Consider the following 57,671-nt stretch of genomic DNA (forward strand, 5'->3'; position numbering starts at 1 on the left):
AAGGGCCACGGATGCCACAACCGTGCCTGGGTAAGGCCCTGGGTAAGAAGGTCGTCCTCTCCTCAACGGAACACCTACCAGCGCATACGGTTCTGGTGCTGCAGGGTCCGGCGGTTCCCAATATTATGCCCCCCCCGCAGTGCCTCGTCCTGCCAAGTGCTGCTGACCTACTCAAGGCCTATCGCTTGAGCCGCGTTCCAGTCCACCAACCGATGACGGGAGCACGCCACCTGCAAAGGTCCAAGTGCCCCAGACGTGACGATTGAGCCCCCTAACGCGTCTCGCGCAGGAATGGGGCGCAGCACACAGAAGGGCCGGCAGGAACCCAGCGAGCTCACCTATAGAGCCGTCGCCACTGCCCGGAGGAAGCCTGCTAGAGGATTCACCCGACCGGCAGAATGAAAGCTCCAGAAACGCACCAGGCGTGCTCGAAAGTGCACTCACACACTGGCCCCTCCATCACCGGAGACTCACACAGTGGTCAATCGATCCTGCGATGTTTCACGTGAAACTGTGGCCACCCGAGCACGCCTTGTTTCACGTGAAACGTCGCAGCACTCGTATCCAGCACATGGCGTAGCGCTGTGCCATAGACGGGTGCAGCAAACTGGATTAGACACTGACGGCTACGGACGACTTGGCCACGCTCCTCCATGGATGCTTCGGCGTCCACACTCGTAGCCGGCAGTTCACGACTGGACCAAGTCTGGCCATTCAAAACGCCAACCAAGACCCGGGGGAGGTGAGCAATGACCACCCTGCGGCGGAACTGCGGAGCGCACCGCAGATTGTGCTGGAGGTCGAACGCTGACGTTGCCAGCACTTGCGACCAACTGACCTCCAGGACTCAGCGCTCGACCCTATCCTGATGCTTCAGGATAGGGTACGGGGACGCCGCCACGGGAAACCACCGAGTAGCTGACCGCAGCAGACATCTGCTCTAGACATCGGATGAATGTGCATCCTCGAAGAAGCTGGCTATTCTTACCGATCTGCGAAGTGGCGTTCAGATGGCAACTAGAACCGCTGTTGGTCCGCAAAGAAGTGGCGGCTATTCCAACACGGCAACATGAACGCGAGCAACCCCCTACAATGAACCACTATTCGGGAGGCTGGGTCAGACCGTCGGAGCGAGCTAAATCGCGGACGTGACGACGAATGCACGTGTCAACGCAGACACTTGTCCACTGATGCACCTAACCCGACATTGAAGTTGTGCACACTCTTATCCACAGGCTTATCCACGGCCCATGACATTATTCACAGAGCCCTACGTCGTCCGTGGTGGGTCAATGAAGACCCTACCGAATTCACCGCTTTCAAGCTGCCGCATTGCACGGCTCTGCGAGCTCGTCGGACTCAAGTGAAAGTACGCCAAAATCAAAGGAATATGGCGTTAAACACAGTCAAAAAAGCCCGCCGCGTCAGCCACCCGGGACCGCCGTATACGCAGTGCTCCTAGCGACGGATAGCAACCAGGCGAGAACCCTGGGGCAAACCGCATTGCGCTCCGAAGGTGGGAGTGAAACCGAAACTTGCACACAAAGTTATCCCCAATGTTATCCACAGAGATATCCACTGCGATATGCACAGTCGCGAGGCACCCGTGACAGTGCTTCTGCAGCGTGAGTCGGGTCGTCTGTTTCACGTGAAACATGTAACAACTATGAGGATCAAGAGAGATGACAAGGCGACCCCTAGCAAGGGCAAACCTTCCTTTCTTAGGCGCAGGGAGAGTGTTGCTCTGTCGTGACGGGCGGTCAACAGGTGAGACCCTGTAGCGGCACAAACGACATCAGACCATTCCGAGGCCGTTCCCAAGTGCGCCTGCGCCGAACCCACAGTTGCGCGCGTCTTTGGAAGGTGTTCTTTGAAGGCGCTGCACTGAAACGTTGAGACGGCCCATGCTGCACTGCAGCTGTCACCTCGAGGGGGAGGCCCCGTATGCTCCAGAGTTCCACGTATCAGTTCGGCGTGATGCTTCGGCAGCCCGGATCGACGCCTGCGCCCATAGCCAACTGCAGGGAGACAAGACAGCGGGGATGCCCAAAGCCCCCACGCCTGATGCGTCTCCACGCGTGCACAACTCAAGCCCACCGCAGCCAAGCACACACACCTGTCCACGACGCCAGGAGCACTCGGAAATTCCGGCCACCATAGCTCTCCGGCGAGGAGCGGCCTGCGCCCTCTATCGAATGTTCGGTGGCTGCTCCCCAGGACGGTGAGCGCGGGGGACTTCGGCACGTGGCCCAGTCTCCGAACCGACTACGTTTGCCCTGGTGCCTCTGCCTGCAGACCTCCACGTGCGTGGCTCAGTTCAGCACCGAGGTTAGCCGAAGTTGGACTCTCCACCGCCTAGGCCGGATAGGAACGACACCGTCTCCAACACAACAAGATGCCGGGGGCCTGGCCACGCGTTAGTCAATGATCCAACCTGTCACTTTCCCAGATGCGCATGGGCCATTCTCAGCCCATCCGGCACGCCAACGTCGAAGTACGCAGCCTACGTCTTCCAAGGTCCTCTGCCAGTCGACGGAGAGGCACTGATCGTACTATGTCCATCACATTCCGAATACGGCACGGATCGCAGTGAGTTGCGGAGGGCATTGTCACAGCACAATCCGGAGCGGGCCTGATATGGCAATGGAAATTATGCCTTCCAGCCACTGGGGTCCTGGAGGGCATCCAGCCAGGGGACTGCTCTTCGCGACCCAATCACGACTCAAGTGACCCCGACTGCACTCCTCACAACTGGACCTCATTCCAAACAGACAGGGGAGCGGTCCAGTATGGTCGTGAGGCACAATGCCGCCCACCACAGCCCGCACCCCTACATCACTCAGCTGCCCCCCCCTACATCCCAATGCCCGAGAATCTCGGAACTGCACAATAGGGCCGCTGAGGTTTCATCATTGGATTTGCCGAGACACCTGTTTCACGTGAAACATCCAAGGAGCCGGGGAATTGGTGAATGACATGCAACGAGACTCTAATGCGGAGTTCCAGGTTGGTTCATATCGGCAACCGCGCGTTAGGCGGCTTGGGGACTGAAGCAGGGATCCAAACCCTATTCATCCACTGACTAAGATCGAACCCTAACCAACATGACTCCCATCATCTCTTGAGTGATTCGTAACCCCTTTACCGATATGCGAGTGGCACCGTTTCACGTGAAACGTCGGCACGTGATCATAGAAGGCACACAGGCAGAGAGCTCGTACCAGCCGGCTAGGCAGCCACAGCTCAAGAAAACAACCTACGGAGTCCTTTGCCCGACACCATCATTCAAGTTTTGCCGGTACTACCTGGTGCAATGGGTCAGAAACCGAGTACCTTGACGCCATCCAACCGAGGCATGGAGCCTACTTCATTGTTCACGGCAGGCAGCTATCGAGCCGAACGATTGCGGAAAGCGGGTCTCCCGCCTCTCATAGTTGGGCGGACGGGCTGCCACCCGCCCAACTGTTCGCCCACGGTTCTGAGTCTCAGGCATTCTGCCTAATGGTACGAGAGCCGCGCAGGCCCCAGAACAGACCGCAATCTTAGAGATACTCGCACGCCGGAGACTGTCCACAGCAGTTTCACGTGAAACATCCCAAAGAATGATCCTTCTGCTCGTTCAAGACCAACGAGACCGATCAAGCGATGGAGCTGCCCACCCTCATGAGTCGCTACGGCCACCACCAAATGTGTTCCGCAGCAGCGAATACTCATTCCGGACGCAAAGGAGTGTGCACTCCTTCCAATGCGCCCCCCACCATCCACCTGCCTCACAGTCAGCGTGAAACCGCCACAATCGAGCCTACTCCTCGGCGTATGCGCATTCTTAGCCGCGTAGGCACGAGCCTATCAACCAAGCGACACAGTCGCCTGACCACTCAGGGGTGCAGCATTTCGACGATGGACTCGGCAATAGCCATTCAGCGACCAATTCGAAGCGCAAACTGACCAAATCCATCGGAGACCTGGAGCCGTAATTCCTGCGCTGCAAACCTACTAGGCGCAGTCTCACCACGCGGATTTCCCTCAGAATGGCGGCCTGGCTGCAATCGCCAGTTTCACGTGAAACATTGCGCCGGGACCATCCACTCACAAAACCAATGCACACACTTCCGGCAGGAACAGTCTTGAGCCACGCGGGCAGATTAGCCACCCGCTCTAAATGGGCCATTCCTACTGAGTTATGGCACAAAAATGGGACTCACTCGAAGAGTAAGCCCCATTCAGTTGAATCAATATGAACTAGTCTTCGGCACCAGGTCCAAGTACATCCATGATGCGGTTGAGATCCTCGACGCTGGCGAACTCAATGCTCACGCGTCCTTTACGTGCGCCAAGGGTAATCTTCACGTTAGTATCCAAACGATCCGAAAGGGATGACGCCAAGTAGTCCAAGCGCTCATGGCGCGCGTTGGCCTTTGGGATGCTGCTCTTGGCAGGAGTAGTGGGATCCTGATACAGAGCCACTGCCTCCTCCGTAGCTCTCACAGACATACCCTCAGCCACAATCTTCTGTGCCAAGCGTTCCATCGCAGCTGCATCAGGAAGTGCGAGGAGAGCACGTGCATGGCCGGCAGACAACACACTGGCGGCCACCCGACGCTGCACCAACGGCGGAAGCTTCAGGAGGCGGAGAGTGTTGGACACCTGGGGGCGTGATCGACCGATACGGTCCGCAAGCTGCTCGTGAGTGGTCCCGAAGTCTTCAAGGAGCTGCTGATAGGCCGCGGCCTCTTCCAAAGGGTTCAGCTGGCTGCGGTGCAGGTTCTCCAGCAGAGCGTCGCGCAGCAGGTCGTCGTCGGTGGTGTCGCGGACAATTGCAGGAATGGTTTCCAGTCCCGCGGCCTGTACTGCACGCCAGCGGCGCTCACCCATAACCAATTCATACGGTTCTCCACCCTTTTCGGTTGAAGTACGTACAACAATTGGCTGGAGGACTCCAATTTCCCGGACAGAGTGCACCAGCTCGGCCATGTCGTCTTCATCGAAGACCGAACGGGGCTGTTTGCGGTTCGGGTGAATGTCGCCCACGGGAATCTCGGCAAATCGAGCACCGGGAACCTCCACCAACTCCACGTCCGCAGCAGAGCGAGTGGACGACGTCGTTGCAGCCTCAGCGGATTCCGAGTCATCCACCGTCAGATCAGCGGACGCGGCAGCTCGCTTAGTAGCAGGCTTCGCTGGCGATGACTTCGCGGTGGACTTGACCGGGGCCTTGGCAGCCGCAGTTTTGGTCTTTGGCGCTGCAGCCTTGCCAGCGGCCGGCTTGGACTCCGCCTCAGGCGTTGATTCGTGAATCGGAGCTTCTACGGCCTGCTCTTCTGTCTTCCTTGCTTCCGGAAAGAACAGGTCCACTGGGCGGGATGGTGCGGCGCCGTTTCCCTGGGCCGCGGCCGAGCTAGGAATGAGAGCCCCAAGACCCCTGCCGAGGCCCCTTCGCTTTTCGCTCATTGATTCATCCCTCCGATGAAATAGCCGAGCACGGAACTGCTCAGGCTGTTGCAGTGTTTCAAGAATTCTAGCGTTCAGCGATTTCGGCAGCGGCTTCCATGTAGGACAGCGCGCCGCTCGACGAAGGATCGTAGGTCATGACCGTTTGCTGGTAGCTCGGCGCTTCAGAGATGCGCACGGAGCGCGGAACCACAGCTCCCAAAACTTGCTCGGGGAAGTGCTGACGGACCTCGGACGCCACCTGCGCAGCCAAGTTTGTCCGACCGTCGTACATCGTCAGCAGAATCGTGGAGACCACCAGGTCAGCGTTGAGGTGCTTCTGGATCATCTCGATGTTCTTGAGAAGCTGGCTCAGGCCTTCAAGTGCGTAGTACTCGCACTGAATGGGAATGAGCACTTCACTCGCGGCACAGAACGCATTGACTGTCAGCAGTCCCAGACTCGGTGGGCAGTCAATGAAAATGAAGTCCAGGCGGCCTTCGCCGTTCTTCTCCCGCTCCTTGGCATAAACGTCAATGGCGCGTCGAAGCCTCTGCTCGCGGGCCACCAGGGAAACCAGCTCAATCTCTGCGCCGGCGAGGTGAATAGTCGCGGGTGCACAAATCAGGTTCGGAATGTCTGGGCACGGAGCCACAACGTCCTTCAACGGAAGGTCATTGATCAGGACGTCATAGATGCTGTCGACGTCGGCATGGTGCTCAATGCCCAAAGCCGTCGATGCATTGCCTTGGGGATCGATGTCGATCACCAGCACGTTGAGGCCAGCAGAGGCCAGGGCAGCGGCGATGTTCACCGTAGTAGTCGTCTTACCGACCCCACCCTTCTGATTGGAAACCGTGAAGATGCGGGTCTTGTCCGGCTTGGGCAGTTCCCTGCCAATCAACCGTTCGCGCCGACGGGTCTCGTTGGCCAATTGGCGGGCGATGGGACTCGAATCGTCAATGGAATCCATCACGTTATGCACTCCATCAGATACGGTTTCACGTGAAACAGCAGCATTATCAACCGAATCAGTGCGCACTATCGCCGACTGAAGAGACGCAGAGGGTGTGGCCATGGCCCGCGCGGACCCCAAAGACATAAACGGGGGGATTCGCTGCGTGGAGGTTTCACTACTGCCCACTGGTCACACTCTCACTCTCATTCGGCGCTTGCTGCCGTTCTCTAGCCTAACTGCTCAGCCGCCGACACGCGGGAAACCGAGCGGGTCTCAGACTGTCTTTCCGGGCTTATTGACGATAATCCTCACCACGGTGGTGGGTTCCTCCAAAAGCTCCTGTCCACAAACCACAACGGACGTTTCCACGCCGCCAAGTTTGCGGATGACCTTCTTTGCCTTCTCAATCTCCTCGGCGGCACTGCGACCCTTGATGGCCACCACTTCACCACGGCCGTTCAACAGCGGAATCGTGAGGCCTGCCAGGTTGGACAGAGCAGAAACTGCCCGGGCGGTAACAACATCTGCGTCAACCATTCCGACAGCGAGCTCAGCACGCGTCTTCATGATGGTGACGTTGTCCAGGCCGAGGTCATCAACGACTTCCTGGAGCCAGATGACTCGACGTTCCAGCGGCTCAATCAACGTCAGCTCAAGGTCCGGACGGGCAATCGCCAGGCAGAGACCCGGCAAGCCTGCGCCGGAACCAACGTCGGCCACATGGCTGTCCATGGCAATGGCGGATTCAATGACTGCACAGTTAAGAACGTGCCGGCTCCACAATCGCGGAATCTCGCGAGGGCCAATCAGTCCGCGCTCAGTTCCTGACGTCGCCAGGTGTTCCACATAGCGCTTGGCGAGATCCAAGCGCTCCCCAAAGATCTTCTCTGCCGCTTCCAATTCAGCTGCGGTGATGTCAACCATGAGCTGCTAGTCAGCCGAGACGACGATGTGGCGGCCAGCGCCTTCGCCTTCGGACTCGGAAACAAATCCGAGGTCGGCGACAGCATCGTGCACGATCTTGCGTTCGTAAGCGCTCATCGGCTCAAGGGCGACGGTTCCGCCGTCGGACTTGACCTTGGCAACGGCGTCTTCGGCGATCTGCTGAAGGACGCCGGCGCGCTCCTTGCGGTACCCGTTGATGTCCAGCACCAGGCGCGAACGGTTTTCGGTGGCAGAAAGAACAGACAGGCGGGCCAGCTCCTGCAGTGCTTCCAGGACCTCACCGTCGCGTCCTACGAGGCTGTCCAAGGCTGCGGACTCTTCATCGGCGCCGATGGAGATGTACGTGCGTCCATTGCGAACCTCGATGTCGATGTCGCCATCGATATCGGCAATATCAAGAAGTTCTTCGAGGTAGTCGGCAGCAATGTCGCCTTCCTCTTCCAAACGGCTGGCCGTCTTGGACTGCGTCTCTTCCGTGGAGACTTCCTGGTCTTCAGTCACAGCGGCGATAACTTCTTCAGTGCTCTCGGCAGACATTACTTCTTCTTCCTGTTCTTACGTTGTGGCTGGACGCGCTGGGCACGGATTTCGGCTGCTGCAGCGGCAGCAGCTTCGGCTTCAGCAGCAGCGTCCGCGGTCTTCTTGCCACCCAGCAGCGGCGGCAGGCCCTTCGCAGCGCGTCGCTCCTCCAGTGCCTTGGCGGCAGGTGAGCCCGGGGTGGGCATACGACGGATGACGAAGAACTGCTGGCCCATGGTCCAGAGGTTGGTGGTGGTCCAGTAGATAAGGACACCGATCGGGAAGTTGATGCCGCCGATACCGAACACGAGCGGCAGGATGTAGAGCATCATCTTCTGCTGGCGCATGAACGGGCTGGCCATGGCCTCTTCGGACATGTTCTTGGCCATGATCTGCTTCTGGGTGATGAACTGCGAGGCCGTCATGGCGACGATCATCACGATAGAGAGAACTACCACCGAGACGTTTCCAGCCCCGCCGTGCAACAGCGCAGAAGAAAGTGGTGCGCCGAAGATGCTGGATTCGTCGAACTCAACTACCTGCTGGGCACTCATGGCACCGATGCCATTGCCCGCGTTCTTGGCGTTGGAGATACCCGACAGCACCTGGAACAGCGCGAAGAAGAACGGCATCTGAATCAGCATCGGCAAACAGGCCGAGAACGGGTTGGTGCCGTGCTTCTTGTACAGCGCCATCTGCTCCTGCGCCATGGCCTGGCGGGAGAGCTGATCGGTCTTGCCCTTGTACTTGGTCTGAAGCTTCTTCAGGTCCGGCTGCAGCAGCTGCATGCCGCGCTGCGCTTTGATCTGCTTGACGAAGACTGGAATCAGGGCGGCACGGATCACCAACACGAGGCCGATGATGGACAGAGTCCACGTCCAGCCGTTCGCGGCGGGCAGGCCAATGAAGCTCAGTCCCTCGTGGAAGCCAACCATGATGATTGACACCAGCCACTTGAACGGAAACATGATCGTTTCAAAGAAGTCCATACGATATCCCTATTCGTTAGGCCGCCGAGCGGCCTTCTTCATCAGCCTGAGCAGCCAGGAACTGGTCCGGATTGTTCAGTACAACAATTGTGGGCGTCCGGCCTTCGGGCCAGTGACGGTGACCGGCGGGGACGTGGTCCACTCCACCGGCGTTCCAAGGGTGGCATTTGGCGAGCCTTTTGGCTGCGAGCCAGCTACCCTTTACGGCGCCATGCACCGTTACTGCTTCCAGGGCGTACGCCGAGCAGGAGGGAAAGAAACGGCAAACCTGGCCGTACAGGGGCGAGATGACCTTGCGGTACGTCTTCAGCAAGAGAATGAGAATGTTGCGCGGCAACTCCCAGAGGAAGGTGCCCACCGCAGCGGACAGATTCCTGGAGGGAACCTGTCCGGAGGGCGCGCTTGAAGAAGGAACGACGGCGGTGCTTAGGTCATGCACGCGGTGTCCCTTCCGTTGTGGTGCCGTTGTGTTCAGTCGAAGCGTTGCGTGGAACTGAGCCACCCAATCGCTTCGTCGTCACTGCCAGTGCGGCGTTGTAGTCAGAGAGCAGTTGCTCCCAGCTGGCAGATGCAGCTGCAGGCAATGCCCGGACCACGACCGCCAGACCCGTTCCATGCGTGTGCAAGGACAGTCCGCCTATTTCTCTCAGTCTCCTCTTAACGAGGTTCCTGGTCACGGCGTTCCCGACGGCTTTGGAGACAATGAAGCCGATTCGACTCGGCTCCCCGGCCCCGATAGAGGCCGTATATAACACTAAGTTCCGGCGTCCATTGCGGACGCCGGAACGTACAGTTGTTGAAAAGTCGGTAGACGTCCGCAGACGGTTAGGGGTGGCTAGCACCGTAAAACCCGCAAAAAGACCCTGACCGACAAGTCAGTTATTTACGCCGACAGTTCGACGCGGCCCTTGCCGCGACGGGCAGCCAGGATGGCGCGGCCGGCACGGGTGCGCATACGAAGGCGGAAGCCATGCTTCTTGGCCCGACGGCGGTTATTCGGCTGAAAAGTCCGCTTGCTCACGTTAGTTACTCCAGTGGATCAAAGGTGCGCCCACCCGATCAAAAAAGGGGAAGAACTGGCCGACGCTAAGTTTTGTATGTGCCTGCCGCCGTTGCCTTCCATACGGTGAACGTACGGAGTTACAACTGATCTCAAAAGCGGACACAAAGGACTTCACAACGTTAGGGCAAAAAGGCACCCACAGTCAAACCGGGAGCCTGCCGCGGAGCTATCCACAGCTGTGCCCAACCATCGTTCCCAGCCTGTGGATGAAGTGGCTCACAGCCCTGATTCCAGAACCACAACGGTGTAATTATCCACAGGCAACTTCCCAGCTATCTTCTAGCGATTCCATCCCCTAGAGTGGCTCAGTAGCCCAATGTCCACCCGCTGTGTATAACTCTGTGGATTATCGCCCAGAACAGCGCCGCCGGAGAGACTTCGGCTGCCAGCAACGCCGGCAAGCAAGTATTTAGGAACTGATTGATGACAGTAGACGAAGCCAACCACGCCAACACTGTCGGAAGTTCCTGGCGCAGGGTGCTGAGCCTCATGGAACAGGACGACCGGGTTTCACCCCGTCAGCGCGGTTTCGTCATCCTCGCCCAGGCACAGGGCCTTATCGGTTCCACCTTGCTGGTGGCCGTTCCCAATGAACTCACCCGCGAAGTCCTGCAGACGCAGGTCAAGGATGCCCTGGACGATGCCCTCCGCAGCGTCTTCTCGGATGACATCCGCTGCGCCATCGACGTAGACACCGATCTGGTGCCCGTCCATGCAGAGCCGGAACCCGTCGTCGAGCTGTCCGCAGTGTCCGACTTCGCCGAGCCGAAGCCGCAGCCTACTCCGCCCAGCACCTCGCATGAGTTTGGTCGCCTGAATCCGAAGTACATCTTCGATACCTTCGTCATCGGTTCCTCGAACCGCTTTGCGCACGCGGCCGCCGTCGCCGTCGCCGAAGCGCCTGCCAAGGCGTACAACCCGCTGTTCATCTACGGTGACTCGGGGCTCGGCAAGACCCACCTGCTGCACGCAATCGGACACTACGCCCGCCGGCTCTACAGCGGCATCCGGGTCCGGTACGTGAACTCCGAAGAGTTCACCAACGACTTCATCAACTCCATCCGTGATGATGAGGGCACCAGCTTCAAGACCACGTACCGCAACGTGGATGTGCTTTTGATTGATGACATCCAGTTCCTGGCGGGCAAGGACCGGACCCAGGAAGAGTTCTTCCACACGTTCAATGCCCTGCACAACGCCAATAAGCAGGTTGTCATCACCTCCGACCAGCCGCCCAAGATGCTCGCCGGCTTCGAGGACCGCATGACGTCCCGCTTCGAGTGGGGCCTGCTGACGGACATCCAGCCGCCCGAACTCGAAACCCGCATCGCCATCCTCCGCAAGAAGGGCCTGAGCGAAGGCCTTTCGGCGCCGGACGATGCCCTGGAATACATCGCGTCAAAGATCTCCAGCAACATCCGCGAACTCGAAGGCGCCCTCATCCGCGTCACCGCATTCGCAAGCCTCAACCGCCAGCCGGTGGACGTTGCCCTGGCTGAAATGGTTCTCAAGGACCTCATCACCGACGACGGTGCCCAGGAAATCACGGCGAAGCAGATCCTTGACCAGACGGCTGACTACTTCAAGCTCAGCATGGAAGAGCTCTGCAGCAAGTCCCGAACCCGCACGTTGGTGACAGCGCGACAGATCGCTATGTACCTGTGCCGCGAACTGACGGATATGTCCTTGCCGAAGATCGGGCAGGAGCTCGGCGGGCGCGATCACACCACCGTCATCCACGCTGACCGCAAGATCCGCGAGCTGATGGCAGAGCGTCGTGTGATTTACAACCAGGTCACCGAGCTGACCAACCGGATCAAACAGCAGCAGCGGGACTCCTGAATTCCACATCGCTCCCGGCACTACATACCTTATTAACAGGCGCATGTGGATAAGCCTGTGGATACTTAAGGGGACAAGCGCGGTTAATGGGCTTAAAACCCTTAAGCCGTCTGTGGATCGTTAAAAACGGGCCTGGGAGTTGTCCCCATCCACACCCTGTTTAAAACCCAGTTAACACACAATCCGTGAACAGGGCTTAACCGCGGAACGACGCGGTGGGATCGGGTTATCCACAGTTTCCACAGCAGTTATTAACACTACGAATCCCAAAAAATTGAAATCCCTCAAATAACAATCTCGTTCTGCCACCCACCCGACCATCCCGAGGACAGACCAACGGCCTGGCCAATGCCACCCTCCGGCTGTCCACAGAGGAGGGCTCCGCCCGGTCGGGGATGGGTTAATCGCGGATCTTCCGGCTAAGCTGTCAGCAGCGCTCCCATCCCTGGGTCTGTTTGTAGTTCGCTCAGCGCGGACCATGCAGGTTCCGGTGCCGGACTGCGAAGATTTAGCGGCTTCCAAGCAGGAATCCGCAGCTACTACATGGCAGCAGCAATGAAAGGCGGCACCCCTCCGTGAAGTTCAGAGTCGACCGCGACGTCCTGGCAGAAGCCGTTACGTGGACCGCGCGGTCGTTGTCTCCGCGGCCGCCCGTACCTGTGCTTTCCGGCCTCCTCCTCAAAGCCGAGGCAGGAACCGTCAGCCTCTCAAGCTTCGATTACGAGACTTCCGCACGCCTGGAAATTCCGGCGGATATCGCCGTTGAGGGCACAATCCTCGTTTCCGGACGCCTGTTGGCAGATATCTGCCGCAGCCTTCCCTCCGCTCCCGTCGAAGTCGAGACTGATGGCAGCAAAGTCACTCTCACGTGCCGTCGAAGCAGCTTCCACCTGGCCACCATGCCCGAGGCCGAATACCCGGCACTGCCGGCATTGCCTGCCATCAGTGGCACGCTGCCCGGGGATGCTTTCGCGCAGGCCGTGTCCCAGGTGATCATCGCAGCGAGCAAGGACGACACCTTGCCGATCCTCACCGGTGTGCGCATGGAGATCGAGGACGACCTCATTACGCTCCTGGCAACGGACCGTTACCGTCTGGCCATGCGTGAAGTCCCTTGGAAGCCTGTCACTCCCGGCATTTCGACAAGTGCCCTGGTCAAGTCCAAGACGTTGAACGAAGTAGCCAAGACCCTTGGTGGCAGCGGCGACATCAACCTTGCCCTCGCAGACGACGACAGCAGGCTCATCGGCTTCGAGAGTGGCGGACGCACCACCACCTCGCTCCTGGTGGACGGCGACTACCCCAAGATCCGCTCCCTGTTCCCGGACTCCACCCCGATCCATGCAACTGTTCAGACCCAGGAATTGGTCGAAGCAGTTCGTCGTGTTTCGCTTGTTGCCGAGCGGAACACCCCGGTCCGTCTCGCCTTCACGCAAGGACTTTTGAACCTCGACGCCGGTACCGGTGAAGACGCGCAGGCTTCCGAAGAACTTGAAGCACAGCTTTCCGGTGAAGACATCACCGTGGCCTTCAACCCGCATTACCTCGTTGAGGGCTTGAGCGTCATCGAAACCAAATTCGTTCGATTCTCCTTCACCACTGCCCCCAAGCCCGCCATGATCACGGCCCAGGCTGAAGCGGACGGCGAAGACCAGGACGACTACCGCTACCTCGTGATGCCGGTCCGCCTCCCCAACTAGCCGAAACGTACCCGCCACCTTCGCAGAAAAGAGTTCACACTGTGCACATCGGTCTGATCGGCCTCGGAAAAATGGGTTTCAACATGCGCCAGCGCATGCGGAACGGCGGCATCGAAGTCACTGGTTTCGACCGCAATCCGGACGTCACTGATGTTGCTTCCGTAGATGAACTCATCGCGGCCCTTCCCACTCCCCGACTGGTCTGGGTCATGGTGCCGTCAGGCGCGATCACCGACGCCGTAGTGACCGAACTGGGTGAGAAACTGAGCCCTGGCGACTTGGTGATCGATGGCGGGAACTCGCGTTTCACCGAAGACCAGAAGCACGCTGCAGCACTTGCCGAAAAGAACATCCGATTCGCGGATTGTGGTGTTTCCGGCGGTGTTTGGGGCCTCGAAAATGGTTACGGCCTGATGGCCGGCGGCGCCGATGAAGACATCGAACTGGCTCTGCCGGTGTTCGATGCCCTCCGGCCTGAAGGCGAACGCGCCGACAGCTTCGTCCACGTTGGCGGTGTCGGTGCAGGCCACTACGCGAAGATGGTCCACAACGGCATCGAATACGGCCTTATGCAGGCGTACGCAGAGGGTTACGAACTGCTGGCGGCAAAGGACATCGTGAAGGACCTTCCGGGAACTTTCCGGGCCTGGCAAAAAGGTACCGTTGTGCGCTCATGGCTCTTGGACCTCATGGTCAAGGCACTCGATGAGGATCCGGGCCTGGCCTCGATCGACGACTACGTCGAGGATTCCGGCGAGGGTCGCTGGACCGTGGAGGAAGCGATCGCCAACGCAGTGCCGGCTCCGGCCATCACCGCCGCGCTCTTCGCTCGGTTTGCTTCCCGTGAGGACAACTCGCCGGCCATGAAGATGGTCTCTGCCTTGCGCCACCAGTTCGGCGGACACGCCACCCGTCCGGCCAACTAGGCCGCAGGAGTCCTGCAAACGGCGTGTACCTCGAACATCTTTCGCTGACGGATTTCCGCAGCTACGCACAGGTTGACCTGAAGCTCGGCCCCGGCGTGACGGTCCTGGTCGGTTCCAACGGGATTGGCAAGACCAACCTGATGGAAGCCATCGGGTACCTTGCCACGCTGAGTTCACATCGGGTGAGCACAGATGCGCCCCTGCTCCGGTTCGGCGCCGAGCGCGCGATGATCCGCGCCAGGCTTGTCCGTGGAGAGCAATCAACGGTCATTGAGCTTGAAATCAATGCCGGCCGGGCTAACCGGGGCCGTATCAACCGCAGCAATCCGGTCCGGGCAAGGGACATCCTGGGCATCTGCCAAACTGTTTTGTTCGCACCCGAAGATCTGGCGTTGGTCAAGGGAGACCCTTCGAACCGCAGGCGCTTCCTGGATGAACTGTTGGTCAGCCTTGTTCCGCGGCATGCTGCAACCCGCAGCGACTATGATCGCGTCCTGAAGCAACGTAATGCCCTGCTGAAATCGGCGCGGGCCGGGAAATTCACGGCCGGCCATGAGGCAACCCTGGACGTTTGGGACCAGCACATGGCCCGCGCCGGCGCGGAACTACTCCACGCCCGGCTCGAACTCGTGGAAAGATTGCGTCCCCATCTGAACAGCGCCTACGCACAGCTCACCGACGGATCCAAAGAGGCGGGTGCGGTCTACCGCTCAACCATCCAGGGCGTCCTGGACGACGACGGCGGCCCGGCGGACCACGGAACGGAACCTTCGCCGTCGGTTGACGACCTTCGGCTCCTGTCCGTGGATGAACTCACTGAACGCTACATCCAGGCCTTCGCAGCATCACGGAAGAAGGAACTGGAACGGGGCATCTCCCTGGTGGGCCCGCATCGTGACGAACTGGAGCTCACTTTGGGCCAAGCTCCTGCCAAGGGCTATGCATCCCACGGTGAAACATGGTCCATGTGCTTGTCCCTCCGGCTCGCTTCCTACTACGTGATGTTGGACGATGCCCGCACCGGAGGCACCGCTCCGATCCTCATCCTCGATGACGTTTTCGCCGAACTGGATGTCCAGCGCCGGCGTAAACTGGCTGCAATAGTGGCTGGCGCCGAGCAGGTGTTGGTGACTGCCGCCGTCGATGCCGATATCCCTGAGGAGCTGGCCGGACGGCGCGTAACCGTTGTTCCGGGAGGCATCGATGGCGAAGGATAGCCGCGACGGACTTCAGCCCGGACGCGATCCGGACGAGATCGATGCTGCCCAAGCGGCGCTGAACCGGATGCGGGAGGCTGCTGCCGCCCGCGGTGAAGTGAGGCAACGGGCCCCCAGACCTGGGTCTGCCCCGAAGCGTAAGGGCATCCGGGATACCAGGGGATTCGCGCAATTCCACGGCAGCGGACGGGACCCCTTGGGCCTCGGAAATGTCGTTGGCCGATTGGTGGCCGAACGCGGGTGGACATCGCCTGTGGCCGTGGGCTCGGTGATGGCGGAATGGGAAACCTTGGTTGGAGGGGACATCTCGGCACATTGCACGCCGGAGAGCTTCACGGACACCACTCTCCATGTCCGTTGCGATTCAACGGCTTGGGCCACCCAACTGCGTTTGCTGAGCACGAGCCTCCTGGAGATGTTCCGCAATGAGCTTGGAGAAGGCGTGGTCACCAGTATCCAGGTGCTGGGCCCGTCGGCTCCAAGTTGGCGAAAAGGCGGGCGCAGCGTCAACGGTCGGGGCCCGAGGGATACTTACGGCTAAACGGCGTGCAGGGCGAATCAACGCCCCTGAGTCGTATAGGCCCCCATCGGGACCACCGTAGGGCGATTGCAGATAGGACCAGTGGCCTCCTACGGCCATATTCAGCTCTCGGCTGCCCCCGTATTTGCAAGGATTCGAGCGTATCCACGATAGAATTGGCGTAGATCACTGAGCGCCGGTGAAACGTCGTTGGGGTACTGGATCCACTCGCGTGGCATAGGGACCCCCTTCGTCGGATTAATCGGCGCAATCAGTCACGTGCCCGTTGGCGGCCGCGGTTCGCCGTGGGCAACACCGGGAACGGCCGACATCGAGTACAGAGGAGTCGAAAGCGCCTGTGGCTAACGACAATGCAGAGACCTTGGCAGTAGAGCCCGAAGAGGAGACTGTTCCCAAGCCTGACACGCCCACTGAGGCGCCCAGGGAGTACGGTGCCAGCGACATCACCGTGCTGGAGGGCCTCGAAGCCGTGCGCAAACGCCCCGGCATGTACATCGGTTCCACCGGTCCTCGTGGCTTGCACCACCTGGTCTATGAAGTGGTGGACAACTCTGTTGATGAGGCACTGGCTGGTTACTGCAGCCACATCGAAATCACTCTCCGTGCCGATGGCGGCGTCCGCGTTGTTGATGATGGCCGCGGTATTCCCGTAGACATTCACCCGACCGAAGGCAAGCCAACGGTTGAAGTGGTCATGACCATCCTTCACGCCGGCGGTAAGTTCGGCGGCGGCGGCTACGCGGTTTCCGGCGGCCTCCACGGTGTGGGTATCTCCGTGGTCAACGCCTTGTCCCGCCGCGTGGACACGGAAGTCCGCCGGCAAGGCCACGTTTGGCGTATGACCTTCGCCGACGGCGGCAAGCCCCAGGGCGAACTCGTCAAGGGTGAAGCCACTGACGTCACCGGTACGTCCCAGACGTTCTACCCGGACGGGACTATCTTCGAGTCCACTGAGTTCGATTTCGAGACGCTTCGTGCGCGCTTCCAGCAGATGGCCTTCCTCAACAAGGGCCTGCGGATCACCCTGACGGACGAGCGCCCGGTGAACCGCGACGGTGATGATGACCTCGACCTCGACGCCGTTGCCACCGAAGGCGAAGTCGCCGCCGAGCACCGCACAGTGGTGTACCAATACCCGGACGGCCTGCTGGACTACGTCAAGCACCTGAACTCGAACAAGAAGGTCGAAATCGTCCACGAGGACGTCATCGCCTTCGAAACCGAAGACACGGAGCGGCACATCGCCGTCGAGGTCGCCATGCAGTGGACCACCGCGTACTCCGAAAGCGTCCACACATACGCAAACACGATCAACACCCATGAGGGCGGAACGCACGAAGAAGGCTTCCGCGCCGCGATGACCTCGCTGATCAACCGCTATGCGCGCGAGAAGAGCATCATCAAGGAAAAGGAAGACAACCTCACCGGTGATGACATTCGTGAAGGCCTGACGGCCGTTATTTCCGTCAAGCTTTCCGAGCCTCAGTTCGAAGGCCAGACCAAAACCAAGCTGGGCAACTCCGAGGTGAAGGGCTTCGTCCAGCGCGTTGTCACGGATCAGCTGGGCGACTGGCTGGAACGCAACCCCGGCCCCGCACGTGATGTGATCCGCAAGGCCATTTCCGCTGCCCAGGCACGCATGGCGGCCCGCAAGGCCCGCGATAACGCCCGCCGGAAGAGCCCCCTGGAATCCTTCGGTATGCCCGGCAAGCTCTCCGACTGCTCCTCGAAGGATCCTTCGCGTTGCGAGGTTTACCTGGTGGAGGGTGACTCCGCAGGTGGTTCGGCCAAGCGTGGACGCAACCCGGAGACCCAGGCCATCCTGCCACTGCGCGGCAAGATCCTGAATGTTGAGCGGGCCCGCCTGGACAAGGCCCTCGGCAACGCCGAAGTCCAGTCGATGATTACCGCCTTCGGTACAGGCATCGGCGAAGACTTCGACATTTCCAAGCTGCGGTACCACAAGATCGTCCTCATGGCCGATGCTGACGTTGACGGCCAGCACATCACCACGTTGTTGATGACTCTGCTGTTCCGCTACATGCGTCCGCTCATCGAGAACGGCTACGTCTACCTGGCCCAACCCCCGCTGTACAGGATCAAGTGGTCCAACGCGGCCCACGATTACGTCTACAGCGACCGCGAACGAGATGAAACCATCCGCAAGGGTGCTTCCATGAACAAGCGACTCCCCAAGGACAACGGCATCCAGCGCTACAAGGGCCTGGGCGAGATGGACTACACGGAACTGTGGGATACCACCATGGACCCCGATCGCCGCACCCTGTTGCAGGTCACCATGGATGATGCACTGGCCGCTGACCAGACCTTCTCTGTCTTGATGGGCGAGGACGTTGAATCGCGCCGTAACTTCATCCAGCAGAACGCCAAGGACGTCAGGTTCCTCGATATCTAGGGCTCCACAAGGGCATCTGAATATTCCAGAACTGACATATACCTGAAACGGAAACCTTAGATTATGAGTGACGAAACTCCCGAAGTCCCGGCGGAATCGAATGACGCAGAGGATGTTGTTCTTGAGGGTGATGTGCTGACCGACCGCGTGGAGCAGGTGGACCTGCAGACGGAAATGCAGAGGTCCTACCTGGACTACGCCATGGCCGTTATTGTGGGCCGCGCCCTCCCTGACGTCCGTGACGGACTGAAGCCGGTGCACCGCCGCGTTTTGTACGCAATGTTCGACGGCGGCTACCGCCCCGACCGCTCTTTCAACAAGTGCGCCCGCGTGGTGGGCGATGTCATGGGTACCTATCACCCGCACGGTGACATGGCGATCTACGATGCTTTGGTCCGCCTGATCCAGGACTGGACCATGCGGTACCCGCTGGCACTTGGCCAGGGCAACTTCGGTTCGCCCGGTAACGACGGCGCTGCCGCACCGCGTTACACCGAAACCAAGATGGCCCAACTTGCCATGGAAATGGTCCGCGATATCGACGAGGAAACCGTCGACTTCCAGGACAACTATGACGGCAAGAACCAGGAACCGACCATCCTGCCGGCGCGTTTCCCCAACCTGCTGGTCAACGGTTCCTCAGGCATCGCCGTCGGCATGGCCACCAACATTCCGCCGCACAACCTTCGCGAGGTCGCAGAGGGTGTGCAGTGGGCGCTTGAGAACCCCACCGCCACCCGCGAGGAGCTCCTCGAAGCACTGTTGCTGCGCATCAAGGGACCCGACTTCCCAACTGGTGCCACCATCCTTGGCCACAAGGGCATCGAAGACGCGTACCGTACCGGCCGTGGCTCCATCACCATGCGCGCCGTGGTCAATGTCGAGGAACTCCAGGGCCGCACCTGCTTGGTGGTCACCGAACTTCCTTACCAGGCCAATCCGGACAACCTTGCCATCAAGATTGCTGAACTGGTCAAGGACGGCAAGATCCAGGGCATCGCAGACCTCCGCGATGAAACCTCCGGCCGTACAGGCCAACGCCTGGTGATCGTGCTCAAGCGCGACGCCGTGGCGAAGGTGGTCTTGAACAACCTCTACAAGCACACGCAGCTGCAGGACAACTTCTCGGCGAACATGCTGGCAATTGTCGACGGCGTCCCGCGCACCTTGAGCCTGGATGCTTTCATCCGCCACTGGGTTGCGCACCAGATGGACGTCATTGCACGCCGCACCCGCTACCGCCTGCGCAAGGCCGAGGAAGAAGCGCACATTCTGCGTGCACTCCTCAAGGCCCTGGACATGCTGGACGAGGTCATTGCCCTCATCCGCGCTTCCAACACCACAGAAGCTGCCCGCGAAGGCCTCATGGGGTTGCTGGAGATCGATGAACTCCAGGCCCGCGCCATCCTGGACATGCAGTTGCGCCGACTGGCCGCCCTGGAACGCCAGAAGATCCAGGATCGTCACTCCGAGCTCGAAGCGATGATCGAGGAGTACAACGCGATCCTGGCTTCCGAGGAACGCCAGCGCCAGATCATCAGCGAGGAACTCGCGGAGATCGTCGCCAAGCACGGAGATGACCGCCGGACGCACATCCTGATGGGCTTCGACGGCGACATGTCCATGGAAGACCTGATTCCCGAAGAGGAAATGGTCGTCACCATTACGCGCGGTGGGTACGTCAAGCGCACCCGCAGCGACAACTACCGTTCCCAGCAGCGTGGCGGCAAGGGTATCAAGGGTGCGCAGTTGCGAGGCGACGATGTCGTTGAGCACTTCTTCGTCACCACTACCCACCACTGGCTGCTGTTCTTCACCAACTTGGGTCGCGTCTACCGTGCCAAGGCTTACGAGCTCGCTGAAGCCGGCCGTGATGCCAAGGGCCAGCACGTCGCCAACCTGTTGGCCTTCCAGCCGGATGAGCACATCGCCCAGGTTCTTGACCTAAGGGACTACCAGCAGGCTCCGTACTTGGTGCTCGCCACCAAGAACGGACTGGTCAAGAAGACGAGGTTGGAGGACTATGACACCAACCGCACCGCCGGTGTCATCGCGATCAACCTGCGCGACGAGGACGAGTTGGTCTCCGCCCAGCTGGTCAGCGAGACCGATGACCTGCTTCTGGTTTCACGCAAGGGCCAGTCGATCCGATTCACAGCCACCGATGACGCACTGCGCCCCATGGGCCGGGCTACCTCGGGTGTAACCGGTATGAAGTTCCGTGAAGACGACGAACTGCTTGCCGCAGACGTCGTCCAGGACGGTTCCTTCGTCTTCATCGTTACTGAGGGTGGCTACGCCAAGCGGACCGCAGTGGACGAATACCGCCTGCAGGGCCGTGGCGGCCTGGGCATCAAGGTAGCCAAGCTTGCTGAAGACCGCGGTGACCTTGTGGGCGCCTTGATCGTGCAGGAAGAGGACGAAGTCCTGGTAGTCATGGAAGGCGGCAAGGTGGTCCGCTCGGCAGTGACCGGCGTCCCTGCCAAGGGCCGTGACACCATGGGCGTCATCTTCGCCAAGCCGGACAAGAATGACCGCATTATTGAGGTTGCACGCAACAGCGAACGCGGCTTGGAAGGCGAAGAGTCCGAAGACGGACTCGACGATGACGTAACGTTGGCTGCAAACGACGGCGCCTCCGAGGCGACCGTGACGGCCGAAACGGAAAACGACGCAGACCCGGATATCGAAACGGGCGCGGAGCTGAACGAAGACAACACCGGAGGTAACGAGTGAGTAATTCCGACTCATATCCCAAGCCGAGCACAGGTGTCCCCGGCGGACTCCGGCAGCCCTCGGGCAGCGCACAGGCAGGAACCCCTGCACGGCCCCAGCAGCGTCCCGGAACCGGGTCCACCGGTTCCGGTGCCACAGGAGCACGACCCGCTAACGGGACCAACTCCGCTCAGCGGCCCGCCGGCGCTCCGGGACAGCGACCCGCGCAGGCAGGTCAGCGTCCTGCCGGCGCCCCCGGGCAACGACCGGCTCAGCCCGGCCAGCGCCCCGCGGGTTCCGGGGCCCAGCGCCCCGCCCAGGGCGGTCCCGGCCTGGTGAAGCCTGCTCCCAAGGCCAAGGTTCGTCGCGCACGCCTCTTGGTCAGCAAGGTGGACCCGTGGTCAGTCCTGAAGATGGCATTCCTGCTGTCTGTTGCGCTGGGCATCGTCACCGTAGTTGCTGCCATCGTGCTCTGGACGGTGCTGGATCTCACGGGCATCTTCAACCAGGTGGATAGCCTTCTGGGCACCCTGGCGGGATCGGAGGGCAGTGGATTTGAGCTGAAGAAGATTGCCTCGCTGGGCCAAGTTGCATCCTTCGCCACCATTATTGCCGTGGTGAACGTGGTCTTGCTGACCGCACTATCCATGCTCTCAGCGGTTCTGTATAACATTTCCGCAACGTTGGTTGGCGGCGTCGGCGTCACGCTGACCGACGACTAGCAAAAACCCGCGGAATGACGCCGAAATCGGCGGAAAACCTCCGCGGAAAAGCCTCGATTTGAGATCGGGCCGGGATGTGCTGTACAGTCATATCTCGGCCCGATGAGGCATCGGGGCGTATAGCTCAGGCGGTTAGAGCGCTTCGCTGATAACGAAGAGGTCCCAGGTTCAAGTCCTGGTACGCCCACGGAACCGAAAGAGGTTCAGGTAAAACTGAACCGGAATGAGGTACTTGTGAAGAAGTTGCTGGTAGTAGTGGCAGCGGCAATCGCAGGTGTCCTGGTCTATAAAAAGGCCCAGGAATCCGAAGCCCGGAAGGATGTCTGGAGCAAGTCAACCGACAAGGTCGACTAGCCGAAGAGCCCGATTCGAACTGGTAATTGCCAGCTCGGACATGGGGTATGATTGACGGGTTGCTTCTTATGGGGGCATGGCGCAATTGGTAGCGCACCTGCTTTGCAAGCAGGGGGTTCGGGGTTCGAGTCCCCGTGCCTCCACCATAAGAAAAGTCCCGGTCAGAAATGACCGGGACTTTTGCCTTTAATGCCCGATGCCCGGGGATAACATTCGGCCTCCCTCAGCATCATTCTGACGGCGCTGGTCGCCTCGCGCACACAACGGTTCCTAGCTGGGCGGTACAGTCTGCAGTGCCCGCTCGAGGAATACGGTCAGTTCGCCATTGCCCAGGACGGGCGTCACCACGCCAAGTTCCAACGTTGGCTGCGTCTTTGCCCCGGCTGTCTTCAGGGCGCCCTGCACGTTGATGCGGGCTGCGGCGGCGGCCTGTGCATCGCCACGCTTGGCGGCCTCCAGCATGTTCAGGGCAGCCTCCACGCCACGTCCGTACTCTGCCGCCGCTGCAACCCACGTGGAGCCGTCCTGGGCGAAACCGGGCATCGCCATGCGTGGCAGGAGCTCGGGAAGCCGTTGAAGCAGCCCAGCGCGACTCCGCAATGCCTCCGATGGTGACTTGCCGGCGTCGTAATCCGTCCAGAACTGGTCAATATCGCGTTGCAGCTCCGGGGCGGATGGTGTGAGGTCGTCGTCCTGCCAGTCTTGGTTCAGGTCCACGAAAGCCCGCACCGCGGCTTGGACTTCCGGGTCGGGTCCGGAGAGCAGGGACAAGGCCGCGTTCATGGATTTGGCGGGGTCGTATGCCGGGCCGTTCCAGGAGAGGTCTGCGTAGTTGAAGATGGCCGGCAAGGACAGATAGGGCTGAATCATGGGGTTGGTGACGATGCCCTGGATGGACTGATGGAGGTTGGCGTCCCTCCCGATCACGGGGGCCAGGAAGAGATGATCCTGGGAAAAGTCGTTGACAGGATAGTTGTCCCAAATGACGATGGGCCGGGAGTCGCCGGGGCTCCCGTAGGTCCCGGCGGCCGTTTCCGCTGATTTCAGGGTGATCCGGTGTGAGACCACATCCTCACCCGTCCACTGCACCACGATCCCGGGATTCAACGCCTGGCCAAGTTCCCGCTTATAGGGAGTGCTCGCGGAGCCGTTGTAGAAGGTGGGAACCGTTTCCAGTGGGAGGACGCCGTCCTTGGCAGAGATGAACTTGGCATTCACGTCGTTGAGGAAGGATGCCTGTGCCTTTGCCAGGTTGGCCTGACCCGAACCAAACTCCCGGAGATCGTCGGCACATTGGACTTTCGTGGCGATGTCATCGAGGGGAATCACGAAGGAACGGACACCCAGCGAGTACAGGGATTCAAGCTTGGCCACCGCGTCATCGAGGTCAGCCTCGCGCGAATAGCAAATGTCGATGCCCGGTGAGAGGGCGTAGCTGAAACGGATATGGTTGGCCGCTGCTGTGTCGATGAGCTCCCGCAGCTCCTCAAGCTCCTGATTCGTGTAAAGGTCCCGCCATCGTTCCCTCAACAAGGGATCGTCCTTCGGCGAATAGATGTAAGTGTTCATCTTCTGCCTGCCCGCGAATTCGATGACATCCAGGCGGGCCTGATGGGACCAGGGGGTGCCGTAGAAGCCCTCGATGACACCGCGGGTTTCCATCAGCGGCCAGTCACCCACCAGGACCGGAACCACTGAACCGTCCCTGAGCACCTGCCGTAGGGTCTGGACGGCGTGGAAGACGCCGTCGTTGTCCCGTCCTGCCAGCACGGCCGTCGGAATCCCGCCGGGCTGTCCTGTGGCAACCACATAGCCTTCTGCGTGCCCAAGAGCGTCCCGGAGAGTGGCATCGCTGTCCAGCTGCAAATCGCTGAGAACCGGAGCTACGGCTGAGTCCACGCCCAAATGGATGGCAGATGACCCTTCGCGTGGGTTCGCAAGCGCTGTCACCACCTCCGACGTGCCCCCGGCGCCTGCCACAAGGTCCTGCACTGCGGCGGTGGAGGCTTGATCCGTTCCAGCGGGGGCAACCACGTACACGTGGCCGTTCAAGGGAACAGGGCTGCCCGTTCCGGCCTTGGCGTGCTGCGGCACGGGGAAGATACTTGGAACGCCCGCCCTGTTTCCTTCGGGCTCGTCAGGGCGGTCACGTGAAACAGCGAACCACCCGGCAACAACGAGCGCGGCCGTCAGCACCCCGGCCGCGGCCAGCAGCAGAACAGATCGCCGGCGCTTGGTGCCGGTGCCGACGGGTGCCGTGTTCAATCAGATAACCCCTTGGGTACGCCGTGACCGGCTCACTGGAATGCTGAGTCAAGACAACCACACTGTTGGAGCATCAGATAGGGCTGGAGCGCTCCCCCGCCCCACTAGGGTTGATCCGTGACCCTTCTCATTGCTGCCCTCGGCGTACTGGGTGTTGCCTCTTCCGGACCACTCATCGCAGGAACCCTTGGAGCCACCTCCGTTACGGCCTTGGCCATCGCCTTTTGGCGGAATGCGATAGGTGCGGTGGTAATGGCTGCTCCCGTCGCTATCCGTGAGCCAAAAGCATTCGGCAGGATCACCCGGCGCGAGTTTGGCTGGTCCGCCCTGGCCGCTATTGCACTTGCGTTCCACTTCGCCTGCTTCATCACCGCGCTTCAGCTCACGTCCGTTGCGGCCGCTACGGCCTTGGTGTGCCTGCAATCGGCATGGATAGCGGTGTTCCAGATGTTCCGGGGTACACGGCACCGCTGGCCGGTGTTGTTGGGCCTTGGGATCGCTTTTGGCGGCGTGGTTGCCATCACCGGATTCGACATGGGTTCATCTCCTGAAGCCCTGCTGGGCGATCTGCTGGCGCTGGCCGGCGGCGCGCTGGCTGGCCTCTATACCCTTGCGGGAGGGAAAGCCCGTCAATCCATGGGAACCGGGACCTACACGACGCTTTGCTACGGCATGTGCGCGGCGATCGTGGCAGTGCTCGCCTTGTTCAGCGCGCAGCCACTGACAGGGTTCGACGCCGGAGGCTGGCTTGGCATTATCGCCATCACCGTTTGCGCCCAGCTGGTGGGGCACACGGCCTTCAACCATCTGCTTGCCACGATGAGCCCTTTGTTGGTGTCCATGATCATCCTGCTGGAAATCCCGGGTGCAGCAATCCTGGCAGCCATTTTCCTGAATGAGACCTTGCCGGCGGGCACCTATGCGGGATTGGCGCTGATTCTTGTTGGCCTGGCCGTGGTCGTTGCCGGGCAGCGGCGTGGCCGGACTGAAGCAGACCGGCGCGAACCCGAGCTTGGCGCTGACTGACGTTCCGGCGTCGTGCGTATGCCGTGGGGCGCAGGGCGCCTAAACACCACCGCGGCGGGCGCCTTGGGCGGTGTTGGCCGTATGGATGGCCCGTAGCAACTTTGCCGGGAAGTACACAGAGAAGAACACCACCATGGGCGCTTTCAATGCCATCTTCTTGACGTTGTGGGCCTTGTACGTCCGGTCGAAACGTTGGACGTAGTAGCGGTAATCGCGAGGTGAGTCCTCGAGGCGGCGGGCAGACATGCCGGACACCATCTGGGGCAGGTACTGCACTTTGAGGTCGTGTTCGAAGAGGTGCAGCGAGAGATCGATGTCCTCGTGCATCTCGTCCCTGGGGTCCAGGCACGCTTCGTCGCGGATGGTTTCCCATGCGGTGCGACGCAGGGCCATGTTGGAACCGAAAAGGAAGTGGTACTGGTGCTTGGCCAGCCGCAACATGAGTTGGCGCATCTTGTCGTCGGCCTTGAGCCCGAAGCGGCGCATGGGCATGTCGTAGTAGACCACTGGTCCTGTGGCGGCGGCGACCGAGGGATCCATGAATGCCTTTTGGACCTGCTCCACCCAGTCGGGTTCCAGAACGGAGTCGGCGTCGATCCGGCCAACAACGTCGCCCGTGGCGTTGTTCAGCCCGTGATTCCGGGTGGGAATCAGGCCCTGCGCGGCTTCCTGCCGCAGGAGGATGATGGGGCTTTCCGGATATTCCTGCTGCATCTGCCGCACAATTTTGGCCGTGCGGTCCGTGGACAGATTGTCCACCACGATGATCTCATCGGCAGGTACGGACTGGTAGATGGCCGCGATGAGGCACTGGCGAATGACGCTTTCCTCGTTATACGCCGGGATGACAATGGACACGCCCGGGAGCACCGGACCATCCTGAAGGGCACCCGCAGAGGGTCTATCGGCTGACATCACTCCAAATCTAACACCCGTGGCAGTGCGTCCGATGGAGGCTTTGGTTACAAGCCGGCAAACACTGAAGGGACCCCGGCCGAGGCCGGGATCCCTTCAATTGCCTGACTTGATGCCCTGGTGGGGCGGTTCGTCAGGTGTTAGTTCTGTGTACCTTTGGCAGCGGAGTCCGTGCCTTCGGTGTCCTTGTGCAGGCTGGCAGCGATGTTCTTGACGGCAGTCTTGGCGTCGGTGGCCACCTTGGCCGTGGAATCTTCAACGTTCTTGAAGGCGTCCTTGGTTGCCTGCTCAGCCTCAGCTGCTGCTTCTTCCGGAGTGATGTCCGAGGTGCCGGACGCTGTGGCTGCTGCCGTGGCTGACGCAGCAGCATCGGCCGGAGCCGGAGCCGGAGCTGCCGACGTTGCCGGTACCGGAGCGGGCGTCGGTGTGACCGGGGAAGGCGTCTTCCACGGATCCTCCACCGGCTTGGAAGCCTTCCATGCGGCAACACCGGCGGCAGCGGCTGCGGCGATAACAGTCACGATCAGCCAGCCGCGCTTCTTGGGCTTCGGTTCTTTGCCCAGCTTGGAGGAGACGGCCTTGGTCGCATCCTCCGCCACTGCCTTGATCTGCTTGCCGGTGGCCTGCGCCTGCTCTTGGACGCTGTGCACGACGCCGGAATCGACCAGCTTCTGCGCTACGGCGTCAACCTGGGCCGGCGCGTTCTCCAAGGCGTGGTGGACTGCTACCGATGCCTGGCCCAATTGCTCGGACAGCTTGGGCAGGTATTCGTCCACTACTTTGTCCCGGGCGTGGCCAAGCGCCGGAGTTGCCTTGTTGAGCGTCTCCTGGATCCTGGGTGTTGCGTCCTCCACTGCGTCATGGATCTTCGGCGCGAGGTGCGCCAGTCCATCCTGAATCCGCGGCGTAACCACTGCAACGCCGTCGGCGAGGTTGTGCGCAGCGGACTTCAGCCCCTCTTGGATCTTGGGGGAAGCGGTGTCAATGCCGTGCTGGATACGCGGAACAGCCCAGTTGACGGCTGCTTCCACACGGGGCGCAGCCCAGTCGCGGGCGTTATCCACGCCGGTCACAACGGATTGTTCGAGGTCGCGGGCAATACGGTCTGATTTCTTCACAACTACCTCCCGATACACATGCTCGTTTGTTGCTAGCCTACGTCGCTTGGGGAACACCGGCTATTCATCTGCCGGATTCGTCCCGGATTTCACCGAGCGCGGAACCGGCTTTACAACAGCACCGGCGTTGACCCTGCATGAAACAATGGGGCCATGACCATCGCAACCGCAAAAGCAACGATCCACACGACCCTCGGCGACATCAAGGTTGACCTCTTCGGCAACCACGCGCCCAAGACGGTCGCCAACTTCATTGGCTTGGCCACGGGCGAAAAGTCCTGGAACCACCCTGAAACGGGCGAAGACAAGACCGGGACGCCGCTGTATGACGGCACCATTTTCCACCGGATCATCAAGGACTTCATGATCCAGGGTGGCGATCCCCTGGGTCGCGGCGTTGGCGGACCGGGTTACCAGTTCGACGACGAAATCCACCCGGAACTGACCTTCAACGCTCCTTACAAGCTGGCCATGGCCAATGCGGGTATCCAGATGGGCAAGGGCACCAACGGGTCACAGTTCTTCATCACCACCGTGAACACCGACTGGCTGTTCGGCAAGCACAGCATCTTCGGTGAAGTCACTGACGAGGAATCCCGCAAGGTTGTGGACTCGATCGAGGCTGTCCGCACCGGCATGGGTGACCGCCCCGTTGAGGACGTCGTCATCAACAGCATCGACATCGAACAGCTCTAGTCACAACCTGAACCTGAGCTCATGAGTTACGGAATTCCGTCGGCAGAGCCGTCCGCTGATATTCCGGTGTGCCCAAGGCACCCGGACAGGCCTTCCTATGTGCGGTGCCAGCGCTGCGGGCGCCCTGCGTGCCCCGAGTGCCAGCGGGCGGCCGCCGTCGGGTTCCAATGCGTTGACTGCGTCAACGAACAAAAACGTACGACGCCGACATACCGGTCGCCGTACGGCGGCGCCTTGGCCGTGGGACGGCCGTTGGTGACGTACGTGATCATCGGCTTGTGCCTGCTGATCTTCGTCCTTCAGTGGATTGTGCCAGGGGACTTCGTCTTCCAGAACTTCGCCTTCGCGAATATCTTCGCCGATAGCCAACCGTGGCGCATGCTCACCGCAGCCTTCCTGCATTCGCAGGGATTCCTGCTTCATATTGTCTTGAACATGTACACGCTGTGGATCTTCGGACAAGCCCTGGAGCCGTTGCTCGGGCGGATCCGCTTCCTCGCTTTGTACCTGATCTCTGCCATCGGCGGATCGGTGGGCTACTTGGCCCTCACCCCCATGTTGCCGCCCGTAGCCGTCGTTGGCGCTTCCGGTGCCATCTTCGGTCTCTTCGGCGCCATGCTGGTGGTACAACGTCATCGCGGCGGAGAAACCAAGCAACTCTGGGTCCTGATCGCCATCAATGGCGCGATCGGATTCTTTGTCCCCAGCATTGCCTGGCAGGCCCACCTGGGAGGTCTGATCACCGGCGGCCTCGCGGCCGCCGTCATCGCCTATGCCCCGCGCGGCAAGAACCAGGCCTTGCTGCAGGCCGGGGGGCTCATCCTCGTGGCCGGCCTGTTGGCTATAGTTACCGTGTTCCGCGTCACCGCTGGATAGCGGGCTTCCCGTGCTCCATCTTTCTTAGACCACCGCAGGCTTCTTTAGACCACCGCAGGCTTGACCGGCTGGCGGAGGATGGTCTTCAGCTTTTCCGGTGCCGTCCGGCGCACATCGCCGAGGTAGATTTCATGGTGCTTCCCGGTCATCGCCAGGGAGTTCCCGGGGATAAAGCTGCTGTGCATCTCCTCGAGGACCGGTCCCTCAGCGTCGTATGGCCCTATATGGAGCGTCTGCACGCTCAACCCCTCTTCAAGCGTCTCCAAGCGGAGCGCCTCCAATGCCGGGGCCTCCCCCTTCTTGTTCTTGGCAACCACTTCGCGCGCAGCGTCGAAATGCTCAGACGTGATCCAGCCCGGAACCATGTTCATCAGCGTCCAGTCCCACTGTGACTTGTCCCGGGCGCTGGTGAACGCCTCCATGTCATCAGCCCACCAGAGGCCCTCCAAGGGCATCACACCGTAATCCTTGTCGAGTTCGTTCTTGCTGAAGAACTTCAGCTTGTAGGCGACTGGATACAGCGTGGCCAGTGCGTCCTTATAGGCCTCGGAGGTGTTGGGATTCCCGTGGCCGTCGATCATCAGAAACTGCAGGGGTGGGACGGTCACCAAGGAGAACTCACCGTGCTTGGCACTGTAGGTCCGGATCTCTTTCTTGAAGTCGCTCTTCATGGCACCACGGTACGCCCAGGGAAATCCGCCACGGTACTCGATCCGGGAACCCACCTAGGACAAGTTATCCACAGCTGTTATCCACACTGTGCGTAACTTACATGGGTGTAGTTAGAGCTTCATTGTGTCGGTGGGGCCGTCAGATCGGCAGATATCCCCGGAAAGGCATGAATTTCTCCACACCTGTGGATAACTTTGTCCCCGCCCAGGCCGGATATGTGGATAAAGAGGGCCAAATGCCTGCACATGTGGACAACCCTGTTAATTACGCCCTGCAGCAGTAGCTATCAACAGGCTTATCAACATTGTTAATAACTTACACGCGTGTAGTTCACGCTAGGTCCGGAGCTCTGAGCCCCGGCATCGCGGGGATTCGCGCAGGGAAACCCACACGTTATCCCCACCTGTGGATAACGTGTGGGTAGGTGGTTGTTATTAAGTGGGTAACTTTCAGACCAGGTTGCCCTTGCGCAGGGAAACGTGTCCGCGGAAGGGCATAGGGCCGAGACCCTCCGGAATGACTCCAAGCAAATCCGGCAATGCCGCGATGTTGAACTTTCGATGAAGTTTGGAGCACTATCCACAGCGCAGTACACAGTGGGTATAACTGTCCCCACCCGGACGGCACGATCATAATCTGCGCCAGTGCACCGATTTCGAGCCAATATGCATGGATGTCCACAGAGTTTATCCACGCCTGTGGATAAAGTTGCCCACTTCTGTGGACAAGGGTTGGGGATTACCGTGGCAAAGAATCGTCACGGGTGGGCCCGCAGTTCAGGACCATACCCCCGACGACCCGCGGCGATGGCTGTCCATCAGGTGGGTGTCAATGATTCCAATTGCTTCCATCAAGGCATACATGGTGGTGGGCCCGACGAATGCGAAACCCTTCTTCCTGAGTGCCTTGGATAAGGCAATTGACTCAGGGGACGTTGTGGGGATGTCGGCGAAGGTGTGGGGCGCCGGCGTGGAGGTGGGCTGGAAAGACCACACGAAGTCAACCAGGCCTCCTTCGTCGCGCAGGGCGATGGTGGCTTTGGCATTGGTGATGGCGGCGCGGATTTTGAGTCGGTTGCGGACGATCCCGGCATCGAGCATGAGCCGCTCAACGTCGTCTTCGGTGAAGGCGGCAACGCTTTCCGGGTGGAAGTCCAGGAACGCCTTCCTGAAAGCCTCCCGTTTCCGGAGGATGGTGGCCCACGAAAGACCCGCTTGGAACGCCTCGAGGCTAATGCGTTCGTACATGCCCTGCTCGTCGCGGACAGGCATGCCCCATTCGTGATCGTAATAGGCCTGCATGAGGGGATCCGAAGCAGCCCACAGGGGACGGGCAAGGCCGTCCTCACCGATGGTGGTGCCGTTGTCCGGGGTCATTCATGCTCCTCCGCGGCTCCGGCCAGTTGTTTGGCTTCTGGGGATATTCTGCCGGGTGCCTCCGACATTCAATGCCTCTGGTGCTGGATGCTCCAACGCTCGGTGCCTTGGAATTACCGCCTCAAGACAATCCGGTGACCCGCATGGTGATGTTGATCCGTCCGTGCGACAGGCCGCTTTCCTCTGGAGCCGTTCCGGGGAGCACCTTGGGAATGCCGTGATACGCGAACCGGGACGGCCCACCGAATACGAAAAGGTCTCCGGAGCGGAGTTCAACGTCTGTGTACGGCTTGTTTCGGGTCTTGGTGTTACCGAACCGGAAAACGCACGTCTCACCGATGCTGAGGGACACTACTGGGGCGCTGGAACGTTCATCCTTGTCCTGGTGCATCCCCATGGCCGCGCCGTTGTCGTAGAAGTTCACCAAGGCGGCATCGGGTGTGTAGTCACTAACGGAGAGGGCCAAGGCGCCATCTGATTCGCCTCCGGAAGGAAAGGCTGCGGCGACGGCTTTACGGCCCAGGCGGACCATCCAGTCAGGGAAATCGAGCACAGGCCGACCGTTGACGTCGGTGGCTTCCCGGGTGTACTTGTAGGGCTGCCAATGCCAGCCGAGGCACACGGTGCGCACCGACATCTTGTGCCCACCAGGAAGAGTCGCTGCGCGGAGCGGCACGGGTCCTTGTGTCCACTCGCCAAATCGTTCCACTATCCACCGTTGCTGCTCCAGGCTCAGCCAGCCGGGCACGTGAACCGCGCCTGGAGCAACCAGGCGAGGACCGGCGTCGTGGTTTTCCGGCTGAACCAACTGCAGCGGAAACAGTGCATCTTCGCTCAAGCGGCTGCCTCCAGGGTGAGAAGCGCTCGTTTTGCATCCGCCCCGCCGAGATAGCCGCCGAAGTTGCCGTCCGACTTCACTACGCGGTGGCATGGGACGATGACGGGCAGTGGGTTGGTGGCACAGGCGCTTCCGACGGCGCGGACTGCGTTGGGGCTGCCGGCGGCCAAAGCGACCTCCGCATAGCTTTCGGTGTGGCCATAGGCGATGCGGGGCAAATGCTGCAGCACATTCAGGCGGAAGCCGCGGGACAACCGGAAATCCAGGATGAGATCGAACTCCGTCCGGGTGCCGTTGAAGTACTCGTCGAGTTGGCGCGCAGCATCATCCAAACGCGCAGGCGCCTGGAGGATGCGGGGGCTGACGGTGTTGGCAAGAACTTGCAGGACGTCGCCGTGGTCTTCCACTTCAAAGGCGACGCGGACTATTCCACGGTCTGTGGCGGCCAGGAGGAGTTTCCCCACGGGTGAGTCCACCACCCGGTATGCAACGTCCAAAGTGTGGGTCAGTTGCGCGTCGCTGGCCAGACGGGCGCGAAGGCTGGTGAGGGCAAGTTCAAGTCCAGCATCGAGGGGTTCCAGGAGCGAGGTTACATCGCCGTGGTCCAGGCTTTGTTCGATGGTCAACGGATCTCTCCTTTCGAAGATGAATGTGCCAGAGCAGGAAGGTCAGCCAGAGCACTGCGGAGGGCTTTGACGCCGTCTGATCCGGCTCGTCTGGCGGCCTCGGGGGTTCCTCCAAGAATCGCAGCCACGTCCACGTAGGGAAGCCCCGCAAGGTAGTGGTACGCCACGGCCTGTCTTTGTTTCGGTGGAAGGTGCGCGACGGCGTCCACGAGGTCGGCATGCCCCTCACCGGGGATGCCAAGCCGGGACGGTTGCTCCGGCGGTGAGTCCACCGGGAGGGCACGGCGACCTCCGGCACGCACATGGTCGATGCATTTACGGTGTGCGATGGTGACAAGCCAAGCTTGCACGTTGGCCTCCGGAGGGAGGTCGGGATAGGACTGAAGAGCCGCAAGGAAGGTATCGGACCAGGCGTCGTCGGCATCGTGCACGCCGAGGACTGCACGGCACACTCGAAGCACGGTGACGCCATTTTCCTGGACCACTGCTTCGAAGGGCTTTTTGGTGATCAACTGCCTGGCCTTCATCAGAAAAGTTTGCCCTCTCTCACGGCTGCTGGCTCTTCCAACTCCAAGAGGAAGCGCTTGTTCCGAAGCCCACCGGCGTATCCGGTCAATTGACCCTTGCGTCCCACCACGCGGTGGCACGGGATGATGATGCTGATGGGGTTGCGGCCCACCGCCGACCCAACGGCCTGGGCAAGATGCGGATCGCCCAGTTCAGTGGCCAGCTCGCCGTAACTGACGGTTTCTCCAAAGGGAATATCTTGCAGCCGCAACCAGACCTTCTCCTGGAAGGTGTTTCCACGCGCTTCAAAAGGAACATCGAAAACGGTGCGGTGTCCGCCCAGATACTCATCGAGCTCAATCCTGGTCAGTGCGAATACCGGATCCTCGATCCCTGCGGGGACCCCGAAGTAGTCGGGTGGCGGCAGGTGCCAGTGGCCCTCATAGAAGATGCCCGTCAAAAATTCCCCGTTGGCAGTCAGCGTCAACTGCCCCAACGGGGAATCCATGGTGGTGTGCCGGATGCTCATACCTTGTAGACGTTCACGGGCACGGAATTGTGAGGTGCGGGTTTCCTAGGAGCGCCAACGGGTGGTCATCAGGAAGCCGACAATCGCGATGCCGAAGCCCGCAACAATGTTCCATGATGCCCAGTCGCGGACGGGGAACTGGCCTTCTGTGATGTAGAACGTGATGATCCAGATCAGGCCGAGGATCATCAGGCCGAACATGACGGCTTTGTACCAAACCGGGTTGGGCTTGTACTGCTGCGCGGCGGAAGTCTGCTGGGCCTGACGGGCAGGCCGCTTGCGGGGCTTGGACTCGGGCACGGATCCTCCTTGGCTGTAGGTTCATACCGGTTCCGGCCAGCCTTGATATCCTGCAGGAAGGAAATTTCCAGCGGTTAACGGCCACGCGGCGTTCCGGGTTGGTTCTAGCTGTCAAGTCTAGCCGCAACTCGGGGTCCGCCCGCCCGCGCCCGTGCCCGAATCGAGGAGACCCCGTGGCGCACCAGCAGACGACGGCGGCTTCTGCCGTGCCGTCGGGCCGGCGAGGGCAGGAGCAGGAACCGCGCAGGCAACTCCGCGCGTCCGATGTCATCCGCAAGATCAGCCAGATCCTGGGTGAACTCCTCATTACGGCAGGTATTGTGCTGTTGCTCTTCGTGGGCTGGGAACTGTGGTGGACCAACGTTGAAGCCAACGCCAAGCAGAATGAGGCAGTCCAGAGCTTCGCGCAGGACCTCACCGGACCCGTAACTCCGGCAGCACCGGCCAATCAGGCAGACTTTGGACCTCCGGTGGTGGGAACGGCTCCTGCAAACGGGGAAACGATCGGGATTATGTACATCCCCCGCTTCGGCGCGGACTACACGAGGCCCATCATCGAGGGCACCGGTGCGGACGTCCTGGATACGTTGGGACTTGGCCGCTACGGGAGTACCAGCATGCCCGGAGCCATCGGCAACTTCGCGGTTGCGGGCCACAGGCAAACGCACGGAGCAGTCCTGGACAGCATCCATACGCTGGTTCCCGGGGACAAGATCTACGTTCAGACAGCGGACGGCTTTTACACCTATGTCTTCCGCAACAACCAGATCGTGCTTCCCAACCGCACTGACGTCCTCATGCCAGTACCAACGCAACCGGGCATCGTGCCGAAGGAACGCATTCTGACCATGACCAGTTGCAACCCGCGGTTTGGGTCGCAGGAACGGATCATTGCCTACTCCGTGATGGAGGGTTGGCAACCGGCCTCTGCAGGACCGCCGTCGGAAATCGCCGCCCAAGTAGCCAAGGTACAAGGAAAGGGGTAACGGATGTACTCGTGGATTTTCCGCAACTTGCCCGGACCCGTGTGGGTGAGGATCCTGACGTGCTTGGTACTGGTGGCGGTAGCACTGATACTGATGGTCCAGTTCCTCTTCCCCTGGTTCTCCCAATTCACCACTTTGACTGACTCGACGATTGGTTTAGTGCAGCAACCATGAGCACAACAAGAATTCTTGTAGTAGATAACTACGACAGCTTCGTTTACACCCTGGTGGGATACCTCCAGGAACTCGGCGCCGAGACAACCGTGGTCCGCAACGACGATGTGACTCTTGCCGAGGCCACGGAGCTCGCAGCAGCCCGCGATGGCGTCCTCGTTTCGCCCGGTCCTGGAACCCCTGCCGAAGCCGGCGTGTGCATCGAGCTCATCAAGTGGTGCGGCGAGAACAGTAAACCCATGTTCGGCGTCTGCCTGGGGCACCAAGCCCTCGCGGAGGCGTACGGTGGCGTGGTAACCCACGCGCCCGAACTCATGCACGGCAAGACGTCCCCTGTCCGGCACGAAGGTAAGAGCGTCTTCGCAGGCCTCCCCTCGCCTGTGACGGCCACGCGCTACCACTCACTCGCAGCGGTGCGCGATTCCATTCCGGACGTCCTGGAGATCACCGCAGAGACCACCAACGGCGTGGTGATGGGATTGCAGCACAAGACCGCACCACTGTGCGGTGTGCAGTTCCACCCGGAATCGGTCCTCACAGAGGGTGGCTACCAGATGCTCGGCAACTGGTTGGAGTCCCTGGGGATGGCCGGAGCGGCTGAACGCGCATCCAAGCTGAGCCCGCTCATCAAGCAGTAGGCCAACGGAAGCCCGACCTGCTGCGGGCCGGTGAGCGGTAGCAGGCCGCTACTTCTTGGTGGCCGTCGGCTTAGGGGTCGGCTTGTCTGTGGGCGTCGGGGTTGGCGTGGGGCTCGGAGCAGGAGCCTTCGCAACCGTGATGGTGACCGACTTTCCCTGATCCACTTCGGTGTTGAACGTCTCGCTCTGGGCCGTCACTGTGCCCGGCGCGACTTCCGAGTTTTCCTGCTCCGCAACCACCATGGGCAGGCCGTTGGTCTTGAGTGAAGCTTCCGCTTCGGCCAGGGGCAGCCCAATCAGCTGCGGCATGAGGACCTTGCCAGAGGAAACCTGAAGTTCCACCTTGGTGCTGATGGCGATTGCGCCGCCCGGGGCCGGGCCAGTGTTGATGACCAGGCCGATCGGAACCGTAGCGCTGTGGGTTCGGACGGTCACGATGTCACCAGTGATGCCCAGCCTGCGCAAGGCGTCCCTCGCATCCGACTCCGTGCGGCCTACGATGTCGGCGGGGATGGTCACCGAGTTGGGTCCGCTGGATATTTTCAGGACAACCTCGGCGTCCTGGTCCAGCATGGAGCCCGCGGTGGGAGACGTGCCGATGGTCATGTCCTTGGCCACTGAGTCGCTGGCCTCGCGCACGGATTTAGGTACCAACTTGGCTGAATATAGTTCCTGGATGGCCTGGGATTCAGACATGTTGGCCACCACGGGCACGGCGATCTTTGCAGGGGGCGGTGGCTGCAGGTTCATGAGGCTGTAAAGCCAGAATCCGCCACCGGCCAGCACGATCAGCGTGAAGATCACCAAGGTTGCTATCCACGTACGACGGCGTTTGTTCTGGCCCGCGGTCCGCTCGCGTTCCGGTGGGAGGCCCAAGGGAAGGGGTTCTTCCTGGGGCTGGTCAGCGGGTTCGTCCCTGGCCTGATCGGCGGCCAGGAATCCCACGGCGGTGGAGCTCAGGATCTGGGTGGCCGGGTCGTCCTGGTCCACGAGGTCGTTCGGATCGGTCGGTGCCTCGCTGGGTGGCATTGCGGGGACAGGAATGCCGTTGCTTGCCGCGCGCAGTGCGCGGCGGAAGGACGCAGCGTCCTGGAAACGGTCTGTCCGGCTCTTCTGCAGGGCTTTGGCAAGGACAGAATCGAGGGCCTCGGAAACATCGGGGTTGTGGGCGCTGGGCATGTCCGGAATTTCGCGGACGTGCTGGTAGGCCACCGAGACCGGGCTGTCCCCCACAAAAGGTGGACGGCTGGTCAGCAATTCGTACAGGAGGCAGCCGGCTGAGTAGAGGTCGCTGCGTGCGTCCACGGTTTCACCGCGGGCCTGCTCCGGTGAAAGGTACTGTGCCGTGCCGACGACGGCCTGTGTTTGGGTCATGGTGGCAGCGGAATCGGCCATGGCACGTGCGATGCCAAAGTCCATGACTTTGACGTCCCCGGTGTCGGCGCAAACCATGACGTTGGCCGGCTTGATATCGCGGTGGACAATACCTGCCCGGTGGCTGTACTCCAGTGCGGCAAGGACACCCAGGGTGAAGCCGATGGAATTCTCCACACCCAGTTCGTTCGCCTTGATCATGTCCCGCAGGGTACGGCCGGCGACGTATTCCATGACGATGTACGGCACGCGGACATCCTCGCCGGGACCCCCCGGTACGGAGTATTCGCCGGTATCGAAGATGGCCACGATGGACGGATGGTTCAACGCCGCGACGGCTTGGGCCTCACGTTTGAACCGGGCCTGGAACTGGGGATCGCGGGCAAGGTCCGCACGCAGGACCTTGACAGCGATGGTCCGCCCCAGCAAAGTATCCGTTCCCCGGTATACGTCCGCCATGCCGCCACGACCGATCAGCTCACCGAGCTCGTAGCGGGCGTTGAGGATGCGCTGTGAAGACACAGGTGTGCTCTCCTCTCGATGCGCGGGACCGTGGCGTGGCGTAGACATGGCGGATCAGTTAGTTGCTCGGGCTGCCGCTGGGGCTGGCGCTCGAGGAACCGGGGTTGGTGGGTACAACGGCCCTGGAAAGGAAGTAGGTCACTGTAGAACCTGCGGGAACCTCGGCTCCAGCGGCCGGCGAAGACCTCACGAACGTGCCGGCCTGCTGGCCCACGGCTCCGTTCACGGGATCCCCGGCTACCCACCGCAATCCGGCGCCCTCAATGGCCGCCCGGACCGATGACTCGCTGGCTCCGACGCTGATGGTGGGGACGGCAACGGCTTCAGGACCCTTGGAGTACTGAACCGTGATGGTTTGTCCCGGATCAACAGGTCCGGTGGGGTTGAGATCCACCACGGTCCCTGGAACGGCCGGGTTGAAGACCTCCACACCGTTGACGCCAAGGCCCAGGTCGCGGAGTTGCGCACTGACGGTCTGGAACGGCTGGCCAAGGTACTGCTCAGGGATGACGTTGATCTTCTCCGGCGTGGTCTGCGTGGGCGTCGGAGATGGTGACTCCGAGGTCGGCGTAGGCGTCGGCGTGGCGGACGTCGACGTCGGGCTGGCGCTCCGGCTGGTGCTGGCAGTGGTGGACTGGCTCGGGCTGGGGCTCGGCGAGAAGAATCCGGACTGGGTGATCAGGAAACCAACCAGCGCGAACAGCACCAGCAGGATCAAGGCAACCATCGGCCAGGTCCAGGGGCTGCGCTTCTTGCGTTCCGGCTCGCGATCGTCGAAGTTCTCGTCGTCGCTGTAGGCAACTTCCTCTTCGTCGTTCAGTTGGCGCTCTGCCTCCAGGGCATTCGCGCGTGACAGAGGGTTGTCGGATGCGGCTGCAGCTGCCCCAACAGCAGCCCCGGCAGCCCCGGCACCCAGCACCGGAAGTGCGGAGGTCGCCGTCGACGACTGCTCCTTACCGTAAGGCGAGGTGACGACGCCGGTGGGTGCCGTTGCGGTGTCCACCGGCGCTGTGATGGGTCCGGTAGTGGATTCGAAAAGCAACATGCCGGGTACGGCGGCGTGGGCCGTAGCGATGTCTCCGTTGCGGATGGCGTCGGCGGCTTCGGCCAGCTTGATGGCGTTGGCGGGACGGTTCTTGGGATCCTTGGCCAGCATGGACATCAAGAGGGCACGGACAGGCGTGGGAAGGGTTTCCGGGAGGGGCGGCGGTGCGTCGTTCACCTGCGCCAGGGCAATGGCAATCTGCGATTCGCCGGAGAACGGACGGTGGCCGGTGAGGCACTCGTAGCCGATGACACCCAGTGAGTAGATGTCCGAGGAACCCGTGGCGGTCTGGCCGGTGGCCTGCTCAGGAGCCAAGTACTGGGCAGTGCCCATGACCTGGCCGGTCTGTGTCAGCGGAACCTGGTCCGCGAGGCGGGCGATGCCGAAGTCGGTGACCTTGACGCGGTTGTCCGGCGTGATCAGCAGGTTGCCCGGCTTGATGTCGCGGTGGACCAGGCCCTGTGCGTGCGCAACGGCAAGGGCGCGGGCAGTCTGCGCGATGATGGAGAGCGTCATATCCGGGGACAGCACTTGCTCTCGCTCAAGGATTCCGCTCAAAGGGTGTCCCGGGACGAGCTCCATGACCAAATAGGCCGAGCCGGCTTCTTCGCCGTAGTCGAAGACGTTGGCAATGCCCACGTGGTTGAGCAGGGCGGTGTGACGCGCCTCGGCACGGAACCTCTGGAGGAAGCCGGGGTCCCCCGTGTATTCCTCCTTGAGCACCTTGATGGCAACGATCCGGCCGAGGATCTGGTCCTTGGCCTTCCAGACCTCGCCCATGCCGCCAATCGCAATGCGACTGGTCAGCTGGAACCTGCCGCCGAGTGTGATTCCCGAAGTAGGCCTCACTTATTCAACACCGCCTCAAAAATCTTCTTTGCGTTCGGACTGGTTAGCTGGGCACCGCTGAGCACATCCACACCTTCCATGACGATGGTGACGGCTACTTGCGGGTCGTTTGCCGGGGCGAACCCGGTAAACCATGAGTTGTTCAAACCTGAATCGCCGAGTTCCGCGGTACCGGTCTTGCCGGCCACCTTGACGCCGGAAACGGCTGCTCCCTTGGCAATGCCGTTGTCCACGGCGCTGGTCATCCACTCGGTGATTTGCGCTGCGATGGGCTGGGTGGTGCTGGTGCGGAGGGCCTCGGGCCTGAGTTCGCTGATGACGCGGAGGTCAGGAGCGCGGACGGTCTCCACCAAATTCGGCTTCATCTGCACACCGCCGTTGGCAATGGCCGCCGTCATCATGTTGATCTGGAGCGGAGTGGCCTTGACGTCCCGCTGACCTACGGAAGACTGGGCCAACTGGGCCTGGTCCAGGTCCTCGGGGAAGATGCTTTTTGCCTGCTGGAGCTTGAGCTGATCGCCGAAGGTCTCGCCGAAGCCGAACTTCTGTGCCTGATCGCGGATGGCATCCTGTCCCAGGTCCAGGGCAATGCTGGCGAACGGAGTGTTGCACGACTGCTCCAGGGCAAAGACGAAGGTTGCCGTTTCACGGACGTTGCAATTGCCGCCGGCGTAGTTTGGCAGGCTGGCACTGGATCCGGGCAACGGCAAGCTGCTGGGATTCGGCAACTCGCTGTCCTTGTTGTACTTGCCTGAATTCAGCGCGGCAGCGGTGTCGATGAGCTTGAAGACCGAGCCAGGTGACAGCAGGTTCCCTGTTGGACCGCTGACGTTCTGGTTCAGGTTAATTCCCGGAACCTGGTTCAGTTCGTTGTAGTTGGCATCTGCGGCGGCACGGTCATGGGTGGCGATCAGATTGGGATCGTAGGAGGGCTTGGAGACCATAGCCAGAATAGCCCCGGTCCTGGGATTGGTAACCACGATGGATCCACGCTGGCCGTCGGGGATGAGGTCGAACGCCAACTTCTGGATTTCAGGATCCAGCGTCAGCTCCACCGAAGCACCCTTGGGCTCATTGCCCAGGAACATCTGGCTCATTCGATCCAGGAAGAGTTGGTCGGAGTTGCCCGCAAGGGTCTCTCCCATGGACTGTTCCAAACCTGTGGACCCAAAGAACTTGGAGAAGTAGCCGGTGACGCCGGCGTACAGCTCGGGTTGGTTGTACTTGCGCTGGAAGGCGCAGGACTCGGTTCCGGGGACAGACTCCGCGACTGGTTTGCCGCCCACGATGATTGAGCCGCGCTCGTTGCAGAACGACGCCAGGACGGCCCGCTGGTTCCAGGGGTTGTCGTTGAGGTCGTCAGCGCCAATGACCTGGACATAGCTGATAGCGCCGAAGATCAACGCAAACATGGCCACTGCGGCCATCCAGGAGCTACGAATAGCCTGGTTCATTGTTGCTTCACCGCCTCTGTTGGTGCGCTTGGTGTCTGTCCTGTGGCCGGTTTACGCGTGCCCGGCGTGCTGCTGCTGGCCGGAGGTTTACCGACCATGGGGGTTGTGTCCACGGGTCCGCGGGCCGTGTTGGAGATCATGAGCAGCAGGCCGACGATTATCCAGTTGGCCAGGAGCGACGAGCCACCGGCCGCCAGGAACGGTGTAGTCAGGCCCGTCAGCGGAATGAGCCGCGTGACGCCGCCGATGACCACGAAGCACTGCAGGGCAATGGCAAAGGACAAACCGCACGCCAGCAGCTTGCCGAATGCGTCACGGGTTCCCAAGGCAGCGCGGAAGCCGCGGGTAAACAGAAGCAGGTAGAGCATCACCACGGCGAAGAGGCCGATCAGGCCGAGTTCCTCGCCAATGAGGGCCACGATCATGTCGCTGTTGGCAAAGGGCACCAGATCCGGCCGGCCTTGGCCCAAGCCGGTTCCTACCAGCCCGCCGTCGGCCATTCCGAACAAGCCCTCGACGATCTGTCCACTGCCACCGGGTGACCTGCCGAAGACCTCCGGTGTGAACGCGTTGATCCAGCTGTCGATTCGGAAGGCTACGTGGGAGAAGATCTGCGAGGCGATGAAGCCGCCACCAAGAATCAGCAGCAAGCCAATGACAACCCAGGAGATACGGCTGGTGGCCACGTAGATCATCACGATGAACAGGCCGAAGAAGAGGATGGATGAGCCGAGGTCGCGCTGGAAGACCAGGACGCCGATGCTCACCAACCAGGCGGTGATCATGGGCCCGAGGTCCTTGAACCGCGGGAACTGCATGGGGCCGATCTTCCGACCGGCCAGGAGGATGAGATCCCGGTTGGAGGAAAGGTACCCGGCGAAGAATATTGCCAGCGTGATTTTGGCGATTTCACCGGGTTGGAACGTCATGGGTCCCACTCGGATCCACACGCGGGCTCCAAGGATTTCGCCGGCCGAAATGCCCGGAATCAAGGGCAGGAGCAGCAGGAACGCACTGACGGCCAGGGAAATGTAGGTGAAACGGCGAAGGATCCGGTGGTCCTTGAGGAACCAGATCACGGCGATGGAAACTGCCATGGCGATCAGCGTCCACCGGAGCTGGTTGTTGCCGGTGTCGTCGCCGGGGCCGTCCATTCTGTGGATCAGCGCCAAACCCAAGCCGTTCAAGGCTACGACGATGGGAAGTATTACCGGATCGGCATATTTCGCCCGGAGCCTGAGGACCACATGGAAGGCAAAGGCGGCAACTGCGAGCAGGCTCGACTGGAACCAGAAGTCCCGGTCCAACCCGACATCGGAGTTGATGCTCACCAAGGCACTCGCGCCGACACCGACGGCAAGGGCCAGCACGATGAGGACAAGCTCAACGTTGCGGCGCGGTTTAGGTGCAGTTTCAGTCTGTATCACTTGGCCGCCCCACAGGGAGTCGGTACGGGCGAAGGCGAGGCAACGGCCGCAGTACTAGGCACGGGCACGGTGGTGGTGGGAGATGGCGTCGGCGTCGATGTGGCCGAAGTCGTGGGGCAGTTGGCCGAAGCGCTGCCCGTGTTCTTCAGGTTCTCCACAATGCTCTGGGCGTCGTCGAGGTCACCCGCCGGAACTGTCTGGCGTACGCTCTGCTGGCCGTATTCCGGCAATGAATCCACCCTGATGTCGGTTACGGCTTCAAGCCGGGAAAGCTGAATGGGACCGAGGCGCTGCGAAATTCCGTTGAAGATGGCAACGCGCTGATCGTATTCGCCCACGTAGTAACGGGTTTGGGTCCAGGCGTAGCCAAGCCACAGGCCAACCACGACACCCACCACAACAACAGCTGCGACGGCCGGCATCAGCCAGCGGATGCGGCGCCGCGTGGGCTCCTCGACGTCCAGCCGGTCCTGCTCGGCCTTGTGCGTGAGGACCGTGGCAGCCCTGCGGGCGACTGTCCTGCCGGCAACAGTCGGTATGGATCCTGTCTCTGCAGCTGTGGCCGCTGCGCCTACCAGTTCATGGGGACGGCTGGCCAATTCTTCGCGCAAAACCTCTGCGGAGAGGTGCTCACCGAGGTGCGGGTCGGTGGTGGTGGGTGGTTCTTTGGAATCGTCCGGGGATTTGGACGCCTCAACGGATTCGTCCGCGTCGCTGGTCGGGTCACCCGCGCTGAACGATGATCCAGCGTCAGCCGCCAGGGCGGCTTTTGCCTTGGACCCGGACTTCGGATCCTCAGCCGGCTTGGTCGCGGAAGGACCTTCGGGAGACTTGGATGCCGTGACTGCTTGAGGTTCGTCCAACTCGGCAAGCGCTGCGGCCGGAACGACGTCGACGGCGGCCGTGTTGACGTCGTCGTCGGTCTCTTCGGCAATCTCCAGCATCACCACGGTGACGTTGTCCGGGGCGCCGGCTTCCAGCGTCAGATCCACCAGTATTTCCGCACATTCGCGCAGGTCCTTGGTCTCGCGCACCATGCGTTCAACGACATGTCCCGCAACGTAGTTGAGGCCGTCGGAGCAGAGCAGCCAGCGTTCGCCGGGTTCGACGTCCAGGATGTCCAGATCCAGCTCTGGACTGGCATCAACGTCTCCGAGGACTCGCATCAGGACGTTTTTGTGCGGATGCGTCTCGGCTTCCTCCGGACGGAGGCGTCCCTCATCTATCAGGCGCTGCACAAAGGTGTGGTCCACGCTGACTTGTTCAAACTTCTTGTTGCGCAGGCGGTAGGCGCGCGAGTCGCCGATGTGCGCGAAGTGGAGCTTGCGGTCTTCAAGCAGGAGGGCGGTCACCGTGGTACCCATGCCGGAGAGCTTTGGGTTCTGGTGAACAAGCTCGGAAAGAAGGGAGTTGGCGGTCTGGATTTCGTCCGCAAGGACTGTCTCTGCGCCATCCGGATAGTCGTCATGGTCCAGGTGGATCATGTCCAGCACCGTTGATGCAGAGGCGACATCGCCGCCGGCGTGACCACCCATGCCGTCGGCCACGACTGCAAGATGGCGGCCCACGTATGCGGAGTCGTCATTCTTGGAGCGGATCCGTCCGACGTCGGAGCGGGCCGCGTAGCGCATGATGAGTGGGCGCTCCGCGGGCTTCTCCTTGCCTTCGGGGGTCTCGGGGGAGGCCATGGACTACGGCCTCAATTCAATGACCGTCTTGCCGATTCTCACGGGGACGCCAAGCTCAACCGGCAATGCGCGGGTGAGCTGTTGATCGGCCAAGTAGGTGCCGTTGGTGGAGCCGAGGTCCTCGATGAACCACCGGCTGCCTTGCGGGAACAGTCGGGCGTGCCGGCCGGAAGCGTAATCGTCCTCCAGGACAAGGGTGGCTTCCTGGGCACGGCCAAGCAGGATGGGGCTGGCAGCGAGGGGGACCGTGGTGCCCTTGAGGGGGCCCTCTGTGACCACCAGCGTGCGCGCATGCTGGATGGCTGGCGGCGGTGACGCGGCCAGTTCCGGATGCTTGCGAACTTCGCGGGCCGTGGGAGCTCCGGTGACGGCCTTGCGGCCGATCTGGAGATCACGGCGCATGGTGGTCACGATGCTGAAGATCAGGACCCACAGCAACAGGAGGAAACCGAAGCGAAGCGCTGTGATGGTCAGTTCGCTGATGTCGTTCACGCGTTGCCACCCTGGTTTTGGGGGAGGAGGCGGAAAATGATCTTGGTACGTCCCATCGTGATGGTCGAGCCGTCTGTGAGCTCTACGCTGCCGTTCACTTTATGGCCGTTGACGTAGCTTCCGTTGGTGGAGCCAAGGTCAACGGCCCAGGTGCTGCCATTCTCCGTGCGTACTTCAAGGTGCTTCCGGGAGACGCCTGTGTCATCCACAAGGATGTCGGCTTCCGAGGAGCGGCCCAGCACTACGGAGCGGGCGTTGAGGGAATATCGTTGGCCGCCGATGTCCAGAACGGGCTGGAGGCGGGTGGGCTGCCGTGCCGGGGCTGCCGGGACGTGGGCCCGCGGGGCTTGGGGAGCGGGGCCAGCGTCATCGGAAGATTTCTCGGTCCGGGACGTGATCTCAAAATGTCCTGCCCGCTCTTCGTCATTCCGACGGAACGAGATCCGGACAGCGCCCTGAAGGGTGTAGCCCTGGCTGCGGACATGCTGGATGACGACGTCGCACAACTCCTCGGCGAGGGGTGTTCCCCATTCCTGGGCCCTGGCGAAATCCTCGTCACTGAGCAGGACATCGAAAACATTGGGAGCGAGCGTACGGCCGGCAGCGATGGTGATGGACTTGTTGTCCAACTCGCGCCTCAGCTTGCTCGCAATCTCCACCGGCTCAACACGTGCACGCGACCCCGTGGAGAAGACGTTGCGAACGGCCTTTTCAATGCCGCGCTCGACTTTGTCCAGCAAACCCATGTCCTTCTCCTTTCCTTGCCGCGGCACCCGATGCGCCTGGTCCGATAGTCCATCGTTTGGTCCGTCTGCGCACACGGCGAAGTACGCGCCTGACGGCCCTTCCACTTCCCGATACTACTGGGACTGACTGGGAATGGCCTTAATCCACAACGCCTTGCGACCCGGAAAAGTTCGCGCCCGGCGCTTGCTGGCGCGGGAGTGGGGGCATGAAAATTTCGTGGGAATCAACCCTTGTAGGCGGCCTTTCCGGCGGCTCTTCTGCCTCCCGGTGGGGCCCTCCTGGCCTCGATTGGTGTTTTGCCGGGAATGTCCGTTATGCTTGATCTCGCTGCTTTTGAAGGAAACGAAGCTGGGAAACCGGCAAAAGTCCAGAAAAAGAAGTTGCGCGCGAGTGGCGGAACGGCAGACGCGCTGGCTTCAGGTGCCAGTATCCGAAAGGGTGTGGGGGTTCAAATCCCCCCTCGCGCACGCAATTGAAAGAGCCCCAGTCTTAGGACTGGGGCTCTTTTGTTTTATACGGGATCCCAACTGGGTGACAGATAACGCTCCATTGGCGCTTCGTAGGAGCGAGGTGCTGTTACCTGGTTGGGTGAGGCGCGAGTGACCGTCAGCCGCGCGCAGAACCTGTGAACCGGCGTCGTGAGTTGCCCAGATGCAGGCGCATCGCTGCCGCGGCAGCCACTTGGTCGCCCTCCGCAATTGCTGCGTATATAGAGGAGTGTTCGTGGACCACCTGCGCAAAGCGTTCCGGGGATTCTTGATCTTCGCTGGCGACCAGGCGCGGGCGGGGCATGGTGATCATGGTTTGGCCAAGGGCTGAGATGCAGTCCGTATAGAAGGGATTGCCGGACGCCGCAGCAACGGCCCGGTGGAACTCGAAGTCCGCTTTCATGGAGTGGGCGGGGTGGCCTGAACTCGCGGTGAACTGCTCCAGGGCGCCGTGGACGGCCTTGAGCTGGTGTTCGGTGTGGTTGCGCGCGGCCAAAGCCGCGGCTTCGGTCTCGACGCCGATCCTGAAATCGAGCATCTGCAGCCGGTCTTCCATGCTGGAAACGGGCCGTGATCCAGGCGCCGCAGCGGGTCCTTCCGCCGGCGGAGTCAGCGCGAAGCTGCCCCGCCCACGTTCGGTTTCCACGAGACCCTCGGCCTGCAAGCGGGTCAGCGCCGAGCGGACCACGGTCCGGCTCACCCCGAACTCGCTGATGAGGGTGTTTTCGCTGGGGAGCTTCTCACCTGGCTGGATGGCGCCGTCGACGATGCGGTTGCGAAGGTCGGCGGCGAGATCCGCGGTCAGGTTTCGGCTCATGGGTTCAAGATTACGCGCCGAACTCCACTGACTCCGTGGTCCAGGCGCGGGCCTGCCCGCTGAGGGTGACGCCCAGTCCGGGGCGGTCCGGGACGATCATGCGGCCGTTCTTGGTCTCCAGGCGTTCCTCGAACAGGGGGTCCAGCCAGTCGAAGTGCTCCACCCAGGGCTCACGCGGGTAAGCGGCAGCCAAGTGGAGGTGGATTTCCATGGCGAAGTGCGGTGCCAGGCCGAGTCCGCGTTCATCCGCCAGGGCCGCGAGCCGCAGGAACTGGGTGATACCGCCAACGCGCGGAGCATCCGGCTGGATGATGTCGCAGCTGTTGGCGTTGATGAGGCCCTTGTGTTCCGCGACGGACGCGAGCATCTCACCGGTGGCGATGGGCGTATCCAGGACCTGGGCCAGGTGCGCGTGGCCTTCGAAGTCGTAGGCGTCCAAAGGTTCTTCGATCCAGACGAGGTTGAATTCCTCGAGCTGGCGGCCCATTCGCAGCGCTGTGGCGCGGTCCCATTGCTGGTTTGCGTCCACCATGAGCGGGACGTCCCAGCCGATGTGCTCGCGGACTCCGGCCACCCGGCGCAGGTCCTCCTTGGAGTCGGGCAGGCCAACCTTGATCTTGATGCCGCCGATGCCGTCGTTGATGGACTGAGTGGCGCGTTCCTTGACCTCTTCCAGGGTGGCGTTGAGGAAGCCGCCTGAGGTGTTGTAGGTCTGCACGGAGTCGCGGTAGGAACCCAACAGCTTGGCAAGGGGGAGCCCGGCACGCTTGGCCTTGAGGTCGTAGAGCGCGATGTCGATGGCCGCCAGGGCCTGGGTTGCCACGCCGGACCGGCCCACGGAGGCACCGGCCCAGAGGAGCTTGGTATAGATCTTGCCGATGTCATTGGGATCCTCGCCGATGATGCCCTCTGCGACTTCCTTGGCATAGGCGTACTGCGCGGGCCCGCCAGCGCGCTTGGAGTAGCTGAAGCCGATGCCGCTGTGGCCCTGTTCCGTGGTGATCTCGGCGAACAGGAACACCACTTCGGTCATGGGCTTCTGCCTGCCGGTGAAGACTTTCGCATCGCTGATGGGTACGGTGAGGGGCAAACGTGCCGTGGACAGCTTGACGTGGCGGATCAGATCTACGGTGCTCATGGTTCTCCTCGTGGGTGCGGCATCCTTGCCTGCCACTTAGGATACAAGTTATGCACTTGTACTACAAGAGTGTGGGGGTTGTGGTGGCGACTGCCGAGGCTTCGCAGACCCATCTGTTCCCCGGGGCCGTTCTCGTTATGGCCGGGAGGGGCCCTTCGATTTGAGGAAAGTGGTCCGGGGCTTTCGTCCGTGCCAGCGGACGCGGCTGCCCCACAACTAAGGAAGTGGGACACGAGGCGATCAGTGAACGGCTGCTTTAGGCAAAGCCTCCGGCTGTTTTGCCCTAAATCTGTTGTGGACGAAGGCCAGCATGATCGCGGCGAAGCCGAGAAGGCATGAGCCGACGAGCGCGGGGGACTGGACGGAGGTGCCCACCAGTGCTGCTCCGCCGGCGGATCCGGCGGCGATTCCTGCGTTGAACGCGACTACTGCGGCTCCGGAGGCCATGGTCTGGTTTCCGCGCGAGCGGTCGAGGATTTCTGACTGCATGAGTGTGGGTAGCAAACCGAAGCACGTTCCTGCCATGGCTGCAGTTGTGAACACCAGGACGGGTCCTGCGAGCAGGGCGGCACCAGCGAGGATGACAGCTTCGGCAACCATGACGATAAACGCTCGTTGCAGTCGTCTTTTCCCGGCCAGGCGCCCGGAGAGTGCTGTCGCGATGATGACGGCTCCTCCGTAAACCGCAAGGACAAGGGACGGTTGGGTTCCCGCGTGGGTGGCCATGGGTGCGAGGAACGTGTAGTACGAGAAGTGTCCAGCCAGTGCCACGGCAAGGATGAGAGCTATGGGCACAAAACTGCCCTTGGATCCTGCCTTCGTGGCGAGCTCTGCCTGTGGAGGACTTGGTTGTGGTCGGGGCGCGCAGATCATGGCTGCGAAGACGCCGCAGGACGCCAAGGCAAGGGGGATCCGCCAGTCGATGGAGCTTAGCGCCTCAGCAGCCGGTACGCCGAGGGCGAGGGCACAGCCGTTACCCAGGAGTACCCTGGCGGTTGCTTTGCCGGTGTTGGTTGGTGAGGCCGCGGCTGCCAGGGCCAGGACCAAGGGGAAGAACGCGCCGTGGGCGGCTCCTTGGATTGTTCGGAGGACCAGATAAGTGGACATGTCAGGGGCAGCGCTGGTGGCGAGGCCTAGGACTGCGAAGATGCCGGCGGTGAGGATTGCTGTCTTGCGGAGATTGAATCGTTGGGCCAGGGCTGAAAGCGGAAGCGCAAACAGTGCGGTGCTGAAGGCGTAGAGACTCGAACCGGCGGCGGCTGTTCCAATGTCTGAACCAAAGGCCCTGGCGATGTGTTCCAGCGCACCGGTGGGGGCCATCTCGACTGTGACGGCAAAAAAGAGTGCGAAGGGCAGGGCCCAGGCGGTGAGCTGCCCTGCCCTTCGCGTTTCAGATGGCACGTTCACTTTCGGGTAGCTCGGGAACTCTGGGCGGGAGGTTGCTGGTGACCGTCTGAGGGTAGGTCCTGACGCTTAGCAGGATAGTTTCCGTCTCGGCCCGCAGCGTTCCCTGCTCTTGAGCTGGCGCAAGCAGCACGGACCCCGCTGACAGCTTCCTGCCTTCGATATCCGCCTGACCGGAGAGAATGATGAACGCTTCGTGCACGCCTTGCTCGCCCAGGGCCAGGCTTTGCTGAGGGGCCAGCCTCCAGTGCTCGATGGCTTCCGTTTCGCTGTGAAGCATTCCGCGGCGGATCAAGCAGCTCCAGTAATCTGCCGGGTCCGGTGTGGTGATGATCATGAGCCGGGGGTCCTGAGCTCTACGGCAAACAATTCCACGTTGGAGGTTGCTGTCAGCACGGCAGGCGATCCGTTGGGCACCAGGAACGATGCTGGTGCATCGATGGTGGCGGTCGTGTCAGCGAATGAAAGTGTGGCACTGCCGGTGTTCAGGAAGCCAGCGATTTCGGCGCCGGGCTTTCCGAGCTTCATGTTTTGTTCTGGAGTGAGGGTGTGCCGTTCGATGGCGGCCAATGGCCCGTCAAAGGTCCCTTGTGTGTCGACGCTGGGGGTTGCATGGAGGTCATGGATCCGGGCAGGCATGGGCGGCCTTTCTGTGCGGTGGCTGCCTTCGAGGCAGCTCTGGGTGTGTGGTGTGAGGGTTTCAATGACCCACCAGTTCAGCGTCGTCGAGCCGGTGTTTCGCAGGCCGTGGGTGTTCCCCGGTGTCGTCAAGGCGAGGGTCCCGGGGCTGACCTTATGCGCTGTGCCATTAAGGAAAAACTCACCCGTTCCCTCCAGAATCAAATAGATTTCCTCGGTACGCGTGTGGCGGTGTTCACCGCTGACCCCACCCGGCGGGAGAGTAGCCCATTCCACGGCTTCTGTCGCTGATTCGAGCTCGCGTCGGGTATAGAAGGCCTTCCATCCGGTGGTGCCTGCGGCGCCGTGGACGCCAAGGACCGTGGCGTGGCCGTTGGGGGTGCGGGGCCGTGGAGGCGCTTTGGTGGGGGTGTTCATGCCGCCGACCTTTCCAGGTCCCTGTTATCGGCGCCGGTGAGGATGTTTAGTGCTGCTTCGATGTCGAGGGGTGTGAGGTCGTTGACGAAGATAGCCGCGCCGATCCCGGTGGGCAGAGGCAGGCGCTGGAGTCCATTGCGGTGGCGGGTTGTATCGATGAGTGCCTGGACCAGGACATCGACACTCATGGAGGGGTGGGTGACAGGCAAACCAAGTGTGCGCATGACCCTGAATATCCGGCTGGCTTCGTCCGGGGTTACCAGACCCCGGTGGACGCTGATGGCGGTGGTGAGGGCCATGTCCAGGCAGACGGCTTCACCGTGAAGCAGTTCAGGTAAGGCGGTCATTTCCACGGTGGGGGAGAAAGTGTGGCCGTAGTCGACCAAACGTTCCAGGGTCTGTTCCCAGAGGTTGGGTTCCAGCTCTTCCAGCATCCCGCTGATGGCTTTGTCGATGATTTGTTGTTGGGCCTCGGTGTGCTGTTGGAACCGGCCGGCCAGTGCAGCCGCGCCGTGCTCTTCGAGCAGGGCGAACAGTTCTTCGTCCTTAACCAGAGCGATTTTGAGAATCTCCGCGAGTCCGTTGGAGACGTGGCGCTGCTCGAGGGAGCTGAGGAAGGAGGTGTCGAGGAGGTTGCGGGACGCGGCGAAGTAGGTGCCGATTTTGTTTTTGCCGGTCTGGAAGTTCACTCCGGTCTTGACTCCGACGCTTGCATCAACGATTCCGATCAGAGTGGTGGGGACTCTGACGAAAGGGGTGTTGCGGCGGTAAATGCTGCAGGCGAATCCTACGATGTCGGTGAGGACTCCGCCCCCGATGGCGATCACGGGTTCACGACGGCGGTCGAGCTTGAAGGTTTCGATGGCTTCGAGGACGGTTTCTACTGCGCTCCAGCGTTTGTTCGTTTCGCCATGGGGCAATACCAGGATCTTGTATTCGGAGAGGTTCGCTGCGGCGTAGGCGCGGATCCTCTCGCCGTAGAGATCATTGACGGTGGTGTCGGTGACGATGAGTCGTCGTGAGCCGTGCTCTCCATCGACCAAAGTCGGGTTGGCCGGGTCAAGGATGTCAAAGGTGGTTTCTACCCGGTATTGGACGTCCTGCTGGGCGGAGACGGTCCATGCGCGGTTGATGGTAGTCATTTCAGGCCTCTCGGGAGATGGTGGGTCGTGCGGAGAAGGGGTTGCGGGAACGCAGTGCGTTGTTGGCCGGGACTTCAACCAGCCGCCAGAGCAGGTAGGCGCAGCCGAGGCTGAGCACGAAGGCGGCAAGAATGGTTAAGGCTGCCGGCAAGGGCTGCAGCGCCGCCGACCCGACGATGGAGCGGGTCAGGGTCAGGACGATGTCGTGGACCATGTAGAACGCGAAGGACAATTCGCCCAGGCGGACCGCTGCGGGGGAAGCGAAGATCCCCGGTGGGGAGGTATCTTGCGCTGCGGCGATGACAAGCAGCAGCACGGGGATGACGTAGGCGGCGTCCATTTGCCAGGTAATGGGGAGGAAGAGGGACCCCCCGTAGCCGAGCGCCGCAACCAGAAGGGCTGGCCCCAGCGGGATGGTAGGCAGGATTCTCTCGCGGACGGCCCGGGCTGCGAGCATGCCCAGGGCGAATTCGAGGAGCCTGACCGGTGGCAGTGCGTAGACGGCCCAGATTTGTGGGATGGATGCGCCGAACAGTGGCGATTGGGCATGGTTGGGACCGAAGAGTTCTCCGGCGGGGAGCAGCCCGGCGGCCAGCGGTGCCAGAGTGATCAGTCCTATCAGTGCGGTGCCGATGAGGAGGAGGCCGTGCCGTGGGATGCGGTTCACCAGTGGCAGCACAAAAGGGAACGCGACGTAGAAGAAAAGTTCGGCTGAGAGCGACCAGCTGGGGTGGTTGATGCTGAAGAAGGCGGTGTCGGCCGGTATCCAGGCGTGGATCAGCAGGAGGTTGGCGACCGCTTCACCGATCGTGGAGGCCCCGAGCCCTCCGATGGCCAGAGCGAGGAAGAAGGTCACGGCATGGTTCGGGACGATCTTGGCGATTCGTCGCCAGATGAACCGTCCGGGAGTGTCCCCGGCGCGGGCAGACCACATGAGGACGAACCCGGAGAGAATGAAGAAGAACGTGACGCCGAACCATCCACCGTTCTTGAGGATGAACTGCAGCGGTTCAACTATGTCCGAATCGCCGAGGTAAAAGCGACTCAGGCTGATGTGGAAGGCGAAAACGAGCAGCGCGGCGTAGAAGCGGAGTCCCGTCAGGGCGTCAAGGCGGCGTGCAGTTACCGGAAGCGTGCCGGTTGGTTCAGGCAAGAGGGATGCTTTGGGCATGGGAGAACACTCCCTTCGGGTCGTAGGCGGCGCGTGCGCGTTTGAGGCGTGGCAGGTTGCCCTTGTAGTAAAGGTCGAACGAAGTTAGTCCGGAGGTGTTCCAGGCGCTGTCGTCCAGGTCCGTGTCTGCGTAATTTACGAAGGCACCATCTGCTGTGGAGTTCAGGGGAGGGACTCCGCCGGTGGAGGCGAACATGCCCTGGTAGGTGTTGCGGGTCCAGGTGACGTTGGCTTTGTCATCTTCGGGGTTGTCCCAGATGGAGACCACTTGGAATTTGATGATGGAGTCCCGTTGGGGGACGGCTGTCGCGTCCGGGGCGACGCTGTTAACGGCACCTCCGTAGGAGGCAATCATCAGCAGCGCTCCCGGGTTGGCGATCCTTGGATCGTTCAGGCCGCGGTAGGCAGCGGCGATCGCCTCGGGTGTGAATGTACGACGCAGGTACGCTGACTTACCTTTGAACCGGCGGGTGGAGTCGGGTCCGGTGAACCCGGTCCATTGCGTGGCCTGCATCCACGGCACGATTCGGCGCTGGGTGACCTTCGCCGCGGGCACTCCCTCCGACACGGCTGTCAGGTAGCGGTCCAGGACACCTTCAGCATCAGGGGTTGCTGCGTCAACGATGGTGTCCATGGTGATAAAACCGTTGGAACGGTGCCAGGTTTTCAGTTGGGCGAAAAGGTTTGCTTCCGGGGTTCCGGGGGCTGCGTTTCTTTCGTGCCATTGGCCGTGGTTGTTCAGCAGCCGGGTAAATGCTGCTTCATCGATGTCAGCCCAGGACCAGGACACAGTGCTGAGCCAGACATGACGCGGAGGTGAAGGCAAGGCCTTTTCCGGCCGGTTCTCCGTGGCTGAGGGGCTGCGAAGCCAGTACCGGGTCGCGATGCCAAAGTTCCCGCCCCCACCGCCCGTGTAGGCCCACCACAGTTCGTGGTGTCGGTCCTTCGGGTCCCGGGTGCCGCGACTGATCGCGACGGAACCGTCCTTGCGGACGTGAACGGCTTCAACGGCGAGGAGGTGGTCAACGACGAGGCCGTCGCGGCGGTTCATTGATCCGTAACCGCCGCCGGCGATGTGGCCGCCGGCAGCAACAGTGGGGCAGTTCCCTGCGGGAACGTAGACGCCCCATTGCTTGTAGAGCAGTTGATAGACCAGCCCGAGTTGCGCGCCGGCTCCTACCTCGAAGGCATTCATCTCCGGGTCCCAGCGGACTTGGTCCATGGCGGAAAGGTCGATGATGGATTTCACGGCCGGGTTGGCGACGAATCCTTCGTAGCAGTGCCCTCCGCTGCGGGCAGAAGGACGCAGTCCCAGCCGCAGGACGGCGCGAAGTTCTTCGGCGACCTCGGCTGCCGTGCGTGGGAAGGCGATGCGCTCGGCTTCACCTTTCCACCTCAGGTTCGTGCCTTGTTGCAGGTCATCGAACTGTTCGGAGACAGAGGTGATGACTTGATAGCCCCTGGTACGGGTTTGGGGCTCGGCGGCTTGGGCGCGCGCTGGCACACCGCTCAGGGCGATAGCGCCCAGCAGTGCGCCGCTTGCGCTGAGCATCGACCGGCGGGAGGCGGTGTGGCTCAAGAGAACGCTCCGATCGCGATGGGGGTCCGGAGCGCAGCAGCGTCCCTTTCATAGGGCAGGGTGCCGTCGGGCATGTTGATGATCTCGAGTTGGAGCCCGAATGGAGAGTTGAGGTACACCCACCTGTCTCCTGCGATGGGTCCGTCAATGATGGTCTCGGGTTCACCCAAAGTGGTGTAGCCGCTGATGTTCCGAATGGAGTTGACCGTCTTGTCCACGTGGTCGGCGTGGAACGCTACGTGATGGCCGCCCAGGTCGCTGTTGGCTGGCCGGGGTGAAGGAGAGTTCCCATGGAGTACTGCGACTGGCAGTCCATGGTCGCTGGCGAAGAGGTAACCGGTGGCCCCGAATGCGGTGGTGGCCTCCTGTTGGCTGAAACCGAGCGTGGATGTGAGTTCGTGCTGGGCCGTCGCGAAGTCGTACCGGCTCAGCGCAACTGCTCCGAGGAGACGCTGCACTGGTCTGTACTGGATTGCCAGATTGATCCCGGAAGGCAGTGCTACCTCATACCCGTTGATCGGGTGCTCGATGGGGCGGACTGTCGCGTTCTCGTTGTAAAGCCTGGCGATCACGCGGTCAGGGTTCGGGGTCTGGAAAATGAGGAAGAAGCTGCCCGCCGCTCCCGGAGGAGTGTCCCAGGAGCGGCGTTCGGCGCCGACGTATTCGAAAAGTTCGAGGTTGATACCGCGAACATTCATTGCGGCCACCGTCAATGAGCAGGTTCCCCGGGCTCCCAGTTTCGCCGCCATCCAACCGGGTTCCCGATCAGTGATCGGGCCCTCTACGTAGCAGACCTCAGCGCCAAGGGCGTTCCGAAGGTCGTGGATCGCTTGGCGAAGCGATCTGATAGTGAGACCGAAATGGTCAATGCCACGAATTTGGGCACTGTTCATGATTCCCCCTGGATGTGATGCGAGTCAGGCCTAGGTTGGGCCCTGTGCGGATGTGACGCTTCAGGACGCGGTAAGCGTCCAGATAGTGCGGTGTGTTAGAGGTTGGTGCCGCCGGTGGCGTCGATCTTCTGCCCCGTGATCCAACGCGCTTCGTCGGAGGCAAGGAAAGTCACGATGCTCGCAATATCGTCGGGCTGGCCCACGCGGCCCAGGGCACTGCTGGCAGCTACCCCGGCCTGGGCTTCTTCGTTGCCGCGGAGCCAACCAGCATTGATGTCGGTGTCAACGACACCCGGGGCGACCGAGTTCACGGTGATTTCCCTGGGCCCGAGGTGTTTGGCGAGGGTCAGGGTGAAGGCTTCAATGGCGCCCTTAGTGAGGGCGTATCCAATGATTTCCGGGAAAGCTATGCGGGTGACGCCGGAGGAGATGTTGATGATGCGTCCCCCGTCTGCGATCCGGGGCAGCCCTTCCTTGACGATGAAGTAGGGCGCATTGACGTTGATGGCCTGCTGGGTAAGGAAATCTTCCCGGCTAAAGTCCTCGATGGCCCCCCGCAAGGTGACCCCGGCATTGTTCACGAGAACGTGAATGGGCTGGTTCAAGACACCGGCTTCGGCAGCGGCTTTGTCATAGGAGGCCCAAAAATCCTGGGCCGCGGTATCGGTCCCGAGATCTGCCTGGAAAGGGAAAGCCTTTCCTCCGGCGGCTTCGATGGAGGCCGCTACTTCCGCAGCCGCCTTCCCGTCCTGTCCGTAGTGGACAGCAATAGTCAAGCCTGCGGTGGCAAGGCGGGAGGAGATTGCCGCGCCGATCCCTCGGCTGGCTCCAGTCACGACGGCGATGTGGTCTTTGTGTGTTTCGCTCATGAATGAGATACTTACATACGTTTAGCGATCACTACAAGAAAGATTTCGAAAACATATGTGTGGCGCTGACCACATTATGAAAAACCACTCTCGTGGAGGCGGCGGGAATAGATGCCTGCTGCTGGGGGCTCTTCTTGAGAGGAACGACGAGAGGACGACGATGTCAGGAAAAGCAGGCCAAGGGCGGAAATTCAATATCGATGATGCCTTGGAAGCCGCCACTTTGGTCTTCTGGGACAGCGGATACGAGGGCACCTCACTTGCGGAGCTCACGAAGGCCATGGGCATCAATCCGCCCAGCCTTTATAAGGCCTTTGGCTCCAAGGAAGACCTCTTCTTCTCCGTTGTGGATCACTACAACGCCACCCACGGAAGCTTCATGTCCATCGCCTTCGCAGAAGAAGACTCCGGGCTGAAACTTATGCGGCGGCTGCTCATGGAAGCCGCCGACCACTACCCGTCCAAGACGTTCCCGGGCGGCTGTCTGGTGATCAGCTCCGCCGTCGCGGTGACCTCCGCGAACCGCCACGTCGCAGAACGGCTGTCCAAAATGCGCAACGACAACATCCTGGCCATGGCAGAGGCGCTGACCGGGGATCGCGAAGCAGGCCGGATCCCCCAAAGCACCGACACCCATGCAATGGCAGCCTTCGTCGGAGCGACACTACAAGGAATGAGCCAGCAAGCCCGCGACGGCGCCAGCAAAGAGGACCTCCTCCGCATCGCCCACTACGCCATCGCCGCTATCGGGGCCTGACAAACGACACGGCCGGACACAATGAAGACCAAGTTCAGGCCGCCGTGGTGCAACAGGGGCGGGGCAGCCAATCCAACCCACCATCGCTCCGAAGAACTCCGGCAATAGGCGAATGGAAAAAGCCGGTCAGCGCCCGTTGGACGGTGGCCCTCAACTTCGGTGGGAGCGTCTACGACCCGCACGATCCGGTGGGAAAGCTGCTGTTCAACGTCTGGGCATGGTGGCCGAGTTCGAAGCCACATGCACCACCGATTCCACAGCCTCGAACCAAAGGCAACTACCCCCGCAGCGCCCCGAACCCCGTAATCAGCGCCTCAAGTCCCAAGCTGAACGCGACGTCAGTCGGGCGCGCATGCCGTTCAAGAGCCAACCGGTCCACAGCGGCCGTGAAATTGGGGACCCGATCGGCGAGGCTGCCGGCGTCGAAGATGTCATCCGGCGCGGTGACGTCGTAGGCCGCCCCGAAAACAAATGCCTCCAAAGCGACGATTGCCGAGATGATTTTCTCTTCCGGGAACCCGGCGTCGCGGAAGCCTGCGGTCACGGCCTCGTACATCGCCAAAGTCTTGGGCGCATTTGCCACCGGAAGTACTGCAATGACAGGGATCAGCGGCGTATGCTCCGAGAAAACGTCGCGGTAGGACCAGGCCCAGCGACGTACAGCGGCATCCCACGGCTCCACCCCGAAAGCAGTCACATCCACCATTGCTGCCAAGTGGTCCTCCACCAACAGCAAAACGTCATCCTTGGAGGCCACATGGTTGTAGAGGGCGGAAGGCGCGACGCCGAGGGAGCGTGCCAGGGCAGCCATGGTGAGTCCGTCGTAACCCTTGCTGCTGATCAACTCAAGCGCCGCCGTCGTGATGCCGTCCTGGTCAAG

50 protein-coding genes, 3 tRNA genes and 2 pseudogenes (1 of these 55 only partly in view) are annotated in these 57,671 nt (G+C 61.3%); 19 read left to right on the forward strand and 36 right to left on the reverse strand.

The window, feature by feature from the left end; genetic code table 11:
* Window positions 1-4,242: 4,242 nt before the first annotated feature.
* From J3D46_RS04360 to rpmH, 8 genes are all read right to left on the reverse strand, one after another.
* Complete coding sequence (locus J3D46_RS04360; protein ID WP_231338794.1) at window positions 4,243-5,451, reverse strand: ParB/RepB/Spo0J family partition protein; 1,209 nt, start codon at window positions 5,449-5,451, stop codon at window positions 4,243-4,245.
* Window positions 5,452-5,518: 67 nt separating this feature from the next.
* A complete protein-coding gene (locus tag J3D46_RS04365; RefSeq protein ID WP_231338793.1) occupies window positions 5,519-6,574 on the reverse strand; it encodes a ParA family protein in 1,056 nt (351 codons plus the stop codon).
* Between the two features lie 87 nt (window positions 6,575-6,661).
* Window positions 6,662-7,312 carry a 16S rRNA (guanine(527)-N(7))-methyltransferase RsmG gene (gene rsmG, locus J3D46_RS04370; RefSeq protein ID WP_253465277.1) on the reverse strand — a complete coding sequence of 217 codons (651 nt, stop codon included), beginning with the start codon at window positions 7,310-7,312 and terminating at the stop codon, window positions 6,662-6,664.
* A 6-nt stretch (window positions 7,313-7,318) separates the two neighbouring features.
* Window positions 7,319-7,870, reverse strand: coding sequence for a R3H domain-containing nucleic acid-binding protein (locus tag J3D46_RS04375; protein ID WP_231338791.1), 552 nt, complete (start codon window positions 7,868-7,870; stop codon window positions 7,319-7,321).
* On the reverse strand, window positions 7,870-8,841 hold the full coding sequence (yidC, locus tag J3D46_RS04380; RefSeq protein WP_231338790.1) for a membrane protein insertase YidC: 972 nt from the start codon (window positions 8,839-8,841) through the stop codon (window positions 7,870-7,872). Before yidC ends, J3D46_RS04375 begins: the two co-directional genes overlap by 1 nt.
* Window positions 8,842-8,857: 16 nt before the next feature.
* Entirely contained in the window at window positions 8,858-9,343 is a 486-nt protein-coding gene (gene yidD, locus J3D46_RS04385) for a membrane protein insertion efficiency factor YidD (RefSeq protein ID WP_374110761.1), read from the reverse strand.
* Window positions 9,273-9,683 carry a ribonuclease P protein component gene (gene rnpA, locus J3D46_RS04390; RefSeq protein ID WP_231338789.1) on the reverse strand — a complete coding sequence of 137 codons (411 nt, stop codon included), beginning with the start codon at window positions 9,681-9,683 and terminating at the stop codon, window positions 9,273-9,275. The genes yidD and rnpA overlap by 71 nt, the downstream gene beginning before the upstream one ends.
* A 41-nt stretch (window positions 9,684-9,724) precedes the next feature.
* A complete protein-coding gene (rpmH, locus tag J3D46_RS04395; RefSeq protein ID WP_011776797.1) occupies window positions 9,725-9,862 on the reverse strand; it encodes a 50S ribosomal protein L34 in 138 nt (45 codons plus the stop codon).
* A 465-nt stretch (window positions 9,863-10,327) separates the two neighbouring features.
* On the opposite strand from rpmH, the gene dnaA reads away from it, so the two are divergent.
* The 11 genes and pseudogenes from dnaA to J3D46_RS04450 all read left to right on the forward strand — a co-directional run bounded on the left by dnaA (window position 10,328) and on the right by J3D46_RS04450 (window position 22,483).
* Entirely contained in the window at window positions 10,328-11,746 is a 1,419-nt protein-coding gene (gene dnaA, locus J3D46_RS04400; RefSeq protein ID WP_026541014.1) for a chromosomal replication initiator protein DnaA, read from the forward strand.
* A 575-nt stretch (window positions 11,747-12,321) separates the two neighbouring features.
* Entirely contained in the window at window positions 12,322-13,446 is a 1,125-nt protein-coding gene (gene dnaN / locus J3D46_RS04405; protein ID WP_231338788.1) for a DNA polymerase III subunit beta, read from the forward strand.
* Between the two features lie 11 nt (window positions 13,447-13,457).
* Window positions 13,458-14,372: pseudogene (gene gnd, locus J3D46_RS04410) on the forward strand (phosphogluconate dehydrogenase (NAD(+)-dependent, decarboxylating)); the annotation flags it as partial.
* A 23-nt stretch (window positions 14,373-14,395) separates the two neighbouring features.
* Entirely contained in the window at window positions 14,396-15,589 is a 1,194-nt protein-coding gene (gene recF / locus J3D46_RS04415) for a DNA replication/repair protein RecF (protein ID WP_231338786.1), read from the forward strand.
* A complete protein-coding gene (locus J3D46_RS04420; protein WP_231338785.1) occupies window positions 15,576-16,130 on the forward strand; it encodes a DUF721 domain-containing protein in 555 nt (184 codons plus the stop codon). The genes recF and J3D46_RS04420 overlap by 14 nt, the downstream gene beginning before the upstream one ends.
* A 337-nt stretch (window positions 16,131-16,467) precedes the next feature.
* Complete coding sequence (gene gyrB, locus J3D46_RS04425) at window positions 16,468-18,546, forward strand: DNA topoisomerase (ATP-hydrolyzing) subunit B (protein ID WP_308102693.1); 2,079 nt, start codon at window positions 16,468-16,470, stop codon at window positions 18,544-18,546.
* Between the two features lie 63 nt (window positions 18,547-18,609).
* The gene (gyrA, locus tag J3D46_RS04430; protein WP_231338784.1) at window positions 18,610-21,282 is read left to right on the forward strand and encodes a DNA gyrase subunit A; all 2,673 of its coding nucleotides are present in this window, start codon (window positions 18,610-18,612) and stop codon (window positions 21,280-21,282) included.
* Window positions 21,279-21,983 (forward strand): DUF3566 domain-containing protein, encoded by a 705-nt coding sequence (locus tag J3D46_RS04435; RefSeq protein ID WP_231338783.1) that lies wholly within the window; start codon window positions 21,279-21,281, stop codon window positions 21,981-21,983. Before gyrA ends, J3D46_RS04435 begins: the two co-directional genes overlap by 4 nt.
* Window positions 21,984-22,096: 113 nt before the next feature.
* Window positions 22,097-22,170, forward strand: a tRNA-Ile gene (locus J3D46_RS04440).
* A gap of 47 nt (window positions 22,171-22,217) precedes the next feature.
* Window positions 22,218-22,337, forward strand: a complete 120-nt coding sequence (locus tag J3D46_RS04445; protein WP_235036161.1) for a DLW-39 family protein — start codon at window positions 22,218-22,220, stop codon at window positions 22,335-22,337.
* A gap of 70 nt (window positions 22,338-22,407) precedes the next feature.
* Window positions 22,408-22,483 (forward strand) — tRNA-Ala (locus J3D46_RS04450).
* 124 nt (window positions 22,484-22,607) lie between these two features.
* On the opposite strand, the gene J3D46_RS04455 is transcribed toward J3D46_RS04450, so the two are convergent.
* Window positions 22,608-24,602, reverse strand: a complete 1,995-nt coding sequence (locus J3D46_RS04455; RefSeq protein ID WP_253465280.1) for a beta-N-acetylglucosaminidase domain-containing protein — start codon at window positions 24,600-24,602, stop codon at window positions 22,608-22,610.
* Between the two features lie 117 nt (window positions 24,603-24,719).
* On the opposite strand from J3D46_RS04455, the gene J3D46_RS04460 reads away from it, so the two are divergent.
* Window positions 24,720-25,628 (forward strand): DMT family transporter, encoded by a 909-nt coding sequence (locus tag J3D46_RS04460; protein ID WP_253465283.1) that lies wholly within the window; start codon window positions 24,720-24,722, stop codon window positions 25,626-25,628.
* Window positions 25,629-25,667: 39 nt separating this feature from the next.
* On the opposite strand, the gene J3D46_RS04465 is transcribed toward J3D46_RS04460, so the two are convergent.
* Together J3D46_RS04465 and J3D46_RS04470 are read right to left on the reverse strand one after the other, a co-directional pair.
* Window positions 25,668-26,543: a glycosyltransferase family 2 protein gene (locus J3D46_RS04465; RefSeq protein WP_231338779.1), complete on the reverse strand. Its 876-nt coding sequence runs from the start codon at window positions 26,541-26,543 to the stop codon at window positions 25,668-25,670.
* A gap of 140 nt (window positions 26,544-26,683) precedes the next feature.
* Window positions 26,684-27,661, reverse strand: coding sequence for a hypothetical protein (locus J3D46_RS04470; protein WP_253465285.1), 978 nt, complete (start codon window positions 27,659-27,661; stop codon window positions 26,684-26,686).
* A gap of 153 nt (window positions 27,662-27,814) precedes the next feature.
* Between J3D46_RS04470 and J3D46_RS04475 the strand changes: the two genes are divergently transcribed.
* Both J3D46_RS04475 and J3D46_RS04480 read left to right on the forward strand, forming a co-directional pair.
* Complete coding sequence (locus J3D46_RS04475; RefSeq protein WP_026541003.1) at window positions 27,815-28,357, forward strand: peptidylprolyl isomerase; 543 nt, start codon at window positions 27,815-27,817, stop codon at window positions 28,355-28,357.
* Between the two features lie 21 nt (window positions 28,358-28,378).
* Window positions 28,379-29,233 (forward strand): rhomboid family intramembrane serine protease, encoded by an 855-nt coding sequence (locus tag J3D46_RS04480; protein WP_231338777.1) that lies wholly within the window; start codon window positions 28,379-28,381, stop codon window positions 29,231-29,233.
* 44 nt (window positions 29,234-29,277) lie between these two features.
* Here the strand turns inward: J3D46_RS04480 and J3D46_RS04485 are convergent, their stop codons facing one another.
* From J3D46_RS04485 to J3D46_RS04515, 7 genes are all read right to left on the reverse strand, one after another.
* Window positions 29,278-29,904, reverse strand: a complete 627-nt coding sequence (locus J3D46_RS04485) for a GyrI-like domain-containing protein (protein ID WP_253465288.1) — start codon at window positions 29,902-29,904, stop codon at window positions 29,278-29,280.
* A 777-nt stretch (window positions 29,905-30,681) separates the two neighbouring features.
* Window positions 30,682-31,281, reverse strand: coding sequence for a DNA-3-methyladenine glycosylase I (locus J3D46_RS04490; RefSeq protein WP_253465291.1), 600 nt, complete (start codon window positions 31,279-31,281; stop codon window positions 30,682-30,684).
* A 121-nt stretch (window positions 31,282-31,402) separates the two neighbouring features.
* Window positions 31,403-32,119: an alpha-ketoglutarate-dependent dioxygenase AlkB gene (locus J3D46_RS04495; RefSeq protein ID WP_231338774.1), complete on the reverse strand. Its 717-nt coding sequence runs from the start codon at window positions 32,117-32,119 to the stop codon at window positions 31,403-31,405.
* Window positions 32,116-32,745 carry a methylated-DNA--[protein]-cysteine S-methyltransferase gene (locus J3D46_RS04500; RefSeq protein WP_253465294.1) on the reverse strand — a complete coding sequence of 210 codons (630 nt, stop codon included), beginning with the start codon at window positions 32,743-32,745 and terminating at the stop codon, window positions 32,116-32,118. Before J3D46_RS04500 ends, J3D46_RS04495 begins: the two co-directional genes overlap by 4 nt.
* Window positions 32,742-33,272 carry an RNA polymerase sigma factor gene (locus J3D46_RS04505; RefSeq protein WP_253465297.1) on the reverse strand — a complete coding sequence of 177 codons (531 nt, stop codon included), beginning with the start codon at window positions 33,270-33,272 and terminating at the stop codon, window positions 32,742-32,744. The genes J3D46_RS04500 and J3D46_RS04505 overlap by 4 nt, the downstream gene beginning before the upstream one ends.
* Complete coding sequence (locus tag J3D46_RS04510) at window positions 33,272-33,781, reverse strand: methylated-DNA--[protein]-cysteine S-methyltransferase (protein WP_253465298.1); 510 nt, start codon at window positions 33,779-33,781, stop codon at window positions 33,272-33,274. Before J3D46_RS04510 ends, J3D46_RS04505 begins: the two co-directional genes overlap by 1 nt.
* A gap of 45 nt (window positions 33,782-33,826) precedes the next feature.
* Complete coding sequence (locus J3D46_RS04515) at window positions 33,827-34,081, reverse strand: cell division protein CrgA (RefSeq protein WP_159700295.1); 255 nt, start codon at window positions 34,079-34,081, stop codon at window positions 33,827-33,829.
* A gap of 173 nt (window positions 34,082-34,254) precedes the next feature.
* Between J3D46_RS04515 and J3D46_RS04520 the strand changes: the two genes are divergently transcribed.
* Entirely contained in the window at window positions 34,255-35,067 is an 813-nt protein-coding gene (locus J3D46_RS04520) for a class E sortase (protein WP_374110762.1), read from the forward strand.
* Between the two features lie 170 nt (window positions 35,068-35,237).
* Entirely contained in the window at window positions 35,238-35,879 is a 642-nt protein-coding gene (locus J3D46_RS04525) for an aminodeoxychorismate/anthranilate synthase component II (RefSeq protein ID WP_231338770.1), read from the forward strand.
* Between the two features lie 48 nt (window positions 35,880-35,927).
* On the opposite strand, the gene pknB is transcribed toward J3D46_RS04525, so the two are convergent.
* The 7 genes from pknB to J3D46_RS04560 are packed head-to-tail and all read right to left on the reverse strand — an operon-like array spanning window position 35,928 to window position 45,476.
* Entirely contained in the window at window positions 35,928-37,823 is a 1,896-nt protein-coding gene (gene pknB, locus J3D46_RS04530) for a Stk1 family PASTA domain-containing Ser/Thr kinase (protein WP_253465301.1), read from the reverse strand.
* A 10-nt stretch (window positions 37,824-37,833) separates the two neighbouring features.
* The gene (locus tag J3D46_RS04535) at window positions 37,834-39,669 is read right to left on the reverse strand and encodes a protein kinase (protein ID WP_253465305.1); all 1,836 of its coding nucleotides are present in this window, start codon (window positions 39,667-39,669) and stop codon (window positions 37,834-37,836) included.
* Window positions 39,666-41,123 carry a penicillin-binding transpeptidase domain-containing protein gene (locus tag J3D46_RS04540; RefSeq protein ID WP_231338767.1) on the reverse strand — a complete coding sequence of 486 codons (1,458 nt, stop codon included), beginning with the start codon at window positions 41,121-41,123 and terminating at the stop codon, window positions 39,666-39,668. The genes J3D46_RS04535 and J3D46_RS04540 overlap by 4 nt, the downstream gene beginning before the upstream one ends.
* Window positions 41,120-42,550 carry an FtsW/RodA/SpoVE family cell cycle protein gene (locus J3D46_RS04545; RefSeq protein WP_231338766.1) on the reverse strand — a complete coding sequence of 477 codons (1,431 nt, stop codon included), beginning with the start codon at window positions 42,548-42,550 and terminating at the stop codon, window positions 41,120-41,122. The genes J3D46_RS04540 and J3D46_RS04545 overlap by 4 nt, the downstream gene beginning before the upstream one ends.
* A complete protein-coding gene (locus J3D46_RS04550; RefSeq protein WP_231338765.1) occupies window positions 42,547-44,238 on the reverse strand; it encodes a PP2C family serine/threonine-protein phosphatase in 1,692 nt (563 codons plus the stop codon). The genes J3D46_RS04545 and J3D46_RS04550 overlap by 4 nt, the downstream gene beginning before the upstream one ends.
* A 3-nt stretch (window positions 44,239-44,241) precedes the next feature.
* Window positions 44,242-44,721, reverse strand: coding sequence for an FHA domain-containing protein (locus tag J3D46_RS04555; protein ID WP_090822625.1), 480 nt, complete (start codon window positions 44,719-44,721; stop codon window positions 44,242-44,244).
* 5 nt (window positions 44,722-44,726) lie between these two features.
* Window positions 44,727-45,476 carry a DUF3662 and FHA domain-containing protein gene (locus J3D46_RS04560; RefSeq protein WP_231338764.1) on the reverse strand — a complete coding sequence of 250 codons (750 nt, stop codon included), beginning with the start codon at window positions 45,474-45,476 and terminating at the stop codon, window positions 44,727-44,729.
* A gap of 385 nt (window positions 45,477-45,861) precedes the next feature.
* Between J3D46_RS04560 and J3D46_RS04565 the strand changes: the two genes are divergently transcribed.
* A tRNA-Leu gene (locus J3D46_RS04565) sits at window positions 45,862-45,944 on the forward strand.
* Between the two features lie 139 nt (window positions 45,945-46,083).
* Here J3D46_RS04565 and J3D46_RS04570 read toward each other — a convergent pair.
* From J3D46_RS04570 to J3D46_RS04615, 10 genes are all read right to left on the reverse strand, one after another.
* Window positions 46,084-46,782 carry a FadR/GntR family transcriptional regulator gene (locus tag J3D46_RS04570; RefSeq protein WP_231338763.1) on the reverse strand — a complete coding sequence of 233 codons (699 nt, stop codon included), beginning with the start codon at window positions 46,780-46,782 and terminating at the stop codon, window positions 46,084-46,086.
* Between the two features lie 10 nt (window positions 46,783-46,792).
* On the reverse strand, window positions 46,793-47,920 hold the full coding sequence (locus tag J3D46_RS04575) for a mandelate racemase/muconate lactonizing enzyme family protein (RefSeq protein ID WP_231338762.1): 1,128 nt from the start codon (window positions 47,918-47,920) through the stop codon (window positions 46,793-46,795).
* A gap of 240 nt (window positions 47,921-48,160) precedes the next feature.
* Window positions 48,161-49,321: an MFS transporter gene (locus tag J3D46_RS04580; protein ID WP_231338761.1), complete on the reverse strand. Its 1,161-nt coding sequence runs from the start codon at window positions 49,319-49,321 to the stop codon at window positions 48,161-48,163.
* Window positions 49,311-49,661, reverse strand: coding sequence for a hypothetical protein (locus J3D46_RS04585; RefSeq protein WP_231338760.1), 351 nt, complete (start codon window positions 49,659-49,661; stop codon window positions 49,311-49,313). The genes J3D46_RS04580 and J3D46_RS04585 overlap by 11 nt, the downstream gene beginning before the upstream one ends.
* Window positions 49,658-50,380, reverse strand: a complete 723-nt coding sequence (locus J3D46_RS04590) for a cupin domain-containing protein (protein WP_231338759.1) — start codon at window positions 50,378-50,380, stop codon at window positions 49,658-49,660. The genes J3D46_RS04585 and J3D46_RS04590 overlap by 4 nt, the downstream gene beginning before the upstream one ends.
* Window positions 50,377-51,522, reverse strand: a complete 1,146-nt coding sequence (locus J3D46_RS04595) for a sedoheptulose 7-phosphate cyclase (protein WP_231338758.1) — start codon at window positions 51,520-51,522, stop codon at window positions 50,377-50,379. The genes J3D46_RS04590 and J3D46_RS04595 overlap by 4 nt, the downstream gene beginning before the upstream one ends.
* Window position 51,523: 1 nt before the next feature.
* Window positions 51,524-52,693: an acyltransferase gene (locus J3D46_RS04600; RefSeq protein ID WP_231338757.1), complete on the reverse strand. Its 1,170-nt coding sequence runs from the start codon at window positions 52,691-52,693 to the stop codon at window positions 51,524-51,526.
* Entirely contained in the window at window positions 52,668-54,272 is a 1,605-nt protein-coding gene (locus J3D46_RS04605; RefSeq protein WP_231338756.1) for an FAD-binding oxidoreductase, read from the reverse strand. The genes J3D46_RS04600 and J3D46_RS04605 overlap by 26 nt, the downstream gene beginning before the upstream one ends.
* Window positions 54,269-55,165: a hypothetical protein gene (locus J3D46_RS04610; RefSeq protein ID WP_231338755.1), complete on the reverse strand. Its 897-nt coding sequence runs from the start codon at window positions 55,163-55,165 to the stop codon at window positions 54,269-54,271. The genes J3D46_RS04605 and J3D46_RS04610 overlap by 4 nt, the downstream gene beginning before the upstream one ends.
* A 95-nt stretch (window positions 55,166-55,260) precedes the next feature.
* Window positions 55,261-56,034 carry an SDR family oxidoreductase gene (locus tag J3D46_RS04615; protein WP_231338754.1) on the reverse strand — a complete coding sequence of 258 codons (774 nt, stop codon included), beginning with the start codon at window positions 56,032-56,034 and terminating at the stop codon, window positions 55,261-55,263.
* A gap of 160 nt (window positions 56,035-56,194) precedes the next feature.
* On the opposite strand from J3D46_RS04615, the gene J3D46_RS04620 reads away from it, so the two are divergent.
* Complete coding sequence (locus J3D46_RS04620) at window positions 56,195-56,791, forward strand: TetR/AcrR family transcriptional regulator (RefSeq protein WP_231338753.1); 597 nt, start codon at window positions 56,195-56,197, stop codon at window positions 56,789-56,791.
* A gap of 143 nt (window positions 56,792-56,934) precedes the next feature.
* A pseudogene (locus J3D46_RS25125) lies at window positions 56,935-57,029 on the forward strand (recombinase family protein); the annotation flags it as partial.
* A 39-nt stretch (window positions 57,030-57,068) separates the two neighbouring features.
* Here J3D46_RS25125 and J3D46_RS04625 read toward each other — a convergent pair.
* Window positions 57,069-57,671, reverse strand: the 3' portion of a protein-coding gene (locus J3D46_RS04625) for a TetR/AcrR family transcriptional regulator (RefSeq protein ID WP_231338752.1). The gene runs 114 nt beyond the window's last position; 603 of the gene's 717 nt are visible here — the last part of the coding sequence; its start codon lies beyond the right edge, outside the window; the stop codon is at window positions 57,069-57,071.

The sequence above is a fragment of the Paenarthrobacter sp. A20 genome, from assembly GCF_024168825.1.
Classification (GTDB): domain Bacteria; phylum Actinomycetota; class Actinomycetes; order Actinomycetales; family Micrococcaceae; genus Arthrobacter.

Excerpts from the sequence above, each read along its gene's own strand:
- J3D46_RS04485 (WP_253465288.1), bottom strand. The coding sequence starts at position 29,904 with ATGAAGAGCGACTTCAAGAAAGAGATCCGGACCTACAGTGCCAAGCAC.
- J3D46_RS04615 (WP_231338754.1), bottom strand. The coding sequence starts at position 56,034 with ATGAGCGAAACACACAAAGACCACATCGCCGTCGTGACTGGAGCCAGC.
- J3D46_RS04575 (WP_231338762.1), bottom strand. The coding sequence starts at position 47,920 with ATGAGCACCGTAGATCTGATCCGCCACGTCAAGCTGTCCACGGCACGT.
- gyrA (WP_231338784.1), top strand. The coding sequence starts at position 18,610 with ATGAGTGACGAAACTCCCGAAGTCCCGGCGGAATCGAATGACGCAGAG.
- rsmG (WP_253465277.1), bottom strand. The coding sequence starts at position 7,312 with ATGGTTGACATCACCGCAGCTGAATTGGAAGCGGCAGAGAAGATCTTT.
- J3D46_RS04360 (WP_231338794.1), bottom strand. The coding sequence starts at position 5,451 with ATGAGCGAAAAGCGAAGGGGCCTCGGCAGGGGTCTTGGGGCTCTCATT.
- J3D46_RS04510 (WP_253465298.1), bottom strand. The coding sequence starts at position 33,781 with ATGAGCATCCGGCACACCACCATGGATTCCCCGTTGGGGCAGTTGACG.
- J3D46_RS04465 (WP_231338779.1), bottom strand. The coding sequence starts at position 26,543 with ATGTCAGCCGATAGACCCTCTGCGGGTGCCCTTCAGGATGGTCCGGTG.
- J3D46_RS04570 (WP_231338763.1), bottom strand. The coding sequence starts at position 46,782 with ATGAGCCGAAACCTGACCGCGGATCTCGCCGCCGACCTTCGCAACCGC.
- J3D46_RS04560 (WP_231338764.1), bottom strand. The coding sequence starts at position 45,476 with ATGGGTTTGCTGGACAAAGTCGAGCGCGGCATTGAAAAGGCCGTTCGC.
- J3D46_RS04480 (WP_231338777.1), top strand. The coding sequence starts at position 28,379 with ATGAGTTACGGAATTCCGTCGGCAGAGCCGTCCGCTGATATTCCGGTG.
- dnaA (WP_026541014.1), top strand. The coding sequence starts at position 10,328 with ATGACAGTAGACGAAGCCAACCACGCCAACACTGTCGGAAGTTCCTGG.
- J3D46_RS04590 (WP_231338759.1), bottom strand. The coding sequence starts at position 50,380 with ATGAACACCCCCACCAAAGCGCCTCCACGGCCCCGCACCCCCAACGGC.
- J3D46_RS04595 (WP_231338758.1), bottom strand. The coding sequence starts at position 51,522 with ATGACTACCATCAACCGCGCATGGACCGTCTCCGCCCAGCAGGACGTC.
- J3D46_RS04620 (WP_231338753.1), top strand. The coding sequence starts at position 56,195 with ATGTCAGGAAAAGCAGGCCAAGGGCGGAAATTCAATATCGATGATGCC.
- pknB (WP_253465301.1), bottom strand. The coding sequence starts at position 37,823 with ATGTCTACGCCACGCCACGGTCCCGCGCATCGAGAGGAGAGCACACCT.
- yidC (WP_231338790.1), bottom strand. The coding sequence starts at position 8,841 with ATGGACTTCTTTGAAACGATCATGTTTCCGTTCAAGTGGCTGGTGTCA.
- J3D46_RS04505 (WP_253465297.1), bottom strand. The coding sequence starts at position 33,272 with ATGAAGGCCAGGCAGTTGATCACCAAAAAGCCCTTCGAAGCAGTGGTC.
- J3D46_RS04420 (WP_231338785.1), top strand. The coding sequence starts at position 15,576 with ATGGCGAAGGATAGCCGCGACGGACTTCAGCCCGGACGCGATCCGGAC.
- J3D46_RS04475 (WP_026541003.1), top strand. The coding sequence starts at position 27,815 with ATGACCATCGCAACCGCAAAAGCAACGATCCACACGACCCTCGGCGAC.
- J3D46_RS04585 (WP_231338760.1), bottom strand. The coding sequence starts at position 49,661 with ATGATCATCACCACACCGGACCCGGCAGATTACTGGAGCTGCTTGATC.
- J3D46_RS04540 (WP_231338767.1), bottom strand. The coding sequence starts at position 41,123 with ATGAACCAGGCTATTCGTAGCTCCTGGATGGCCGCAGTGGCCATGTTT.
- J3D46_RS04600 (WP_231338757.1), bottom strand. The coding sequence starts at position 52,693 with ATGCCCAAAGCATCCCTCTTGCCTGAACCAACCGGCACGCTTCCGGTA.
- J3D46_RS04490 (WP_253465291.1), bottom strand. The coding sequence starts at position 31,281 with ATGACCCCGGACAACGGCACCACCATCGGTGAGGACGGCCTTGCCCGT.
- J3D46_RS04550 (WP_231338765.1), bottom strand. The coding sequence starts at position 44,238 with ATGGCCTCCCCCGAGACCCCCGAAGGCAAGGAGAAGCCCGCGGAGCGC.
- J3D46_RS04610 (WP_231338755.1), bottom strand. The coding sequence starts at position 55,165 with ATGAACAGTGCCCAAATTCGTGGCATTGACCATTTCGGTCTCACTATC.
- J3D46_RS04525 (WP_231338770.1), top strand. The coding sequence starts at position 35,238 with ATGAGCACAACAAGAATTCTTGTAGTAGATAACTACGACAGCTTCGTT.
- J3D46_RS04375 (WP_231338791.1), bottom strand. The coding sequence starts at position 7,870 with ATGTCTGCCGAGAGCACTGAAGAAGTTATCGCCGCTGTGACTGAAGAC.